Genomic DNA, 57,671 nt, shown 5'->3' with positions numbered 1-57,671 from the left:
AGCAAGCTCAGCAACATTCTCTGGCGTGTCAGGAAACATTCCAAGAGCATGGTCGCTAACCTTCTTTATTCTAGCAGCGCTATTCGGAAGCATCTTTGTTTATCACAGAATTGTACTCCCCCGCCCTGACGACGATCGTCCTTCAAAAGACGTTACGGCAGGCAATATTATGAGGGAATTCCTCAATACCTTTAGCACATTCTTCCAAAAACCAGGAATCAAAACCACGCTATTCTTCCTTCTTACCTATCGCTTTGCCGAATCGCAGCTGGTTAAGCTGGCATCGCCATTTATGCTGGATGCAAAAGAGATGGGCGGTTTAGGATTAACCACCAGCCAGGTAGGTTTATTCTATGGAACAATTGGCGTTATTTCCCTTACAATAGGTGGAATCCTAGGTGGTATTGCAGCCTCGAAGAAAGGGCTAAAGTTCTGGTTATGGCCAATGACGCTGTCGATAACCATACCCAACTTATGCTATGTTTTCCTATCGCAGGTTCAACCCGACAACTACTTCCTTATCGGTATTACGGTTGCTGTAGAACAGCTCGGCTACGGATTTGGATTCACAGCCTATACGCTTTATATGATATACGTTGCCGTTGGCGAGCATAAAACGGCTCACTACGCAATATGCACTGCATTTATGGCTCTTGGCATGATGCTCCCAGGCATGGTTGCAGGATGGGTAGAAGACCTTCTAGGCTACAAGCACTTCTTCATCTACGTTTTCTGCTGCACGATACTCGTGTACCTTGCAAGTTCAATGCTTAAGATTGATCCTACATTTGGAGTAAAAAAGAATAAGAATTAACAATGAAACTCAAGTATCTTATTGCACTATCACTATTCATGACCCTCTGCTTTTCTAAGGCAGAGGCTAGTCGTGAAGTGAAGTGTGGAATTGACGTCCTCAAAGAAAATGGGTTTAAGGAGCTACAGGGTAAGCGAATTGCCCTGATAACTAACCCTACAGGTATTGACAGATCGTATAAAAGCACGATCGATATCCTTAACGGAGCACCAGGCGTAAAGCTCGTTGCCCTATTCTCGCCCGAGCACGGTGTGCGTGGCGATGTTTACGCTGGCGATAAGGTTGAAACTTACGTCGATCCTAAGACTGGCGTAACCGTCTACTCGATTTACGGCAAGAGCCAACGCCCTACCAAGGAGATGCTTGATGGAGTTGACGCCATTGTGTACGACATACAGGATATTGGAAGCCGCTCGTATACTTTCATCAGCACCATGGGCATTGTAATGGAGGAAGCGGCTAAGTATGGAAAAGAATTCATCGTGCTCGACCGCCCTAACCCTGTTGGAGGCGAAAAAGTTGAAGGCTGCCTTGTTGAGGATGGCTTCTACTCGTTCGTAAGCCAGTTTCATATCCCATACGTTTATGGCTTAACCCCAGGCGAGGTTGCCCTAATGCTTAACGGAGAAGGAATGATCAAGGGCAAATGCAAGCTTACCGTTATTCCTATGAAGGGATGGAAGCGTTCCATGACCTACGCTCAAACTGGGCTCGACTGGGTTGCCCCATCGCCCCACATTCCTAATGCCAATGCGGCGCTATACTATGCAACAACGGGTATTCTTGGCGAACTTGGGGTTGTATCAATTGGCGTTGGCTATACCCTGCCCTTCCAAATTGTTGCTACCGATTCTATCTCGGCAAATCAGCTAGCCGATAGCCTCAATGCGCTTAAGCTCGAAGGCGTTCACTTCCGCCCAATATTCTGCAAACCTTTCTATAGCGTTGGCAAGGGGGTAAACTACCAAGGGGTACAGATTCACATCACCAATCCTAAGACGGTTGTCCTTTCGGATATCCAGTTTTGGATTATGCAGGAGATGTACAAGCAAAATCCCAAGATCGACTTCTTTAAGCGCTGCGAAAAGGATCGCTTAACCATGTGGAATAAGGTTTCGGGAACCGACTACGTCCTAAAGGAGTTCGGCAACGGATATAGCTTCGCCAAGATTAAAGACTACTGGCACAAAGACGACAAGTCGTTCAAGGAAAAATCGAAGAAGTACTACTTATATAAATAGCCATGGATACACCTCTAAACCCATCATCAAAAAGGTTACTATCGCTTGATGTACTTCGCGGTATAACCATCTCCGGGATGCTTCTGGTAAACAATCCAGGCTCGTGGGGGCACATTTACACCCCACTAGAGCATGCTCCTTGGCATGGACTTACGCCAACCGACTTGGTATTCCCATTCTTCATGTTCATCATGGGCGTATCGATGTACATCTCGTTAAGCAAGTTCAACTTTGCGTTTTCGCCAGACTACTTTAAGAAGCTGGCAAAGCGCAGCGTCCTCATCTTCCTTGTTGGTACGGCAATTGGCTGGTTTTCGTTAATGTGCCACGGCACCTTCGACATCAGCACCAACCAACCCTTCTGGGAGCGCTTTACCTCATCCGTTTTCCCATTCGACAAGATCAGAATACTTGGCGTAATGCAACGGCTGGCGCTAAGCTCGTTCTTTGCATCGCTGCTGGTTGTTTTTATCCCCTCTAGGCATTGGCTGAAGGCGGCTGCCGCCATTCTTGTTGGCTACTACCTCATCCTGCTATTCGGCGATGGATTCGAGCTAACCCCCAACAACATCATCATCCGCGTAGATACGGCACTCTTTGGCGAGGCGCACATCTACCACGGCGAAAGCATTCCGTTCGACCCAGAAGGGCTGCTAAGCACCATCCCTTGCCTTGCCCACGTAATCCTTGGCGTGTACTGCGGTAAGCTGATAAAGACTACAACCGACTTAACCGAAAAGATCAGCAAGATCTTCATCTTTGGAACAATCCTCCTCTTTGCCGGATTGCTGCTTAGCTACGGCATTCCGCTCAACAAGAAAATCTGGACTCCAACATTTGTATTAACAACCTGCGGGTTGGCATCGCTGCTGTTGGCCTTGCTTGCTTGGATTATCGACGTTAAGGGGAAGAAAAAATGGAGCGTTTTCTTCGAGTCGTTTGGTATTAACCCGCTCTTCCTTTACGTTTTGGGAGGGGTGCTCTCCATCCTAATGGGCAGCATCAGCTTTATGTACAACGATGCGCCGGTAAGCATTAAGGGATTTATCTACAACGGGCTTGTGAGCACCTTTGTCGATGAGACCTTTGCCTCGCTAATCTTTGCGCTGTTCTTCATCTTCATTTGCTGGATGATTGGGCATCAGCTTTACAAACGAAAAATTTACATCAAGCTATGATACTTATTGCAGATAGCGGCTCTACCAAAACCGAATGGGTGGCCGTTGAAGGCGGAAAGGTTGTTGCCACCATCAAGACTTTAGGCATCAACCCCGTTTTTCAGACCGTTGAGGAGATTCAGAAGGACGTAGCGGACAATGTGGCTCCCGCTTTTGCCGGCCTAACGATTACCGAGTTCTTCTTCTACGGTGCAGGATGCCTCCCCGAGAAGATTGAGGGCGTGCGCCAAGCCCTCGCCCACTCCTTTTCGGCTGCAACCATCAGCGTGCAGAGCGACTTGGTTGGTGCTGCCCTTGCGGTTTGCGGCAACAAGCCAGGCATTGCCTGCATTTTGGGAACGGGCTCGAACACCTGCTTCTGGGATGGCGAGAAGATCGCGAAGAACGTTTCGCCCCTTGGCTTTATCCTTGGCGACGAGGGTAGCGGTGCCATGATGGGCAAAACCTTTGTTGCCGACGTGCTCAAGAATCAGATGCCCGAGCATATCGCCAAGAAGTTTATGGAGCAGCTGAACCTTACCCCTGCCGAGGTTATCAACAGGGTGTACCGCCAGCCATTCCCCAACCGATTCCTGGCCACGTTCACCCGCTTTATGAACGAGAACAAGCACGAGAAGGAGATTAGCGACCTTATTACCCGCAACTTTATTCTCTTCTTCGAGCGCAACATCAAGCAGTACGACTACACGAGCTACCCCGTGAACATCATCGGTTCGATAGGGTTCCACTTCCGCGAAATGCTCGAGGCAGCGGCTGCTCCCCTTGGCATCAAGCTCGGCAAGGTTGAGCAGAGCCCCATTAATGGCTTAATTGAATATCACTCTCGCTAAGATTATAAGACTACGACTATGGCTTTTAAGAAGATCACAGAGCAACCATCACTCTATAACGACTTAGAGAAGAAGAGCGTTTCGGAGCTGCTCTTCGACATCAACAGCGAGGACCAAAAGGTGGCCCTTGCCGTTCGCGAAACCATCCCCCAAATCGAGAAGCTCGTGGAGGGCATCGTTGAGCGCATGAAAAAGGGAGGACGCATCTTCTACCTCGGCGCCGGAACCAGCGGCCGCCTAGGCGTACTCGACGCTTCGGAGATTCCGCCAACCTACGGCATGCCCCAGGGCAAGGTTATCGGCCTGATTGCCGGAGGCGATAAGGCGCTCCGCAACCCCATCGAGGCCGCCGAGGACAACCCCGAGCGGTCGTGGGAGGAGCTTACCGCCCACAACATCGGCGAGCTCGACGTGGTGATCGGCATCGCCGCTTCGGGAACCACCCCCTACGTGATTGGAGCCTTGGAGAAGGCGCGCGCCTTGGGCATTCTTACCGCAGCCATATCGTGCAACCCCGATGCACCCGTATGCAAGGCGGCAGAGATTGCCATCGAGCCCATCGTAGGCCCCGAGTTCGTAACCGGATCGACCCGCATGAAGTCGGGAACCGCCCAGAAGCTGGTGCTGAACATGATTACCACCACTACCATGATTAAGCTGGGTAGGGTTAAAGGGAATAAGATGGTAAACATGCAGCTCACCAACAAAAAGCTGGTAGACCGCGGCACCCGCATGATCGTGGAGGAAACCGGGCTCGACTACGAAACCGCCAAGGCGCTCCTGCTGGAGCACGGATCGGTAAAAAAAGCCGTTGATGCCTTTAGGGGTAAAGAATAAAGCGTAAACGCATGCAGGCTTTCCCTAAAACGGAGAGCCTGCTCGTTTTTACGCAAGCAGGATAGTCCACCCGAGCGGTTTTTTATCGACTCACAGGTGCAGAAACTCCCAAGCTGGCAGCTTGGCCCCAATTGCAGGCATAGAAACTTCCAAACAGCTAGTTGGGAGTATAAAAAGTGCGCTGGCAGGCCTCATGCAACCAGTTTTAGCCAAAAAAGCATACTGGCAAGCTCCATGCAGCCATGTTTGAGGCAAAAATGTGCGATGGGAAGTTCCATGCAACCTGCGTAAGCCCAAAAAAGTGCGCAGAGAACCACCGAGATCGTATTTTTTGAACAAAAAAGGGGGCAAGCCCCCGCTAAGCAGCCCGCTTGAAAATGATTACTTTTGTTTGCTGAAGCAAAAAGCGGCTAGATGCTCCGCTTTTAGCCTCAAGATGGAGGTCGAAAAGTCCCCCATTCGTTCAAAGATCAGAAGCATCAACCATAACTCGAAGACCATACCAATCATTTCTCCAATGAAAAGAAAAAACATAGCCTTGCTTGCTGCACTGCTCACCGTATCGTCCGTATACGGGCAGCAGAACCAGCTGGTAAAAGAACCTATCAAAGGCGATTTCCCCAAGGGGCTATCGGGGAGGCACATCGCCATGTGGCACAGCCACGGATACTACTACGAATCGAAGCTCGACCGATGGGAGTGGCAGCGCGCCCGCTGCTTCAGCAACGTGGAGGACATCGGCAACATGCCCTACGTGGTGAAGTACCTGGAGCCGATGCTCGAGAATGCGGGTGCGGTGACGCTTATTCCCCGCGAACGCGACTACCAGAAGCAGAGGTATGTTGTAGACAACGACCTATCCACTAAGGGCGGAACCGTCACCAAGCTGGGCGTCTGGAAGGCAGAGCACGAGGGCTACAAGTACAAGGCCGTGCTCTACCCCCACGACAACCCTTTCAAGATGGGAACCCACCTCGAAGCAAAGACCTCGTCAAAGGGTACGGCCAGCCTCACCTACAAGCCCCACATGGCGCCCACCAAAAAGGGCGACTACGCGGTGTACATCTCGTGGGCCAACACCCCCAGCAACGTCAGCGACGTAACCTACAAGGTGTACCACACCGGAGGCGTTTCGGAGTTCGTTGTTAACCAAAAGATGTACGGAGAAACGTGGCAGTACCTCGGCACCTTTAACTTCGATAGCGCACATGCCGCCGTGGTAGTGTCGAACAGGAGCAACGAAAAGGGAGTGGTTACCTCCGATGCGGTTCGCTTTGGTGGAGGCATGGGCATGGTTGCCCGCCGCCCATCGGCTACTATCACCGATAACGCAAAATCCAGCTCCAACGGGGCCGCCAAGGCCCAATCGGTAAACCCCGACGACTACGAATGGAAGACCAGCGGCGTGCCCAGCTACCTCGAGGCCTCGCGCTACTACCTGCAGGCCGCCGGTATCCCCGACAGCATCTACAGCCGTACCAAGTACCAGAACGACTACAACGACGACTACCAGAGCCGTCCCCATTGGGCCAACTTCCTCAAGAAGCATAAGGTGCCCATCGACCTAACGCTGGCCTTCCACACCGACGCCGGAGCGACCCCCAACGACTCGATTGTGGGTACGCTGGCCATCTACAGCACCAAGAACGGCAACATGAGCGATGGCCGCAGCCGCCAGCAAAGCGGAATCATGGGCAACATCATCCAAACCCAGGTGTGCAACGACATCAAGCAGCTGCACAACTCGAAGTGGACCAAGCGCGCCCTCCGCGATGCCTCGTACAGCGAAGCCTCCGTTGCCGACGCCCCTACCCTGCTCCTCGAGCTGCTATCGCACCAGAACTTGGCCGACATGACCTACGGGCTCGACCCCCGCTTCCGCTTCACCGTTGCCCGCGCCATCTACAAGGGCATGGTACGCTACCTAAACGGTGCCGATGCCCCCATTCAGCCGCTTGCGCCCAATAGCCTAGCAATTGAAAAGGTAAAGGGAAAGACCATTCGCCTTTCGTGGAAGAATACCGCCGATCCGCTAGAGCCCACCGCCAACGCCGCCAAGTACCGCATCTACATGCGCACCAACGACAACGGATTCTCGCCCAAATTCAAGGAGGTAACCGGCGAATCGGCAGAAATAGAGCTACCCGAATGGGGCACGCGCTACTCGTTTAAGGTTACCGGCGTCAACGATGGTGGCGAAAGCTTCGCCACCGAGCAGCTGTCGGCATGCCTCTTCAACAACAGCCAGAAGCCAGCGCTAATTGTCAACGGCTTTACCCGCATATCGGCCCCAAAATCGTTCGACCTAGGCGCAAAAGCAGGGTTCGAATGGTGGGAAGATGAGGGCGTAGCCGATGGCATGGAGCCAACCTTCCTTGGGTATCAGCAAAACTATAACCGCAACGAGCCTTGGCTCGACGACGACAACACCGGATGGGGCTCATCGGGTGTCGAATGGTGGGGTAATACCGAGCACGGCAACACCCACGACTTTACCCATACTCAGGGAGCATCCTACCAAAAATGGGGAATCTCGTACGTCTCTACTAGCCGTAGCGCCTTCGAGAGCAGCACTACCGTTACGCCATACCGATTTATCGATGTACTCTTTGGCGAGCAACGCACCGTTAAGAACTTTAGGGAAGAGCGCGACAGCTTTGCCGTATTCACCCCCAAAATGGTGGAAGCACTTGACAAAGCTGTAGGCAAGAACATCCCCCTACTCCTATCGGGAGCCTACATCGGCACCGATATGGTTGAGCAAAAAGATTCCTCAGCCATTAAGTTTGCCGCCGACAAGCTTGGCTTCAGGTGGATGACCAACCATGCTAGCAATACCGGAGTCGTATATTCTACCGATAATGCAAAACCATACATCAAAGGGACATGGAATTTCAACGGTTCAACCCTAACGCCCGAAGAGCTCAACGGTAGCAGCCTTCGCATCGAAGCACCCGATGCCATCGAACCCACAGATAAAGCAATCCGCATTATGCGCTACCGCGATACGCAAACCAGCGCAGGAACGCTGCTAAAATCGAATGGTAGTAAGGTTGTTGTACTAGGTTTCCCACTCGAAGCAATATCTTCAGAAGCTGCGAAGAATTCGCTGATGAAGCAGATATTTACATTTTTCGGAGTCGATTTCAAAAAGTAACACACCCCAATAACAACGTAAAAAGGTGGCTAATGCCACCTTTTTACGTTTATACCAGAGCCAAATAAAGCTACATTTCAATCTTGAACACCTCTGTTTCGTCATGGCTAATTGCATTCAGCATCATCTTTTTAATAGGCATCAGCTGAGCCTCTTTTATAGACGACAGCAACTTTTCGGCTAGTTCGAAATTACCCTGCTCTCTGGCAATCTCAGCCTTAATCATTCTTGAGTAAACATCGCTTTCGTCCAGCAATTCCGAAAGGGCATTCATATTAGTAAGCCAAATAGTTTTTTCATCTTCGCTTTCGAAAAGGGACTTACCCTGCCTAACCCTGTCATTAAATGCCCAAAGAAGCTCCATCCGCAGAATTTCCTCTTCGTCAGGTGTCACCGTTTGGGTGTTATCGGTTAGCATTTCCACATATTCAATGATGCTAAGCGATCTAACGATAGGAAGTTCTTCTTCAACCGGATTTACCTCTACGGCTGCATCCTCTATCCAGAAGAACTCGTTGCACTTGCTACAGCGAGATACCTCAAGAGCCTCATTCAACTCCGACGAAACGGTTTTACCATCGGAGTACATTTCGTAATCCTTAAGCTTCTTTGCTGGCTTAACCATTCGGTGCTGCGCGCCGCAATAAGGGCACTTTACTACTTGAAAACTTTGCATTTCCTTTATGTTTATTTCTTTACTTCCACGAACGAATAAAAACTATCATCAGCAAACCATATATCTCGAGCCTGCCAAGTAGCATCAGAAGAGTTAGCCACCACATCGAGAAATCGGGTAGGCTGCCATAATTCCCCATTGTGCCAACTAGCCCAAAGCCAGGTCCCACATTGCCCATACACGCCGCTGATGCCGAAAATGAGCTAAGGATATCGAGGCCAAACATTCCTAAGACAACCGTCGACAAGAAGATAATCATGACGTAAAAAACGATGAACAACAACGAGGAGCTTACCACCTCATCTGCAATGATGGTTTTCCCTATGCGAACAGGGATAACCGCATTGGGATGCTGAAGTCGCTTTATCTGAGTTTTGATGGTATTGCCAAAAAGCACAACCCTATCCACCTTAATTCCGCCCGATGTTGACCCCGCACAACCGGCCTGCATCATAAAAAGGATGAGCAGCATTATAGCAAACGGTGGCCATAGCGAAGTGTTGGCATTATAAAAACCTGTTGAGGAAGCCAACGATGCAACCTGAAAAAAGGCATGCTTAAAAGAATCAGCCCATCCCGTATAGGTCGATAACCGAAGCCCTACAGATAAAACCAAAGCCCCTATCAAAATAGAAAGCAGATAAATTTTTGCCACACCCGACTTAAATACAGAGACCTCCCTCCGCATAAAAGAAGCGAATATCAGGCTAAAGTTTAGCCCCGAAACAACCATGAAGATAAAGATGATTACCTCGGCAACGGAGTTATTAATACCAATTATATTGCTATTGCTCATTGCAAATCCGCCTGTTGATATGGTACTAAACGAGTAAGCGATAGCATCAACAACGCTAAGTCCCGACAAGTATAGGAGTATCGCTTGAAGAACCGTTAAGATGATGTAGACCACAAGAATCGTGCGTAGAGACCCAAACACCCCTTTAGAAACGTTCAACTTCGATAGCGACGACATCTCTATCTTAGATAGGTTAGCATGTACCTTGCCCAGCGAAGGAAGAACTACCAACGCAAAAAGGACAACGCCACCTCCACCAATCCACTGGGTCGAGGATCTCCAAAAACGAATGCTTAACGGTAAGGCATCAATGTTTGCCAACGAGGTAGCACCTGTGGTTGTATAGCCCGAAACGCTTTCGAACCATGCCTTTGTTACAGAAAACTCACCACCCCACAGCAAGTAGGGTAGCATACCAATAGCACAACAAAGAAGCCACGAAAAGGCTACAATAACGTAACTTTCCTTTAGGCTAATATCACGATAAACAGGAACAAATATCAAAGGGAAAGCCCCCATCGCCGTAGTAACCAAAAAGCTGAGCAGCAAAGGAAAAAATCCCGCATCAAAATGATTTAAAGTAGATACAGTAGTTGCAATAAGCATGAAAACTGCATTAAGCAGTAATCCCATCGATACATACCTAACGATAACAAAAAGTCTCATTAGTCTTCTATCTTATTTGATTTGTTTTGAATTATGAGTTTTTCAACCGAATTTTTCAGCCGCTCAAGTTCATCTTTGGTATCAACCTTAACCCTAAAAGGGATAGCATGTTTTACGTAATTCTCAACACCTTGAGAAATTCGAGTTATCGGAGTAACAAAAAAGATGTTGACAAAATAGTTGAAAAGGAAAACAAAAACGATCCCTACCCCAATGGCTATAAGACCAGGCATCATAGCTCTGTTCGCTCCTGTTTTCATTTGTTTGACATTTTGATATATAGCTTTTTGATTAACCGCCATCAAACTATCGACTGCTCTAATAAGTTGATTTTGATTAGGCATAAGAACAGCAAAATACCAATCAATATTTTTGGCATTTGAACTTAAAACAGCACTATCCACCTGCATCTTAAACATTCTATAGCTGCTATCTATTGCCTTAACGTAATGTTCTTCTCCTTCAATTGTAAGATTATTCAAAGCAGCACTATAGGATCTTTCAAAAAGCTTTTCACCATCATCAATGGCCTTTATTGCCCCCTCCGACTTACCATTAATAGCAAGGAGAACCCCCTGATTAATTTGGTTCAATGCGCCAACCATCTGTTTTGAGACTTCAATTGATCGAAGATTATCATTTAGCATACCCTGCACTGAATTGCCCATACTATTTACCTCAAAAAGGGTAATTGCACCTGAGAGGAAAAGCAGCAATCCTATTACAACAAAACCGGCTAGCATTTTAGATTTAATCCCCATAACAGTACTTTAACTCTTGTTAATTTAATACGAAAATAGGGAAGAAAAAGTAAAAAAACACCCACATTCGTTCATAATCTATTTTTAATATATTAGCAAAGCGTTTCTACACCCATCAATGTCAGATAAAGACCTTATAGAACAAACACTTAACGGAGACAATTCTCACTTCAGGCATCTTGTAGATAAGTACAAGCAACAGGTGCAGCGGACCTGCTATGGCTTTACGCAATCGCTTCCCGATGCTGAGGATATTGCTCAGGAGGTGTTTATCGAAGTATTTGAATCGCTTGGATCTTTTCGACATGAGTCGAAATTTAGCACTTGGATTTACCGGATAGCAGTAAACAAATCGCTAAATCATCTGAGAAAGCAGAAACGAAGGCTGATAATGCAAAGCCTCGAAGACCTGCTGATTGGGAAAGGAAAGGCTGATACAGGGGAATACATAGATGACCATCGACTACCAGATGACTTTACCGATCCCGATGAAAACCTCAAAAGATTAAAACTAGCCCTTAACGAGCTACCGAACAACCAGAGAGTTGCAATCACGTTATTCACCTATCAGCAACTTTCATACAAGCAAATCTCCGAGATTATGAATATTTCAATATCATCGGTAGAATCGCTTATATTTCGATCAAAACGAAATCTTAGAAGGATTTTGGTGGCAAAGTCTAATTATTAGAACCGAACCGCAAGTTTTCAATCAAAAAATTGTCAATAGATAAAAGGTATACACATGAGATGTAAAGAATTCAAATCAAGATTCATCAACAACGAGCCCTCGCAGCTCGATGAGGTTGCCTTTTCCCATATGGATTCATGTGCAAATTGTAAGCAACTGTACGAATCATATTTAGCCTTATCAAGCCAAATCGAACAGGCAAAGTGTCCTACATTTAACCCATACTTCACCGAAAAGGTCATTGACAAACTAGCCCACAAACCACAACAACGCCAGTATAACAGCGTCCGTTATGCCCTAATTGTATCGGTAGTTGTTACCTTCCTTGTCGGAGGTCTTACTGTTTACATTGCACACAGCAAAAACCAGTCGCAGCAGTACGATATGCTCAGCCTTAACGATATTACGAAAGTACCCGTTGCTTTCGAAAAATAAAAGTATTACCATGAACTCGTTTCTTAAGCCAAAAATTCTCCTTTGGGTTATAGCATTGCTTCTTGTTGCCAATGTTGCTACATTTATTGGCGTTGTTATTGTTCATTCAGACAAAGAAGACTCACCAGAAAAGCAGCGCAACCATTTTTTTAAGAAGTTAGGGCTAACAGAAAATCAAAAAAAGAACTTTATTGCCAGAAAGGCGCACTTCAAGGCAATCAACGAACCTCTCTATAATAGGTACGATAGCATAATGATCCAATTACATTATCAGGTTAGCAATACACCTCCTGATACTGCTACGATAAGAATATATACCGATAGTTTAGGACTACTAAACGCTCAAATTCGCAAGAATTGGCTTACATACTCCATTGAAGTTCGCAAGAGCCTTAGCAAGGAACAGCAAGCAAAATACGATAAGTTGACATTAGAGCATTTAAAATGCAAGATGAAATAGAAGATACCACTAGATATAATAAAGGAGAGCATTACAGTAGGATGCTCTCCTTTATTTTTTATTCTTTTGCGATAAAGGCACAAAAAAAAGAGCCAACCACTAGGTTGACTCTAATTTCTTTGCTTATCGTTGCAAATTACTTTACAGCAGGAGCAGCAGTATCAGCAGCAGCAGTATCAGCAGCAGCAGTAGTATCAGCTACAACAGCAGCAGTAGTGTCAACAGCAGTAGTGTCCTTTTGCTCAGTCTTGTTTCCACCGCAAGCTGCGAACATAGCAGCAACAGCAACGATAACGAGTAACTTTTTCATTGTACAGTTTTTTGTTTTGTGAAACGATTAAATTCAATTGCACTGCAAATATAATCGCAGAATTCCAATGTTGTACCCTCTTGGGGTAAAAAAAACAAAGTTTTTACACATATATTGCAAAAGGCAGTCCTATTTATCTGAATTTCTTACAAAAACAGGCTCTTCCATTTTATCACTGTTAATGCTAATGGCAAATAATGTTCGTATATAAAACAATCAATAGCCATCTTCCCGGCATGAGCATATTAGCCTATTATAAAAATGAAGAGTTTATTCCAAAGAAAATAAAACTGGAATCATCCAACAAAGTACCCATACCCTAATAGTCGAAAACGAGAAGAAAAAATCAAATTATAGTTCTGTTTTTGGGGGCATCTAGAACCATTTATGAAGAGGCATACGGCACATTTCAAAAAAGCAAGACTATTTTGACACATAAACAGCCGTTATTAACGAGTCGTAACACTATCATAACCTACTACAAACCATTCTATTAGGTGTTTTTTTGAAGAAAGTTAAAATTTAAGAGAAAAGACTTCTCTTTTAATCTAATATTTTCCTATACTTGCAAAGTTTTTCAGGTGTATCATGCGCAAATGAAAAACACAGCTTACAGTTCATTAATAACTAACTCGAAGACAGGTCAACTGTAAACTTTGAACAACGAAATGAAAAGAACCTTGCACACTAAAAACACATTCTTGGACACCTATACGGTGGTTTTTAGGTATAAGATACTCAGCGACCTTCTTCGAAGTCTTTGCGTCCGCCAGATTTGATTCTACCCCTGCGGACACGCCTTCAACTATTCCTTATTTAGGATAATTTTCTCTTAACGAGGGAGAATTGTTTCATTTCGACAATACGCATGGGATAAGATCCCATAAAAGGCGATATAACTTTTAGTATTAACCAATTATCTTTTTATGTGCGACGATGACAAACCTTAGCTCAACACAAGAACTACAAGGAATCGTAGTTGGAAACCGGATTCCAAAAGACTACTTCGTTACCAAAGGACACGGAGAAAGTGACATAACTGTTCACGCTGGCTCATATCACCTAGCTTTAAAACAGGCAAACATAGAGACGTTTAATATCATGACTTACTCGTCGATTATGCCTAGCATAGCCACAGAGGTACCACAACCTGCCAAAATTACCCACGGCTCCGTTGTTGAATCGATTATGGCTGTTGCAACTACTAGTAAGGGCGAGCGCGCTTCTGCCGGTATCATCTACGGTTGGTTATACGACCGCAAAACAAATGAACGCCATGGGGGTCTCGTGTGTGAACACAACGGCAACTATGAGGTTGAGGAAATAGAAAAGCTACTTAGACTAAGCCTTGACGAACTTTACTATAACGGATTCTCAGAAGATTTCCGTTTAGAAGACATCTGCATTAACATCGAAAGCTTCGTTCCAGAAAAAAAATACGGAACCGCACTTGTTGCGATTTGCTTTACGTCCTACCTCTACCCTGTAATCAAGGGTTAACACGCTGAAGACATTTAGTCCGACATACAAAACAGCAACCTTTCCCATAATAAGGTTGCTGTTTTCATCCTTTCGCTCACAATTACATTATTTGGAATTTACTCGTAATGGAAAAGAAAGATCTTCTTAAACAAGTTATAAAGCACGTCGATATAAAATCGTTTGATGCTAGCCCAATCATCAATTCAATGAGAGAAATGTCGTTCTCTTCGAGAGAAACTGCCAATGCAGCCGACATCTTCAACATGATGATTGCCGAAAATGGATGCACCAACATCCTTACCATTGCAGGTTCGACTTCTGCTGCCGGTTGCATGCAGGTGTACGTTGACCTTGTAAAGCACAACATGATTGACACCGTTGTTTCGACCGGTGCATCGATTGTAGACATGGACTTCTTCGAAGCGCTTGGCTACAAGCACTACCGAGGAACCCAGTTTATCGACGATAAGTTTCTACGCGACAACTATGTTGACCGTATTTACGACACCTATATTGATGAAGAGGAACTGCAATCTTGTGATTCAACCATCAAGATTATTGCTGATAGCCTAGAGCCTCGCCCCTACTCTTCGCGCGAGTTTATCTACGAAATGGGCAAGTACCTTTCGAAGAATGCCGTTAAGAAGGAGTCGCTTATTCAAACTTGCTACGAGCATAACGTGCCTATCTTCGTTCCAGCATTCTCTGACTGCTCGGCAGGATTCGGTTTAGTAATGCACCAGGTTGAACGCATGAAGGAAGGCAAACCTTACGTTACTATTGACTCGGTTGCCGACTTCCGTGAGCTTACCGACATTAAGATTGCGGCTAAGACTACCGGTCTATTCATGGTTGGTGGTGGAGTTCCTAAGAACTTCGCACAGGATACCGTAGTTTGTGCAGAGTGCCTTGGGGTAGATGCATCGATGCACAAGTATGCAGTGCTTATTACCGTTGCTGATGTTCGCGATGGCGCTTGCTCGTCGTCGACACTTAAGGAAGCATCGTCGTGGGGTAAGGTTGATACCGTGTACGAACAAATGGTTTACGCAGAAGCGACCACTGTTCTACCACTTATTGGAAGCTACGTATTTCATAAAGGTGACTGGAAAAATCGTGAGCCAAAGAATTGGACTAAGATTTTCCAAAAGTAGTCATCATCGCATAAAAAGAAGAAGAAAAGCCAACCGGGAGGTTGGCTTCCTTTGTTATTTGCAGGACAAAGATCGTCTGCAACTCCTATTCCATTCCTAACTTTTGAAACTCTGGGGCGTACTTTCTATCCTCTTTCTGGATATGAATACGTAGCCAGTCGCGCAGGTAGTTGGTTATGCTGAAGATGACATCGTGCCCCTTAGCCATACCGTCCTTAAAGTGCTTTATCTTGTCGGTGAAAGCACGATGCTCGGCGATATGCTCCTCGGTAAACTCGTAGCCGATCTGGCTGAAGATTTTCTCCTCGAACCCGAAGTGAAACTTAGCGTAATCCTCCAACTTACCGAGCACATCGATGGTAACCTCCTTGGTGTTGCGATCGAGTATTGACTGATAGATTTGGTTGATGTACTTGATGAGCTCCTTATGCTGATCGTCGATAGTTTTTATTCCTACAGAGTAATCGGCATCGGACCACTTGATAAAAATGTACAAGTCTTTATTCATGTTTTAATTGTTGTTTCCTTCCTTGAAAAAATACGGAGGAAGGACTTCCCCCTCCGCCTTCGCAAACTAAAGCTTACAAGCTCTTCTTTAAAACTTCGAGAACGCGTTCTGGCGTTAGCGCCTGACGTTCGCCCATGGCGGTCCATCCACGCTCGGTGAAGCGGGTGCAAATGGTCTGGAAGCTTTCGTCGCCAATGCCGTACTCCTTGAGATGCGTTGGTACGCCCATCGATCGGAAGAACTCTTCGGTCTTAGCGATTGCTGCACGAGCCTTTTCGTCGGCAGAGCCGCTGGTAATGCCCCATACGCGCTCGGCATACTGAGCTAGCTTCTCCTTCTTCTCCTCGAACATCACATCGAGCATGGATGGAAGAATGATAGCCAGCGTTACGCCGTGGGCAAGCCCATGTAAGGCGGTGAGCTCGTGTCCTATCATGTGGGTAGCCCAATCGGAAGGCATGCCAACAACGATAATGCCGTTGAGCGCCATGGTTGCAGCCCACATTAGGTTCGAACGCACGTCGTAATCGGTTGGGTTTTCGAGGGCTTTTGGACCTAGCTCGATGAGAGACTGAAGTAAACCTTCGGCCCAGCGATCTTGCACCAACCCAGCTGCAGGATAGGTCATGTACTGCTCCATTACGTGGATGAAAGCATCGATGGTACCGTTGGCAATCTGAGCTTTGGGCAGCGAATAGGTATACTCGGGGTCGAGAATCGAAAACTTAGGGAAAGTATAGGGCGATCCAAAGGCATACTTCTCCTTTGTGGCGCGCTTAGAGATTACTGCACCGGAGTTCATCTCGGATCCGGTAGCGGGAAGCGTAAGTACGGCGCCAAGAGCAACCGCTGAGTCGACCTTAGCATGCTTTACAAGAATATTCCAAGGATCTCCAACAAAAGGAATGGCGGCTGCAATAAACTTAGTGCCGTCGACCACCGACCCACCTCCTACTGCAAGGAGGAAATCGACCTTTTCGCGACGGGCAAGCTCCACTGCCTGAATCAAAGTCTCGTATGCAGGGTTGGGCTCGATGCCACCAAACTCGACAACCGAGAAACCTGAAAGGGCTTTAAACACTGCATCGTACACACCGTTCGACTTGATGCTTCCACCTCCGTAGGTGACCATCACCTTTGAGCCTGCGGGGATGTGGCTGCTAAGCTTCTCGACAGCACCCTTGCCAAACTCAATCTTTACAGGATTGTAAAACTGAAAGTTGTTCATTGTATTGCGTTATTTTTGTTTTGTCTAAATTAGAATGGAAAGATATAAAAATCCAACTGAAATAGCGCCACCGCTCCCCTTCGTCAATTATACTTATTCGGGTAATTTATGAAGGGAAGCCAGGGCTGCTACACCTCATTCGACAAGTATAAGGAGTACAAGCGATCCCTTGAATCATCAAAAAAGAAATGAAGAACTCTGATCCCTATGTACAGAAATACCTCAGCCTTATACCTTCCTCTGTTCTTTTCCATCACCATAAAATACCGGAGCTACAACGATGGCTACGCCAGCTGTCCCTAAAAATGCCAATACTGCGTAGGCGATAGTGCCCGGTGAGGGGCGGCTATCCGCAGCTGAGTTTGCTCCATCAATAAAAATTTCAGCAAAAGAGGCGGGTAAGAACCATCAATAGCAAATATTAGTACATTTAGTTCCTAAATTTAAACAAACTACCTATGAAAAGTATTCCTCAACGGCTGAGCGATATTCGCAGCCTGATGGCACAGCACAAGCTGGAAGCATATATCGTGCCCAGCAACGATCCTCACTTTAGCGAATACGTGGCCGACCGGTGGAAGTGCCGGGAGTGGCTTAGCGGCTTCACGGGTTCGGCCGGAACGCTGGTGGTTACCACCACCTCGGCGGCGCTGTGGACCGACTCCCGCTACTTTATTCAAGCCGAGGCGCAGCTGAAGGGCTCGGGTATCGAGCTGATGCGCATGGGAATGCCAGGTGTGCCCTCCATCGAGCAATATATAAAGGATATGATGGAATTGAGCTCGACCATTGGCGTAGATGGGCGCCTCTTCTCGGTAAGCGAGTTCGAACGCCTGTCGGATGCGCTTGCCCCAAACAAGCTGAAGGCTGCGGCCGACCTGGTGAACCCCATCTGGAGCGACCGCCCTGAGATCCCCAAGAAAAAAGCATTCCTCCTACCCGAAAACATAAGCGGCATGAGCACCACCAGCAAGCTACAGCAGCTGGTGAAGGCGGCCCACATCCATAAGGACGACATCATGCTGCTATCGGCGCTCGACGAGGTGGCGTGGCTCTTCAACATCCGCGGGGCCGACATCGACTACAACCCACTTGTGCTGGCCTACGCCGCGGTTTACTACGACAAGGCGGTGCTGTTTGTCGACGTGGAGAAGCTGAGCGAGGACGATCAGAAGGTGCTTACCGGCAGCGGCGTGCACATCAGGCCCTACGAGGAGTTCGAGGCGTTTGTCGAAAGAATTGACATCACCAGAAACGTTATCATCAACCCAAGGAAAACCAACATACTGGTAAGGCAGAAGCTGCAGCACCGCAGCGTGAACATCATTGAGGATAGGGACGCCAACGGAACGGCAACCTCGCTGAAAGCGGTAAAGAACGAGGCCGAAGTCGCCGGATTCCGCCATGCCATGGAGCTGGACGGCGTAGCCCTCGTCCGCTTCTACATGTGGCTGGAGGATAGCTTGGGGAAAGAGACCGTAACCGAGCTGAGCATCGCCGACAAGCAGCGGGAGCTGCGCGCCATGTCGGATGAGTTTATGGGCGAAAGCTTTGGCACCATTGCCGGCTACAGGTGCAACGGGGCACTCCCCCACTACTCGGCCACCGAAGCCTCCAACGCCGAGGTGAAGCGGGAGGGATTCCTGCTCATCGACTCGGGCGGGCAGTACAGAACGGGGACCACCGACATCACCCGAACCGTACACCTGAGTACGCCAACCCAACAGGAGAAGATTGACTACACGCTGGTGCTAAAGGGGCACATCGCGCTGGCCATGGCCGTGTTCCCTGCCGGAACCCGCGGGTCGCAGCTCGACATCCTGGCAAGAGGGCCGATGATGCAGCACTGCATTAACTACGGACATGGGACAGGACACGGAGTTGGGCACTTCCTTAACGTACACGAGGGGCCACAGAGCATCAGGATGCAGGAAAACCCCGTTACGATGAAGCCCGGAATGGTAACCTCGAACGAGCCCGCGCTCTACCGCCCAGGACTGTACGGCATCCGAACCGAAAACCTAACCCTTTGCGTACCCTACGTTACCAACGAGTTTGGAGCATTCGAGCGGTTCGAGACCATCACCCTATGCCCCATTGACACGAAGCCAATTGAGAAGAGCATGCTCACTCCCGACGAGGTGGCCTGGCTAAACGGCTACCACCAAACGGTATTCGAAAAGCTAACGCCATACCTCAACGAGAACGAGAAAGCTTGGCTGAAGGCAAAGACCGCAGCCATCTAGTAATAGCCTACAAGCCGAAGGTTACTGCCGGCTAACACCCACTAATCCGCATGAAGCACGAGGTTGCTCTTGCGGATTTTTTGTATAAGGGCATCCATCGCTCCACTATCAGCGTCAGCCGGAAGGTTATCAGCGTCCATCGCTCCACTATCAGCGTCAGCCGGAAGGTTATCGGCATCCATCGCTCCACTATCTGCGTCAGCCGGAAGGATATCGGCATCCATCGCTCCACTATCAGCGTCAGCCGGAGGGCTATCAGCATCCGACTCTCCACTATCAGCGTCAGCCGGAGGGTTATCAGCATCCATCGCTCCACTATCAGCGTCAGACGAAAGGTTATCAGCATCCATCGCTCCACTATTAGCGTCAGACGGAAGGTTATCGGCATCCATCGCTCCACTATCAGCGTCAGACGGAGGGTTATCGGCATCCATCGCTCCACTATCAGCGTCAGACAAAAGGTTATCAGCGTCCATCGCTCCACTATTAGCGTCAGCCGGAAGGTTATCAGCGTCAGCCAAAAAGCTACAAGATGGATTCTGCTGCATTATCGGGTTTAATGGAAAGAGTAAACCTGAAATGAGGAGCCTTAGTGGGGCAATGTGGAGATGCTATTAGCTGCGCCGCTATAAGCGCATGCGGCAGCACTAGGTTGCCACCGCTTTTCGACGATTACCGGGATGGTGAAGCCGCTTAATGTAGAATAGCGAGCCGCCATAGCGGTACGGCAGGAGCTTTGCCTGGCAGGCGACAAGGCTCTCCAAATGTTCTCCAAACAAAAAGGGTGGCATTGCTGCCACCCTAGTGTAAAGAAAACCAAATAGCGCCTACCTAGTTAGGAGCTTAAATTCGATACCAGATATACGCTTATACTCAACGCTTGAACTGCCAAATACCCCTTTAACGTAACGCTTAATGTCGTGAAAAATAGTATAAAGCGAATCGGGATTGGTGTAGAACACCCGATCGCGCTCGATACGGGCCGATTCGAGGGCGCCTTCGGCAGCTGCGCAACGGTCGTTGGCCGCGATAAGGCTATCGGAGTACTTGCGTACCCCCTCTTTGGTAAGCTCGGGCTCGTTGGCCGCATACTTAGGGTTAGCCTCAACGAAGGAGGCAATCTGAGCAAAATTGCTGGCCTTGTCTTCGTAGCCCAGCTGAGAGGCAGTACGCGCTTTAGGCTTCGTTTCGGGAGTAACCGCAGAAGCAGCATCGGCTGTTGTAAGGGCGGTCGTGGCTTCCAAATTCTTATTCTCCTTCTTCGAGGTTGACTTAGGACGCATCTTGCGGGCAATGGCCTTTATGCTTTCTAGAGCCTTCGCATCGACACCCGAAATGGAGTAGATGCTTACCACACGAGGAAAAAACGAATCGAGATCGTTGAAAAGAGCAAAACGAACGTTTATGGCATCGCTGCAAGCCGCCTCGGCGGACTGCTGATCGTCTAACGTTTTTTGGCCAAGCGCCCCATACTTCGTAAGGTTGAGCGACTTTAGCATTTCCTGCGCAGGGTTGTACTTAGCCCCCAGCTCCCCAGTAACGCCTACTATTTTTTTAAAGTTGGCAAGGTTGTTGGCATGACCCGTGTTACTTGCTGTACCCATAAATACTAAAAGAGTTTTAATTAATATTTGAGTTAACTTATACATCGGTGAAATTGTATAATTACATTTTTGGCTGTTGGCAATGTACACTCTCTCATCACGAAGTACAGAAAACAAATTTAAGATTCTTTACTAGAAAAACAAATTTTTCACCAAATATTTCATCATGGTAATAAAATAATGCAGCAAACATATCCCTATGTGATAGCCGTATTAGCTTTTATGCGATACGATATACCATTAAACATCGCTAAATTATTGCCACTACCGGCAGCAGGGGTAGCAGCCCATCGGTAAATGCCGAGGAGGTAACGCCGACAAAAGAAAGTCAACCAAAAAAAGTTAAACATTGAAGAACAATGTTAGCATTATTTACCTATGTTTGGGGTGATAAAAATTTGGTCACGAAACCTTTCCTGTCCGGGACGTCCTCCTCAACTGTCTATCCTGTATACTCGGACATGGAAAGGTTTCTTTTAAAAATTCTACGGATAAGCTCATAATGCCCGCAGCGGTATTCACAAGAAATAGCAGCAGCATGGAACCTGAAAGGAAAGGCATGCAAAAATCCCCAAAGGGGTAAGCGCACCTAACCCAACAGAGAAAATGATAAAAAGATAGAATAGCAAATAATAACCCTAACATTATGGAGTTCAAAGAGCAGATCAAGCAGCTTGGCGACAAGGTTACCAAGCTCAGAGACCAAATTCAAACGGAAGAGGCAACTAAAAGCGCATTTGTTATGCCATTCATACAGAGCCTCGGGTACGACGTATTCAACCCCATGGAGGTTGTCCCCGAATTTGTAACAGACTTTGGAGCCAAGAACATTGAAAAGGTTGACTATGCTATCCTAAAGGAAACACAGCCAATAATGATTATTGAATGCAAAAACCATCTGGAGAACTTAGATAAGCATTACACCCAAATCCACAAGTACTTTCACCTAACCAAAGCGCGCTTTGCCCTGCTAACAAACGGCGTGGAATACAACTTCTACACCGACCTAGACAACGCCAATAAGATGGATGAAAAGCCATTCTTTAGCTTCGACCTCACCACCATCAAGGAGCAGCAGATAAAAGAGCTAGCCCGCTTCCACAAGAGCGGATTTGATGTGAACACGATACTCACATCCGCTAGCGAGCTTAAATATTCCAATGCAATAAAAAATGTCCTAACAAAAGAGCTTGCCACCCCAAGCGCCGAGTTCGTGAAGTTTTTCGTAAGCCGCGTGTACGATGGTAAGGCAACCGAAAAGGTTATGACGCAGTTCACCGAAATTGTTAGAAAGACCGTCGACCAAACCTTCAACGACATTGTTAGCGACCGATTGATGAACGCCATTAACCAAACAAAGCCTCAACAGGTAGAGACCGACACAGCCAATGCCCATGAAAAAGCAGCGGAGGAAAGCAAGATTGTAACCACCGAAGAGGAGCTTAACGGCTTTTACATCATCAAAAGCATCCTTCGCACCAGCATTGATGCCGAAAGAATACACTACCGCGATTCGCAAACCTACTGCAGCGTCATCCTAGACAATAACAATCGGAAACCGATATGCCGACTATGGCTAAATGGACAAACAAAGAAGTATATCGGCCTTTTTGACGAGAACAAGAAGGAAACCAAGATTGAAATTGCAACGCTAGACGATATCTACGGCTATGGCACGCAGCTAGTGGATACCTTACAGATGTATGAGAGCGAAGAGAAGTAGATACCAAACGCACACCAGCCGTATCGTAATACTTTATCAGTACCTTCGAAGCGTATAAAAAAGATATTGCGCTTTGGAAAATTTAGTAGCCCTTGAAGAAAAGAACAAGCTAACGCTGCTTGATGTTGTAATTTTGGTTCTATCGGTCTACGTGCTAGCCTCGCTAATGGTAGAGACGTTTGGCAAGCTGCCGAGCAACATGACGCATCTGCTAAGCATCATCGACAACTTCATCTGCTATATTTTTCTTGCCGACTTCGCCTATCGCTTCTACAAGGCACCAAATAAGTTACAATTCATGAAGTGGGGATGGATAGATTTGGTATCTAGCATTCCCACCATTGGAGTCCTCCGCTACGGGAGGTTCATACGCCTTGTCAGGCTACTGCGTATACTTCGCGCCTTTCGCTCTATAAAGTTCATCGCAAAGCATATCTACAGGAACAAGAAACAGGGAACATTCACGAGCGTGACCCTTATCGCCTTCCTGATGATCGTGTTTGGCTCCATCTCTATACTGCAGGTAGAGACGGCAGCCAACTCCAACATTAGAACAGCCGAAGATGCAATATGGTGGTCTTTCACCACCATAACGACGGTAGGCTATGGCGACCTGTACCCTGTAACGACCGAAGGACGAATTATTGCTGCATTCCTAATGGTAACAGGCGTAGGCATATTCGGCACCTTTACCGGCTTTGTGGCATCGTGGTTTGTTAAGGATAAGAGCGAAGAGTAACGGGCAAGCACGATAATAAGCAAAGATGACGAAAGCGAAAACCGTCTGCTAACAAAAAACACCTAGTATATTAACTTGTAATGAAGAATCAGCAAGAAAGGACTTTCAACATGCCCAAAAAAATACTTCTATCATTTCTACTGTGTGTAGCATACCTCTGGTCCTACTCGCAGAACGAAAGACCCTATCGAGAAGAGTATGTGCTCAAGCTGCCTGTAAACAGCAAGCAGTTCTACGAGCAAAAAGTTAACCGATCACCTTTTTTTGTAAAGGATAATATCCTTCAAATCTATCCGGGAGAAAAGATATTCGTTGAGGTTGAAAGCGACACAAGCACGATCACCTCAATGAAGGTTGTAAAAGAGAACCTTAACCCTGAGAAAACCATTACCATTGAACTATCACAAGAGGTAAAGGATCGGATAAGTGAGCACATGATGCTAGAAATCAACAATCCATTTAATAAGGTGCTAGAATATAAAGCCATGATGTTTATTGTTGGACACGACAAGTGGATTAGCACCGATGTGCTGCCAGTAAAAGCAAAGCTTACCAGCTTCGAGATGTGGAACGATGTAATAACAACACTCGTACTTTCAGATTGGAAGTTAAAGTAAAGAAAGCACAACTTGCAGCATCCCCTAGCTAGGCGAAATACCCATACAACAATTTTGAGCAATCGAGGGCTACAACCTATGAGTAGTAGCCGGAAGCGAGAAAAATAAAATATTAGCACCAGTAATTAAGATCATTGAAAGCAACGGATAAAACATCATTCACAATGAAAAAAGCACTAGCCATTTTGGCGCTACTACTTTCCACCACTGCATTTGGGCAACAGGGCGAGAAAAACTTCATAGACCAAAACTACATAGAGGTAACCGGAAAGTCGGAGATGGAAATCGCTCCCGATAAGATCTACATAAAAATTGTAGTAAACGAAAAGGACATTAAAGGCAAAAGTCTCGCTGAGATTGAGACCTCGATGGTTGCAAAGCTGCAGGAAATAGGAATAGACACAAAGAAGGATCTAGCTATTAAAGACGTTGCCAGCAACTTTAAAAGTTACTGGCTTGCTAAATCGGACATTATCCTTAGTAAGGAGTACCAGCTGCTCGTTCATGATGGCACTTCGGCAGGTAAAGCTTTCGTAGAGCTTCAAAGCATAGGTATTTCCAACGTATCGATAGACCGAGTTGAAAGCAGCAAAATTGTAGACTACAGAAAAGAGGTGAAGCTACAAGCAATAAAAGCCGCTCAGGAAAAAGCGAAGGCGCTTACCGAAGCTATAGGCCAGAATATCGGCAGAGCCTTATTCGTAAGGGAAGTCGAGAATGACGCATACAATGCACTACAAGGAAGAGTCCCCGGTATTGTAGTGAGAGGCTACGCCAACTCAGTTATGTCGGTTTCTGACAAATCGGAGCAGAATATTGAATTTGAAAAGATAAAGTTGGAGTATAGCGTATTCGTAAGGTTTGATCTGAAATAAGGGGCAAGCCGCAATCATCGCTATAAAGCAAAAAAGGGAGACAAAAAAGACAAAGCCAGAATACAAACAAAGCGGAATACCCAAAGCTATCCGCTCTACCAGCCAAGTGCACTGGAGCGGCATAGAGGGCAACCGCCACATAAAGCAAAAGCATAGGCAGTGCCAACGCATTGCAAGAAGGATGTGGTGACTACAGAAGAGCTAGAACAGCATCAAACAGGTGCTAGTTCTGCCCCCCAACCCCATCCGCACAAAACCCATAAGTACGAATCAGTCTAACACCCAATAGTATGAAAAGATTGCTGCTGATTACCGCATGCCTTACGCTCCTGCTCTCGGGATGCGACAAGGAGACCACCTACCCCAGCAACCTGCTGGCCACATGGCAACCCCAGGAGCATAGCTTTCTGGTTACGCTTACCCGCGACTACAGCTTCGTTAGCCTCTTCGGCAACCCATGGAAGGGGGAGGTAAGGGTAAACGGAAACCTGGTAGACTTTAGCGACAACCGATTCATCATCGACAACTCGCTTGGCGATAAAAGGCTATACGGCAAGAGCATCAACTTTACCTTCTACAGCAATGCCGTAGCTATTGTACAAAACGAAAAGAGCTACGTGCTCACCAGCGGCTTTAGCGTAGACCTGGCTAAAGGCACCTTTACCGCCAAAGGAACCGCCACCTCCAAAACCGAAAGCATCGAGGTTGACGTAAGCCTAAGCGCGCCAACCGTTAGCATAAAGAAGGGGGTGGAGTACCCCATTGTTGATGCCATGTTCTTCACCAAGGCTCCCATTCAGAAGATCACCTTTACCAGCAACGGGAAGATTAGGGGATCCCTGATGGACATTGACGTTTGCACCGACTTCACGGGAAGCTACTCCACCAACGGGGAGACGCTCAACCTGTCGTACAACGTATTTACCAAGAACGTGAGCTACAGCTACACCTACGAGGTGAAGGACAACCACCTGGTGCTAACAAGGCCCATCGACTACAGCACCTACGACATCTACGCCACCATACCCAAGGAGATCATCGCCAGCTTGAGGTACCAAATTTCGATGGCCCAGCTGCCGAACGAGTAGGCTGCACGAACAGGGGTGGCAGTAGAGGTGTAAAGGCAAACCAGCCACCACCTCCTATCCGCAGCACGGCGATGCGCGTTTGCGAGCTGGAGGTGAGGCCAGCCAACCCGGCATTGGAGCAGCGGCAGTACGAGCAACAGCCAAGGCTGCGGTACCGCAACCAAGGGAAGCGCGCCAGCAGGCGCATCGGCCATGATGCACGGGCGCCCCATCGGAGGGCAACGGCACAAAAGAGGAGCCGCCCTCTTGCGCTATACGATTGTATTGCCGAAATTTATAGGGATAAAATAACGGATGGGCACGCCGTAACGCCTGCGCCAGGCTCAAGGCCAAGGAGTGGGCTGTCCGCCGAAGTACCATATAAAGCGACTTGAAACATGAAGAGGATACTACTACTGCTGAGCTACTGCCTGATTGGGGTAACGCTTGCCGCAGCGCAAGGCGAGGATGCCGAAGGCTGCAAGGACCATCCGATGTTCAACCGTATGCCCCACTTCCACCTATCGGAGTGCGACCTCAAGGAGTTCGACGCCTACAGCTTCACCGTGGAGAATAGCACCGAAGAGAGCGCGAAGCGAACAACGGTGGAGGGTAAATTCTACCACTACACCTACCTGCTCGACGAGGGGGCTAGCGAGGTCTCGGACCTACAGATATTCCGAAACTTCGAGAATGCGCTCAAAAGCATCCACGCCACCATCGTCGGCAAGGTGGTTGAGAGCGGAAACAGCTACAGCTTTATCTGCGCCAAGATAGCCAACGGCACCAACGAGACCTGGATAAAGGTTGAAGCCAGCGCGCCGGAGTACCAGCTAACCATTGTCGAGAAGGAGGCCATGGTGCAGGTCATCCGGGCAACCGACATCCTAGCGGCGCTGAATGCTGATGGGTACATCGCCCTCGACATTCTCTTCGACAACGGAAAGTCGACCATCAAGCCCGAATCGCAGCCCATCATCGCCGAGCTGGAGCGCCTCCTGTCGGAGAACCCAGCGCTCAAGGTGAGCATTGAGGGGCATACCGACAATGTTGGCGATGCGGCCAAGAACAAGCAGCTCTCCGAGCAGCGGGCCAACGCCGTTGCAAGCGCCCTAACGGGCAAGGGCATCGGCAAGCAGCGGCTCTCCACGGCGGGTTGGGGTGCCGAGAAGCCCGTTGCCGACAACCGAACCGCTGAAGGTAGGGCCAAGAACCGCCGGGTAGAGATCGTAAAGCGGTAACACCCGCCCAAGCGGCCGCCCCACAGCGGCAAGGCAGTAGGCCAGACCACCAGGTAAAAGAGTCGCCAACAGCAGCCGATAGGTTACCCTCGCAGGCTACCGGGTAAAAGGCTGTACAAACAGCTGTACGGAATAAACGGAAAGAGTATATTTGGAGATCACCGTTTGCTTCACCACGAAAAAATAATACAAAAAAAAGAAACCATAAATGAGCTACAAACAATCTAACATTTTGAGGAATACAGCAAGCCTATTTTTGCTGTTACTTACATCACCTATCTTGCATGCGCAAACTTTTGATACAAATGCAACTTATACAAATGCAATAAAATACTACAAGGCCAAAGACTATAAATCAGCAGCAATTCAATTCAGCAGAGTTATAGACAGCTGCGGATACGAAATTTCGTCCACAAGCCTTTACAACGGAGCCTGCATATACGCATTAAACCAAGATACCACAAATGCCATAAAAGCATTAGGCGTACTTGCCGATAAACGATTATATACCAACTACCAGCATATAGCTGGCGACAGCGACCTGATATGCCTCCATGCCTGTCACGAATGGAAATCTATCCTAGATAAGGTTAAGCATAATGAGGAGACACTTCCCCAACGAATCAAGGAAAAGGCTAAAGACGAACTGTTAAAGGCAAAGGCTATCCTGAACAAGGATGACGGAAGGCTGTGGGGAGAAAACATATGGACAGACAAATCAATTATCCTAGGCCGCAATGGCGATATCTACTCGCTCTACCCCCTAAAGGGAAGCAGCACCACCGATTCTGTTCTATACTACAAAAAAATTGAACCCAACGAGCTAAGCCAAACAAACACCGTACAGGAATACGAAGGAGAGAAATTTGCCACCATTCTGTATAACTACCTAAACAACAATAGCGGAACAATTATCCATGAACTTTTCCACATTTTACAGGCTAAGCACATAAAGCTCTACGGCAACCAGATTGATTACCTAGACAGCTACGATGCAAGAGAGTGGCTACGGCTAGAATTCCAGGCGCTACGAAACGCCCTCAAATCGGCAAATGAGCAAAAGGAAAAGAGTGTTGTTGAAAGCTACCTGCACGATGCCATTACTTTTAGGAAACTACGCCAGGATAAGTATAGCGCCTTTCTGAAGGAAGAACTCGAGATAGAAACGCTAGAGGGAACGGCCAACTATACCGGCTACATTCTATCTACCTACCCCAACAAATATAAGGAAGCAATAAAAGAGATAGACGAACGAGAAGTTGCTGACACCTACACCCGTCCATTCCCCTATGCCACCGGCTTTGCCTATGGATTGCTCTTTGACCACCTAAATATCCAATGGCGCCAGGGGCTAGATCACGTGTACAACTTTCTAGACATCTACGAGAAGCAATGCCTAGGCAAAGCGCTGAACTTTACCGCCAATGAGCTGAAAAATGCAAGAAAAAGAAACAGTTACGACAGCATCCATAAGCAAGAAGCAGAAAGAAAGAAGGTAAATGAGAAGAATATTGCCTACTATACCGAAATGTTCTTCAAGAAGCCTACGCTATCGGTGTTGCTAGCCGATAGCCTATTCGCACAAAGCTACGACATGAATGGAACACTATCTCTTAAAGAAAAAGGAATGGTGTACTCAAACATCAAAGGTAAAGATCGACAAGGGAAAAACTTTGGCAACTTTTCTACAGCTGAGGGTAAAGCGGCACTTGGCGTTTCTGGAATCTTGAAAAAGCGTAACGGTAAAAACACTTGGTTTACCTTTCCACTTCCTACAGAAATAAAAGGAAACACTATTGTAGGAGAGTACTACACCATAGAGCTAAACCAAGGTTGGAAGGTGGAAAAAGCCGACAAAAAAGGAAACCTACGGATTGTAAAGGCCCAATAGATGATTTTTTCATGAAGATGTCATGACGTATAGCAAAAGTAAAAGAAGCAATAGTCCAGTTTGCAGCAACCTTTACCCTAGCAGACCAATCGACGCCAAACAACTTAACGAACAGACTTCTGCTACCCTTCGACATTAATCGAAAAATACCGTATCCCACAATAGCAAGTGGAGGCATCATACTGGTAGTGGCGCAATGCTGCCTCACCAAGCCATCAGGCAAAGGAGCAGCCAACAGCAGCCGATAGGCTCACCTTGCAGGTGTTGGATAAAGGGCTCTCCACCTCCATTAGCACCTAGCAGTTAAAGGAGAAAGCCCTCTTACCAGCAGCCTCGCACGGAGAGGTACCCGCACCACAGCGACAACCTAGAATGGCACCCGCCCAAGTGGGCAATTAAAAGTATAAGGGAGGAAAAGAATGAGCAACAGCAACGAGTACACGGCCATGTTCGACAGGCTACTCTTTGGTTTTATCGTGAAGCTGGTAGTGCCCACCAGCTGCTTTCTAGGCGCCTGGTGGATATCGCTGCTATTCACCCAAAGCGGTTTGGCAATTGCAGGGGCAGCGCTCTCGGGCGCAGCGATAGGAATGATGGTTAACGCGCTAGTAGAGCGCATTCGAGGGGTTGACGTCTACCGCATATCAAAGCCTACGCTGATGCTCATCTACCTGTTCTACACCTGCTGCATGTTCGGGTTCTTCATGGGCGTACCCATCTTCCATCCGGCGCTAGGCGCCACCGCCGGCTACTACTGGAGTCAAAGGCTGCTCGCAACGGGCGACACGAGCCGCTTACGGGCAGAAATCCGAAAGGTATCGGCATTTACCTCGGCCGTAATTGCAGCAGTTGGCCTAACATCGGCTATCTTTGCTTTGATGAGCCAATCGACACCGGCCGACCTAAAGCACATGCTCCGCCTGCCGTTCGACATCACCCCCGCAATGCTGTACGCCATAATTGTAGCTGGCGGCATCATGCTGGTAGCGGCGCAGTACTGGCTCACCAAGGCAACCATGATCTGGACATTGAAAAGGAATGGGATAGGCAAAATAGGATGAAGAAACGACTCGTTATACGTTCCAACCTATGGGGATTCAACAAATCGCAGCGGATAAACAACTACTGGGAGAAGTTGAGCAAGTGCTTTGACATTACCTGACCAACATATACTAGAAAATTTTACCATGAAGCTACAGGGAATAGTAAGGAAAACATCAATAGCCATCCTGCTACTTATAGGCGTAAGCTTATGGGTGCAGGCTCAAAACCGCCCACCAAAGCTACGCTTCGAGGATATCTACACCAAAATCGACACCTTCAGCACCAGCCAGCACTACTACAACCAGAGATGCAGATGGTTTAATGATACCGTTGTAACGTGCAACCTGGTAACGCCACACACCTTCGATCTGCAATACTACCTAAAGAGCAACAGGCTCGACAGCACCTACGTGCCAACCGACCAAGAGAAGGAGCGCTACCTCTCGTTCTTCGAAATTGGAGCACAAAACTGCCACAGCTACTCGTTGGAATGCTACTTCAAGAATTCAGGAATAGAAGGTATAAGCCTGTTCGACCATAACACGAGTGTAGGCTCCGAGTACCTTACGAAAATACTTGCAAGCACATTCGAAAAAGTTCAGGAGCTAACCATAAAGCCCAAGCATAAGCCCAAAGAAGGCATCGTCAGCAACACCATCCTCGTATTTAGCTCCCGCTATTCCAGGGCCATCCACTCCGTTTACTACTCCAACGGGGTATACTTCTCTAAGAACGGAGCGTTTGCCCCAAAGACGTACAGCAACCTCAACGACATCCTAAAGCTATACTTCGACACAACTATCATAGAGGCATACCAGCTGAAGGCAGCCATAAGGGCAAAGCTATAGGCCACCGCCCGCTACCGAGCAGAACTTCCTCGACGCTTTTAAGCAGCCAAAGCCCCTGTCATAGGCTATAAGCCAAAGCCTAAAAATAACAAAAGCGCAGTCGAGTTGCGAGGGTAAAAGAGCCGAGCCGCAACACGGAGAATAAGTAGAACCACAGAAAATATACCATGAGAAGACGTTTAATTATTCTTTCTGACCTATGGGGTGTCAACAAATCGCAGTGGGTTGACCTCTACCTGGCAGAGCTGAATAGTTGTTTCGAGGTAAAGTACTACGACTGCTGCGAGCTGGGCGATGTGCGAAAATCGGTGTACACCGAAGAGCATCTCCATCACCAGTTCGTAAGCGGAGGTATCGAAAGAGCCGTCGAAAAGCTAACCAAGCTAGAGCCGGAGCATGTGGCAGTACTAGCCTTTAGCATTGGCGGAACAATAGCCTGGAGGTTTGGGCTCAAAACCCAACGAGTAGATTCTATGTACTGCGTTTCGTCAACAAGGCTGCGCTTCGAAAACACCTCCCCCATCAGCAGCATAGCCCTCTTCTATGGCGAAAAGGACGAGCATAAGCCTCAACAGGATTGGTTTCGCCAGATGGGAATCGTCCCCGAAATTGTAAAGGAGGGAGAGCATTTAATTTACGCCGAACCGGAATTTGCCAAGCGCCTATGCAAACGCATACAGCAAAGCATACAGGCTAAAGCGCCAACTTGCAACCGACAATAATCAATCAACACCAATAGCAGCAACATGCATATCGACCACATCGCCATTTGGACCACCGACATAGAGCGGATGAAAAATTTCTACTCGACACATTTTGGCTGCAAGGCATCAGCCCGATACGACAACCGCCAAAAGCAGTTCTCGTCCTACTTTCTCACCTTCGGCAGTGGGGCACGTATTGAGATCATGCAACGGGTAGATGTCACCGAAGTGGTGGGTAAGGAGTCCATAGGACTAGCCCATTTTGCCGTTACCGTAGGAACCGCCCAACAGGTAGACCTCCTCACCCAAAAGATGGAGGAAGCAGGCGTCACCGTAGCCAGCTATCCCCGAACAACCGGAGATGGCTACTACGAGAGCGTGGTGCTCGACCCCGACGGCAACCGTATCGAGTTAACCGCAGCCCGGTAACCCCAAAGCACGCCCATCCGCAGCCCGCCATGGCGCCAGCAGGTGTGCTGCAAACAGGTAGCAGCACCTCCGCCCCCTTACCCGTAACAAAACAAGGGGCAACAACGTTTACAGAAAGTGTAAGCGGCGCTACGGCTTTGCATGCCGAGCAGCATAGCGGTCTGAAAAACGGCAACCCCATGAAAGCAAAATCGTTCCTGCTCTACGTATTCCTGCTCATCGTCGTGGCATTCGCAGCATGCCGAAAGGATAATGCGAATAAGCAGGATCCCACCCCCACCCCTACCGAGCTCGACGATATATTCGATGCTGCTGCCAGCAATCCCAACCTGCGATGCCTGATAGTGTATAAGGATGGGAAAATAGTAAAGGAGAAGTACTACCAATCGAACGTAGCCAACACCCCGCACGACGTTCGCTCGGTTACCAAAAGCGTAATGGCGACGCTAGTTGGAATAGCGATAGACAAAGGCTACATCCAATCGGAGCAAGTGCCCATTGGCGACTACCTAAAAGCCTATCTACCCATCACAGACACCGCCAAGGCCAACATAAAGCTCTACCACCTGCTGACAATGAGCGCTGGAATGTTCAGCGACGAGCTTACCAGTACAACAAGGTACCTAGACTGGTTCAATGCTCCCGACCAGCTAGCCTTTACACTAAACCAGCCGTTTATTACCAAACCTGGGCAAAGCTTTTACTACGACTCGGGCATCGCACACCTCACCTCAGCCGTGCTAGTTCAAGCAACGGGGATGTCAACCTACCAGTTTGCGAAGAAATACCTTTTTACACCACTTGGTATAGGCGATAGAAATTGGCTAGTAGATAAGCGAGGGATAAATAACGGAGGTGCAGGGCTAGAGCTCACGCCCTACGACATGCTAGCCATCGGAAAACTGTACCTAAACAAAGGTAGCTACGGCAATACCCAGGTAGTTTCGGAAAGTTGGGTAGCTAAGGCAACAACAGCAAAGATAACAACCAACAATGCTCAACCTTATGGGCCCAATTACGGCTACTTTTTCTGGGTAGGCAGCCTATCATCGCACGATTACTTCTTTGCAAATGGCTATGGCGGACAATTCATCGTCGTAGTCCCCGATGCGAACCTTATTGTGGTTGCCACCAACAGCTGGGCCAACGTTTCGTCCACCGTAGCCATCCAGCAATGGAGCAGCACAATGAGCATAATCGCCAATAAGATAATCCCGCTGTACAACCCGAAGTAAAAGTAAGGCCAAGCGATGTAACGCTATTTTGAAATTCAACGCTACCACCCGCATTAACAAACAAATTACAGATGATTAGCAGGGTAGAAGTTTTAGCACCATCGTACAGCGTGCAACTCTTAGGCTGAAGCCAAAAAATTTGTCTACTCATCATCCGTTGCCTGAAGCCAACGCCTATAAGTGCGGCATGATAGACCATAAGCATCCTTGCCTATTCCCCAAGCCGAGGGATATGGGCGTAAAGCAATCGCCTGCCGAACCAGTAAGGCTACCTCAAGCAAGCCAGCAGGTGCTACCTGTGAAACACAAAAAAGGGTAACCTTTTGTAGGCTACCCTTAAAAAAAATTTACGACTTGTATTTAAACACTACCAAGCAAACAGCGGTAGATCTTTCATCATCTTATTAACCTCTGCGCGAACAGACGCAATCTTTGCCTCATTCTCGATGTTAGCAATAACTGTATCGATATACTCTACGATTAGCGGCATCTGATCCTCCTTGAGACCACGGGTTGTAATGGCAGGAGCGCCAACACGAATACCCGAAGTGGTAAATGGAGAGCGAGAATCGTAAGGAACCATATTCTTGTTAATGGTAATATCAGCCTTAACCAACGTATTTTCCACCTGCTTACCCGTAATGGTAGGATACTTGGTTCGAAGGTCAATCAGCATAAGGTGATTTTCAGTACCATTAGATATAACCTTGTAGCCCATGTCAACAAAAGTCTTTGCAAGAGCAGCAGCGTTCTTCTTAACCTGCGCTTGGTATACCTTATACTCTGGAGTTAAAGCTTCGCCAAAAGCAACAGCCTTAGACGCGATAACATGCTCAAGTGGTCCTCCCTGAATTCCAGGGAAAACAGAGCTGTTAAGCACCGCCGACATCATCTTTACTTCACCCTTAGGAGTCTTTATCCCGAAAGGATTTTCGAAGTCCTTACCCATAAGGATAATGCCACCACGTGGTCCACGAAGCGTTTTGTGGGTGGTTGACGTTACAATGTGCGCATACTTTACGGGATTCTCAAGCAGCCCAGCAGCAATAAGACCAGCAGGGTGAGCCATATCTACCATAAAGATAGCGCCAATCTTATCCGCAATTTCGCGCATACGCTTGTAGTCCCATTCGCGCGAGTAGGCAGAAGCACCACCAACGATAAGCTTAGGCTTATGCTCGATGGCCATTTGCTCCATATTGTCGTAGTTTACGCGGCCATCCTCTTCGTTTACCTTATACCCAATAGGGTTGTAAAGCGTACCCGATATGTTTACTGGAGAGCCATGAGAAAGGTGACCACCATGCGCAAGGTCGAGCCCCATAAATGTATCGCCAGGCTTTAGGCAAGCCATAAACACGGCCATGTTTGCCTGCGCTCCCGAGTGTGGCTGAACGTTAGCATATTCTGCACCGTAAAGTTCTTTAAGACGATCGATAGCAAGCTGCTCCACGATGTCTACTACCTGACACCCGCCATAGTAACGAGCACCTGGATAACCTTCGGCATATTTATTGGTAAGCACAGAACCCATTGCCTGCATTACCTGTTCTGAAACGAAATTTTCTGAAGCGATGAGCTCTACGCCATGAGTTTGGCGTTCACGCTCCTTCGCAATTAGATCGAATATCTGTGTATCGCGAACCATAATACGTTTTTTTAAGTTTGCGGGCTAAAGGTAAAGAAATTACCCTATCAAAAATGGAAATGGGTTAATGAATTTTACAAAAAATTTCGCTCATAACAGCGTAGAATAATGCGAAAGAACCAATCCAATTAAAACTATAAAAATCACAATTCGTATATAAAATACATTTATTCCATTAGTAGAAACCCTTTACTCCACTAAAAGAAGAAGCATGCTGCACATCGTACAAAAATGGGCTGTAATAGCAATGCTATTTACAACCATAGCGGTATATCCTAATAACCCAGCAAAAGGACAACGTAATTTTTTGATTACTGCTGGCTTTGGAGTTCCAGAGATGAGCAATGTAGGTATCCACTACCAGCAAGGGCAAGTACAGCTTGGCGCCTCGTACGGTTGGTTTCGAATCTTTGGCAATCAAATCCAAACGGTAACGATAGCAGGGCAATTTCATATCGCTGGAACTTCCGAGCTATCGCCACAAAAACCATGGTTTTCACGCGTAGGTGTATGTTTCTTGAATGAAGACTCGCAGGAAGAAGAGGAACTACACTCGCTGCTGAACTTGCAGCTGGGACGTCAGCTTAACCTATCGTACAATTGGGGTGTGGAGGTATACCTCGGCTACACTATACAGGTTGGTAGCAATAAACGAATAAAAGATTCATCGTATTGGGGGATTACTTCGAACTTGGGAAAGGCATCGTTTCCTAGCCTAGGATTCAGTTTCTACTACCGTCTCTAATGGAGATACCCAAAGTAGAAGCATAAAGGTTACCGAAATACGGTGCTAATCGTTACAGAGATCTACCAGTTTCTCCCTATAGATTGAGAGAATCCGCGATCGCGAGACAAACCCAACATACACACCATTACTATCCACAACTGGTAAGTTCCAGGCCCCCGACTCCTCAAACATTGCAAACACCTCCTCCATGGTGCTACCCACCACCACCTGATCGGGGGGCAATATAAGAAGATCGCTCACCAACACCTCATCGTACCTCGACTGGTCGAACATTATATGGCGAATGTCATCAAGCAGAACAACCCCCTTAAGGCAACCACCCCAATCGACAACCGGAAAAATGTTGCGCTTCGACTTAGCAACAGCCTTAACCAGTTCGCCAAGAGTTGCATTAAGCGCTACAGGTATAAAGTCAGCCTCAACGACCTCGTCGAGCGACATTGTGGTTATAGCCGCCTTGTCCTTATGGTGGGTTATCAAGTCTCCCGACTGCGCCAAACGCAGCGTGTAAAGCGAGTGACGATTACGGCTAAATACAGTTATGTAGGAAAGAACCGACACCAGCATTAGCGGAATAAACAGCTGGTACCCTCCTGTAATTTCGGCAATAAGAAAGACTCCCGTAAGAGGGGCGTGCATTACCCCGGCAAGCACACCAGCCATACCAACCAACGTAAAATTGCCAACAGGTAAGCTCATCCCAAAAAGAACATTTATAGACGTGGCCACAAAGAAACCAACCATCCCCCCAACAAAAAGACTTGGGGCGAAAATTCCCCCTACTCCACCTGCTCCAAACGTACAAGCCATTGCAGGAACTTTAAAAAAGATGATTAACAATGGGATAAGAAGTAGCGCCCAAACTTCTCCATTCAAATTGTAATATAGAGTATGCTCGAAAAGCACATCAGTCTTCAGCGTCAAAAGTTTCCCAATAGCCTCGTATCCCTCTCCGTACAACGAAGGGAAAAGCATAATTAGCAAACCTAAGAGCACTCCTCCAATTAGGAACCGCGAAACAAGACTCTTCTGTCGCCTAAAAAAGCCCTCAATGGTAATGGAAGCCCAAGTAAAGTAAAGCGAAGCGGCCCCACAAATAATACCTAAGATGATATAGTAAGGTATATTATACACCGAAAAGTTAAGGATATACCGCTCCGGGAAAATAATGGATGAACCCACAAATAGGTAGGTAATGCTCACCGCACAAACCGTAGAAAGCAGCAGCGGAACCACTGCCGACATGGTAAGATCGAGCATCAAGACCTCAAGGGTGAAGATCACCCCTGCAAGAGGAGCACCAAAGGCACCAGCAATAGCTCCAGACGCACCAGCCCCTAAAAGCAGCATAACCATCCGCGCATCTACCCTAAAGAATTGACCTATATTCGAACCTATAGCTGAACCAGTCATTACGATTGGCCCTTCTGCGCCAACAGAACCTCCGAGCCCAATTGTAAGCGAAGTTGCCAACATCGACGTGTACATGTTATGCGCCTTTAGCCTCGACTCTTTACGCGACATGGCATAAAGCACCTTTGTAACGCCGTGGCTAATGTCATCCCTTACAAAAAGACGAAGAAAAATAATGGATAAAAGAACACCTATCATAGGATAGGCAAACAAAAGAATGCTTCCGCTATCGGTTGGTAGCCATCCTGTAAGGTTAAGCTTCACAAAATGGATAAGCCACTTGATTGTTATGGCCGCAAACCCACAGATAATACCAGTAAGGACGCTAAAAAGAAGCGTTAACCGCCGACTTGGCAACCGCTTTATCTTCTGTATCAACAATCTCAGATACGACAAATGATTTACCTGCATCTTTTCTAATAGTATGCCTACGAAGGTAAGATATTCTAAATTGCCCACAAACACCAAAAGGGATCAACCGTCCCTAAAACAAAAGAGCCACCCGCATTGGCAGATGGCTCTTTAAATTATACGATTATACTCCGTTAGAAGTTTAACCCCTCAACGGCAACGTTAAGTTTCCCCTTTGCAACTCCAAGTACCTTAAACGACTTGTCGGCAAGGTAAATATTGTCGATATCAATTTGGTCTACTACACCATTGATGGCAATATTCTGAACTGAGTGGTTGTTCTTAAGGCTTGTATTTGCGGTATTCTTAGCAGTGTTAAGGTAGCTGCTAATTGGGAACACCATGTTTTCCTTGATCTTCTCCTTAATTGTACTCTTGAAGAGCCATGCTGCACCTTTAAGTAGAATGTTTTTGGTCTGCATTTCGAAATCGAAATCGGTAATCTCAACAGCCTGTTTTTCCTTGTTGTAAACTGGAACACCTACAAAGTAAACTGTACCATTAAAGCTACCCGAAAGGTTAGCGCCAACAACAACCTTTCCGTTGCTTCCATAAATCTGAAGGCTATTTACGGTAACGGCCTTACTCCCCGAGTTAAACGTCTTTCCTTTTACCTCCTTAACAGCCATTTGTTCTGCTTCTGCATAAGGAATATCCGTCCAGATATTGAAGTTAAACTGGCCATCGGACTTTTGAACCAATCGGAAGTTCGGTAGTTTTACCACAGGTGTAACAGCAGGAGCCTTTGATGAAACAAGCACTTCAGTTTGAGACTTAACGCCTACTGCTGTACTGATCATACCGTTGTGGGTGGCAAATGGAGTAGCAGTAATCTCTGAAGGAGTTAGCTTAAGCCAAAGGTTGTAATCCTTATTAATTAGCATTGGTTGCTGAACTTGCTTCCACGCTGTAGCCATTTGCGCTTTAATGTTGAATTGAGCCTTAATCTGGTTGTCAATTTCCGAGCAAACCCGTCCTTGCATTCCTGCAACAATTTTATCAGCTACATACTTAACCGGAACATTAAACCCGACAAGGCTAACCGATGGATTACTAATCCATTCGAATCCTGAAGAAACAGTCTTTGAAGAAACAGACCAATCGGGTGATATACCAAATGTAGTGTGATACTTTAGGGCTATTTGAAGTTCTACCTCCTTAGCAACCGTAATACCTAGCTTAGTCATTCCGCCTTTCAACCAAATTTTAAGAGGAATTCGATAGTCAATGCTCATCCCATTGATCTGAACAGCAATAGGCTGAACTTTCCAGACCTTAAGCATTACGTTGTCGTCCTGCATATTCTTGTCTTCGAAAAGTAGCCCGCTAATCTCACTATTGATTTTACCGTTGAGCATCTTTTCGCTTAGAGAAACAGGAACATTTACCACCGATGAGGTTGGCTTGTATTCGAAACTTGTATATCCCTCATTAGGCTTAGGAATATTAGATGTAGAAGAACACCCCTGAATAAAAAGAGCCATCGATAAGCCCCAAAAAAGCTTACAAAAACTTTTTACTCGCATGGTTTAAATATTTTGAATGGTTAAAGCCGCAAAGTTAACCAAACAGGAACGAGGGGGTGCCCCTTATCTTATTAAAAGGCGTTAATAAAAAAAGCAGCCATCGTTGGATGACTGCCTTCTATAATGAGAACTCTTTTCTAAATACGCTAAGATTTTTCGCTAAGCATGTGTAATGCCATATCCAAGATCGTGGTATCGTCAAGTTCAACCACCCCTCCGTCTGGCCCCTTTTCAATGTGAATTCCAACAGTTTGTCCTGATCGGTAGTTAGCACCGCCAAAGTAGTTGCGAACTGTTTCATCGGTTACATGCAACGACTCAGCGATGCGATGAATGCTTCCTTCTGGAAGACTGTCTTTAATTTTTCTGAGTTCATTAAACGTAATAGTTCTCATAACCCTGCTTGTTTAGTTTGGGAATTGGGATTCTTAACTGCTTTCCAATTTATACATTTTTTTGAATGAAAAAAAACATTTACCTTATTATTGTATTTATTTTAAGCACAAATAAAGTTTATATTTTATATCAAGCAGTTACAACTTCTCCCCACGTCGACTATCTTTGCAAAGAAATACTAAATACGTATGTTCTCGAATCCTGTTAAACGCGTTGCAGCAATACACGACATGTCTGGCTTTGGGCGAGTGTCGTTAACAGTTATTATACCGATACTTTCGTCGATGGGAATTCAGGTTTGCCCCTTACCCACAGCCATCCTTTCGACGCATAGCCAATACGAAGGCTTCGAGTTTGTAGATTTAACGCCAAACATGCAGCCAATAATTGATCATTGGAAGCGGCTCAAACTTCACTTCGATGCTATTTATAGCGGGTTCCTTGGTTCTGCTGCCCAAATTGATATTGTAGCAAAGTTTATTGATGATTTTAGAGATGAAAAGGTGATGGTTGTTGTAGATCCCGTATTGGGTGATAACGGAAAACGTTACACTCCAATTAGCGAGGATATGGTAACCGAAATGCAGATGCTCGTAAAAAAGGCAGATATAATCACCCCAAACCTTACCGAGGTGTTTCTGCTACTCAACGAACCGTATACTCCCAAGGTAAACCACGAGCAAATCCGCAGCTACCTGCTTCGTCTCGCTGAAATGGGGCCAAAGATTGTAATGATAACAAGCATCCCTGCAACGGACGATCAACATACCTCTGTAATTGCCTACAATCGCGAAGATGGTCGATTCTGGAAAGTATCCTGCAGCTATCTTCCGGCTGCCTTCCCCGGAACGGGAGATACATTTGCAAGCGTAATTGTTGGCTCAATTCTACAAGGCGATAGCTTACCTATAGCGCTAGATAGGGCGGTAAACTTTGCGTCTCTTGGCGTAAGAGCCACTTTCGGGTATCCAGGAAAACCGCTCGAAGGAATACTGCTCGAACGTATTCTTCCATCATTAAGCCAAGCGGTACAGCCAACCAGCTACCAGCTACTCAACTGGAGCAGCAACTAGTTGCACTTCTGACAGGTCTCTGAATCGAATTCCACCTCAATGGTTACATGGTTGACATCAAAATCTGCCATGAACTTGCCTATACTTTGTTTTAATCCAACCTGATCTTCACTGCTAAGCCCCTGCGGTACCACAACGTGCAGGGTTGCCACATGGTAGCTTTCATCCATCGACCAAAGATGAACATCGTGCACGTCTATAACATGAGGCAAAGACATGATTTTTTCGCGAACTTCATTTTCATCAACGCTATCGGGAGCCGATTGCATGAAGATGTAAAAAATAGCCTTCAGATTTTTGAATACGTTGTACAGAATAAATGCAGCGATTCCCAATGACAATATCGGGTCAATAATAGTCCATCCCGTTAACTTAATCAGCACACTACCCAATAACACGGCAAGCCAACCAAGAACATCTTCAAAAAGGTGTAACATGACAGCGCGCTGCGAAATTGTAGTAGAATTGTGCCTCAAGCGAATCACTGCAATGCCATTAAACAACAACCCGAATACTGCAAGCAGCATCATTCCTGATGTATGAAGCGGTTGTGGATTAAGCAACCTGGGAATTGCCTGAAAAAGAACGGCAGTTGAGCCTACGAGCAAAATCAACGTATTAATAAGAGCTGCCAATGGCGAGTATCGCTTATAGCCATAGGTATACTTTCCATCGCGCTGCTTTTGCGATATTTTTTCGAAGTAGATGGCCGTTCCAATTGCGGCGGCATCGCCCAAATCGTGAATGGCATCGGAAAGAATCGCTGTTGAGTTGGTTAATATTCCTCCAAAAAACTCAACAATGGCAAAGCCACCATTAAGAAACAGCGCTGTTTTTAGGGCGCCATGGGGGTGATGGGCGTGATGATGCTTGCTATGGTTGCTATGGTTGGAATGCTCGTGCATTTTTTCTGGAAAGTTAGATAACGTTACTGCAACTACGCCTCCTTAATGCTGATTTATACCGAATTTAGGAACAGCCATTGCTTCCTTTTGTTTCTCAACGCATAACGACAACCGAAATGCTTTACGAATCTTATACCGATTCAACCCAATCGACAATAAATTGAGCAAACTGGCTACTATCATTCAAGCAAGAAACGTAGGTGTACTCCGTTCCACCTGCATCCATAAATATTTTACGCGCTTCGACATTGATATCCTTGAGCGTTTCTAGGTTTTCGGCAACAAAGGCAGGACTAATTACAAGTATTCTTTTGACCCCTCGCTTGGGCAAATCCGTCAAGACTTCGCTAGTTGAAGGTCCTAGCCAGCTCTTCCCCATCGCCGACTGGTAAGATACGCCATACCTATCCATCATTCCTAGCTGCTGGGCTACAAGCCTCGATGTTTCCTCTACCTGATGCTGGTAGTTTACATCCAAAGCATGCTCCTTCGAAACAGTGCTAAGCGATTTTTGCAGCTGCCGAATTGGGATGCTATGGTAGGAAAACTGCAGCCAGTCGTACTGCGATAGGTCAAGCGAAGCAAATAGGTTAACCAGCGAAGCAATATAGCCGGGCTGATTGTAGAACGGCTTTGCAACCTTTACCGCTAAGCGGCCATCGAGACGCTGCAGCTCGCTTTTGGCGTGCAACGCAGCACTTTCGTAGGACGACATTGCATAGTGGGGAAACATTGGCACTACCACCACCTCTGATAGGTTTGCCACCCTTGCTTTCAGTCTAGCTAGAGCGCTTTCGACTGTTTCACTACCATACCGCATGGCAACCTCGACGGCAACACCCGACAACCCTTCGACCTTGTGGGCTAACCGGATGGAGTTAACGAGCAGCGGCGAGCCATCGTCGGTCCAAATAGCGCCATACGCCTTTGCTGACTTGTACTTCCGAAAAGGGACGATTACACCTCGCACCAAGAGGAAGCGAAAGATGAACGGAATGTCGATTATCCGCTCATCCATCAAAAATTCGGAGAGGTAACGACCAACATCCCCAGGCAATGGAGATGCTGGACTTCCCGTATTTACTAGAATTATTCCCCTCATCGGCTACACAAAGCTGTAGAGTTGGGCTATCTCCTGCGCCCAAAGGCTTTCATCGGGAGTTTCCAGGATAAGAGGAATACCATCAAACCGAGAATCCTTGGCTATAAACTTAAAGGCATCGACACCAAGAATACCAGAACCAATATTCTCGTGCCTATCCACCTTGCTGCCCAACGCCTTCTTGGTGTCGTTAAGGTGCATTCCTTTTAGGTAGCGAAAGCCAACGATGGCCTCGAAATCGGCAAAGACTTTATCGAAAGATTCCTGCGTAGACAAATCGTATCCAGCGGAGAACGCGTGGCAGGTGTCGATGCACACGCCTACACGGCTTTTATCCTCGACATGATCGATGATATACCGAATCTGCTCGAACCTAAACCCAAGGTTCGACCCCTGCCCCGCCGTATTTTCGATGACTGCGGCAACCCCACGGGTTTTATCCAAAGCAAGGTTGATAGACTCGGCAATGGTGCGCAGGCAGGTCTCCTCATCGATCTTCCCCAGATGGCTTCCTGGGTGAAAGTTGAGCCTATCGAGCCCCAGCTGCTCGCAGCGCATCATCTCGTCGAGGAAGGCCTCGCGCGACTTGGCCAACCCCTCCTCCTCGGGATGCCCTAGATTAATCAGGTAGCTGTCGTGGGGAAGTATCTGCGCTGGCGTGTACCCATACTTCTCGCAGCTGGCCTTAAAGCTGCTGATGGAGGTAGCCGACAACGGCGCCGATTTCCACTGGCGCTGATTCTTCGTAAACAGCGCAAACGCCTTTGCGCCTATCTTACTGGCATTGGCAGGTGCGTTCTCAACTCCTCCCGATGCGCTAACATGTGCTCCAAAATACTTCATCGATTGTTCCATTTAAGCTGTAACGGTCGATCAGGACGCGCATCCCAACCCGCAAGGCGGTGCTGGGGTGCTCTGCAGGCGTGCGCAGATCCCATCAACTTTTTTTCTCGAATTTAGTATTAAAGTTAAATACAAGGATAAAATCGGGGGCTATTTTACCTACAACTTTTCGCGTGCTATCTTTGAGTAACCCAAATTAAGCCATGCGACTATTTATTTTTCTTGCGACCAGCTATACCCTGCTTCTTAATATAGCCTCGTGCACAAGCGTAAACGGTGGAAGCACTGCCAACAGCATCGACACCATCAAGTACGAATACCGAACGGCGAAGTTCGTTCAGGAAAGCGATAGGATCAAAGACTCATCGCTTCTTTTCCGATCGTCCATAACCTTCCCCCTATTCGACAAAAAGCAAAATGCCGTGCTGGCCGACAGCATCAATACCTTTATTAGGTACACAACCTTTGGAGGATACCAGACCGCCGAGGAAGCCATGAAGACGTTTGTGGATGAGAGCATCCGCCAAACCAAGGACGAGGAAGGGCTGCCGATGCTGGGCTGGGAAAGCATGGATAGCATAACCGTAATATCCAATACGCCATCGGTGGTGTCGCTGCGGCGCAAGCACTACTCGTTTACCGGCGGTGCCCACGGCAATCCCTCCGAAACGTACACCTGCTTCAGCGCCAGCAGGGGCAAGCGGCTAAGGCTTGAGGATGTTGCCGAGGCTGGCCGGCTATCCGAGTTGGAAGCCATCAGCATTGCCCAGCTTAAGCAGGATCGGGGCATCAAGGAGCCGTCGACGCTTGAGGAGTCGGGCCTTTTTGTTGCTAAGGATGAGCTCCCCCTGCCCGCGTCGTTTGCCCTCACCCGCCAAGGCTTGCTCATGGCGTACGACTACTACGAGATTGCCAGCTATGCCGATGGCGTCATCAGCTACACCATCCCCTACAGCAAACTCAAGGGGATTCTTAAGCCGGAATTCATTTTATCCGAATAAAAAAAGGGAAGAGGCTCTAGCGGGCCTCTTCCCTTTTTCATAGCTTCTCCTACAGCTTAAAAACAATTCGGTGCCGGCTGTTCAGGACAAACGCATCGCTTCTAGCGTCGAGGTCGACGCCCAACTCCACAAAGCGCTCGCTGGAAAGGTTGACGTTTATCGCAATACGTGGAGGTTCGGGTTCGGCAACCCAGCGCCCGCACGAGCTGTAGACGTACATCTCGCGGTAGTTATCCCAGTACATGTTGTAGCGGGGGAAGTACACCCATCGGCGCGCAAAATCGTGGTGCGGATGCCACTTCGGGTGGTAGCGCTTATCTCTTGAGGGCGAATCGTAAACCTCAACAACGCGCCCGCGATGAGGATTTCCGTGCTCCTTCCAATGCCCCCTTTCGCGGTGGGGCCTTTCGTATCGATCGTCGCCACGATTATCCCCATCTTCGCGATAATAATCCTCACGGTGTGGATTTCCGCGCTCCCTTCCGTGCTCCCTCTCCTGCTGATGCCTTCTCGGTCCATCGGCCAAAGCAGCCGACGAAACCAGCATTCCTGCGGCAACCAGCGCCATAAACGGCCAGCTTAGCTTACTCATCGTGTTAGTTTTTTGAAGGAGGTAGTGCAGATCGCGTGCCAGAATCGCACCGATCCGAATGCTGCACCCGCACTACAACTACGAGTGCCTTCATCATCCCCCGGCAGATGCAGATTTTCTTTCCCCTCGGCGGATGGCAAGTACGTTTTTGTAGCAATGGCTCATCCCGCAAGCTGGGATGAGCCATTGCTACAAAAACAGAGTATCCCGCACGCTGGGTTGGGCCGTTGCTGCAAAAACGGAGAATCCCAGATGCTGGGATGGACCATTGCTGCAGAAACGGGGAATCCCGCAAGCGAGGACGCCTCCTTCAACGCGGATGCGACCCTAATCCCTAAAAGGCGTAGCCCAGCGAGAAGCTGGTGCAAACCTTGTTCATCTCGGGCGAGTAGGATACCGACAGGTTGATGGGCCACTTCGAGACAAAGTAGCCGGCCGAGATTCCAAAGCCCCACAGCTGCTTTGCCTTGAGGGAGGCATCCAGCGTTTTGCTCTTTACGAAGTTGTAGATACCGTAGTTTGCCTTCGCCTGCAGGTAGAGGTTGTCGTACACGTTGGTTTGCCACCCCAGCAGCATGCTGCCAAACGAGCTCGTTGTAACCTGGGCATCCTTTAGCCCCGTAAAGTTCATGTGATTGTGGAAGAGGGACTGATCCCCTCCCAGGAAGAACTCGCTGAAGTAAAGCCCACTAAAATCGAGCTGTGCCCCGAGCTGCAGTTCCCAGATAATCGACGACTTTGGGGCGATGGGGCTGTATACGGTAGCCTGGTAGGAGAGCTGGTAGTAGGGCCTCCCCTTTAGCGTTAGCAGAAGCGAGTCGTAGAGGGTTTTGTTCTGCGATGGGTTGCGGTGCAGGTTGCGCCCAAACACGCAGCCCGCCTCGAGCTTCGACGTGCCCCCCCGCGTAGGGATGTACCTCCTGTCCAACGAGTTGGTGTACTGTGTTACGTACCCGTACAGGTGGCTTTCCCCGCCCCGGTACCGGATATCGGCGGCAATATCGGGCGCGTAGGTCATGTAGTTAAAGGAAATGCCCGCGCCAAGGCTCGACGTATTGCCCATGTAGCGCGTAAACGACAAGTCCACCTTGTTGAAGGTTGTGTTGTAAACGTAGAGCTTTTTTGCCCCATTATATAAAGGTATGTTCAGGTCGGTAAACCGCAGCTCGGCCTGCAGCTGATTCCTGTTTTTGGGGCCAAACAGCAGGCGGCTCTGCACAAGCGCGTCGAAGTTATCGCCGATGGACAGCTTCACCATCGACCGGCTGTTGGTTTTCCTAAAGTTTCTGAGAGTGTAGTTCAGGTTGATGGCAGATCCTAGGAAGCTGTTGTAGAGCAGCCCCACCTTTACCCAGGTAGAGGTGTACTCCTCGGCAACGATTCGGATGTTGGCGTGATGGGGGATGGCCGTCGGGGAGAGCTCGTAGTAGATGTACTTGTAGTCGAGCGTAGCGTAGGCCCGCTTAAGCGCCTCGGAGAGCCGACGGGCCGAGTAGGACTTGCCCACCTTCAGCGCCATGTTGTCGAGCAGCTGCTTGCGGGTAGTCTCGCTGATGCCCACCACCTCGATGTTGTCCAGTGTCACCGAGGGTTCCGGCTTAAAGCGGGAGTAGGGATCGTATGCTATGGGCTGAATGGCGTTCAGCGAATCGGCCAGATGCTTAAACGTGGGGTACATCATAGCCCCCATCTCGTTGCCAATTCGGATGATATCCTTGTAGTCGCCAAAGCTGGCCGCGTTGTAGTCGCCAATTGGCGGCATAATCAGCAGGTCGCACATGGCCTTTTGGTTAACCTCGTCGGCGGCATCCACGTAGCTGGTAATTTGGTCCATCACGTTAAAGGCCGTCTTAAGCTGGTTCCTATTCATCAGCCCCGAGTACAGGCTCACGCCGATAACGTAGTCGGCGCCCATCTTCTTTGCCTGGCTCACCGGGAAGTTTTGCACCAGGCCGCCATCCACCAGAATCTTTCCCTGGTAGGATATTGGCGTAAACACCGACGGGATGGCCATGCTGCTGCGAATGGCAGGAACCAGCTCGCCCGAGCTGAGCACAACAGGCTTACCCATCTCCAAGTCGGTGGCAATACACTCGAACGGGATGCTCAGTTGGTGGAAATCCTTCACCGCATAAACAGGGTAAAGCGCCTTCAGGAACTCAACCCACACCCCTTCGGGATCCATAATCCCCGACGTTAGCGCTGGCCTAAAGCCCTTAAAAGGAACTTCGAACATGTAGCTGCCAAACTCATCCTTTTCGCGTAGGGCAATTTCGTTGTACTGCGGATTGCTCTTAAACAGGTCATTCCAATCGATATCGTTGGCAATTTTCTCAATATCCTTTCCCGAATAACCGGCAGCGTACAGCGACCCTACAACAGCCCCCATGCTGGTTCCCGTAATGTAGTCGACCTTTAGGCCCGCGCTATCGATGGCCTTCAGGATGCCAATATGGGCCAACCCCTTTGCCCCACCGCCCGAGAGCGTCAGCCCAATTTTAGGGCGCTGCTGGGCAAGGGCCAGCGGAACAAGCAGAAGTAAAAATGCAGCAGTAGCAAGATAGGAACGGAACAAGAGTGATTGCTTTCTCATTAAAATCAATGGTTGTCGATAAACGATAGAATTGCCTAAAGAGCAGCTACAAATATACACCTCCGCCAGCGATCTACCTTAAGCGTTAGTACCTATTAATTAGCATCCGTACAAAAACAAGAAACTAATTGAGCGTAAAATGCACCCCCTGCTTTCTTACCCATCTCCGAATACCCTAACGACAATTCACAGCCGATAAACAACCGTAAAAGAACAGCAGCACGCCGGCGTTAATGGGAAATATCAAACAGGTTACTAACACCTACTTACGCAACCCCACTTACAAGGCAATGTTTACCGCCAGCAAATAAACGGTGCCGACCAATTCCCTATTTACCAGTTTGAGTCTGTGCATTTTTTCCTATATTTGCCCGTCACAGCAAAAATTACCCCTGAATATATGACAAATAAAGGTTTAAAGATTGTTGTTCTCGCAAAACAGGTACCCGACACCCGCAACGTGGGCAAGGATGCCATGAAGGCCGACGGTACCGTTAACCGCGCTGTCCTTCCTGCGATCTTCAATCCAGAGGATTTAAATGCCTTAGAGCAAGCTCTCCGACTAAAAGACAGCTATCCTGGCACCACAATAACCATCCTTACCATGGGCCCTGGTCGTGCTGCCGATATTATTCGCGAAGGTATGTACCGTGGTGCCGACGATGGCGTACTGCTTACCGACCGTAAGTTTGCGGGTTCCGACACGCTAGCAACCTCTTACGCGCTTTCGCAAGCCGTTAAGAAAATTCAACCTGATCTTGTTATAGCAGGCCGTCAGGCTATCGATGGCGATACCGCTCAGGTAGGGCCACAGGTTGCCGAGAAGTTAGGCTGGCCTCAGGTAACCTATGCCGAAAGCATCCTATCGTTCAAGAACGAGGAGTTAACCATCAAGCGTCGCCTTGAGCACGGCATCGAGGTTGTTGCCGGAAAGCTACCAATGGTAATCACCGTTACCGCATCGGCTCCAGAAGCTCGCCCACGCAACGCCAAGCAGCTGATGAAGTTTAAGCATGCCCGCACCGTTACCGAGCTGCAGGAGCAAACATCGGACTACTACATGGAGCTGCAAAGCCGCGAGTACCTTCGCATTCCAGAGTGGGGTGTTGCCGATGTTGACGCCGACGTAGAGCAGCTAGGTCTTTCGGGATCGCCTACCAAGGTTAAGAAGATCGACAACGTGGTGTTTGCCGCTAAGGAGGCAAAGCGCCTAACATCAGAAGATACAGATATCGAATGGCTGATTAAGGAGCTTATGGCTAATCACACCATTGGTTAATCCTCATAATTTTCTAAACTTAAAAAGACTTTTACCGTGAACAACATTTTTGTTTACTGCGAAATAGAAAATGGTAAGGTTGCCGATGTGAGCCTTGAACTGCTTACCAAGGGCCGTAACCTTGCCGACCAGCTAGGCTGCCAGTTAGAGGCGCTAGCCCTCGGTCATAACCTTAAGGGTATTGAGGTAGAACTCGGACAGTACGGTGCCGACGTGGTACACGTTGCCGACGATGCTCGCCTTGCCCCATACCGCACCCTTCCTCACACCACCCTTATTAAGGCCGTGTTCGAGGTAGAGAAACCACAGATTGCGCTTTTTGGAGCATCGTCTGTTGGTCGCGACTTAGGTCCTCGCGTTTCATCGCTTCTACATAGCGGTCTAACTGCCGACTGTACCTCGCTCGAAATTGGCTCGCATACCGAGAATAAAACCGGAAAGATTTACGAGAAGCTTCTATACCAAATCCGCCCAGCATTTGGTGGTAACATCATCGCTACCATCATCAACCCCGACCACCGCCCACAGATGGCAACCGTTCGCGAGGGTGTGATGAAGAAGGAGATTATTGCCAACGCCAAGCCTGCACAGGTTAAGAAGATTGACGCTAACAAGTTCCTTACCGATACCGATGAGGTTATCCGTATCATCGAGCGCGAAATTGAAGAGCGTAAGATTGATATCAAGGGCGCTCCAATCATCATTGCTGGTGGTTACGGTGTAGGATCGAAGGAAAACTTTGCCCTTCTACATGAGCTTGCTCAGGTTCTTGGTGGCGAGGTGGGCGCATCGCGTGCCGCCGTCGACGCAGGCTTTGCCGAGCATGCCCGCCAGATTGGCCAAACCGGTGTTACCGTTCGTCCTAAACTATATATCGCTTGCGGTATCTCAGGACAAATTCAGCACACCGCAGGTATGGAGCAATCGGCCATGATCATCTCGATCAACAACGACCCTGCTGCCCCTATCAACCAAATTGCCGACTACGCAATTACCGGCGACGTATCCGAAATCATCCCTAAGTTGATTAAGTACTACAAGAAGAACTCGAAGTAGCACTAAGTAGGACGATTTAAAACCAAGAACAATGGCAAATTTTTACTCAGATAACGAAGATTTGAAATTCCACCTAGGGCACCCACTGATGAAGAAGATCGTGGAGCTCAAGGAAATGGGATTTGTAGATAAGGAAACCTACGACTACGCTCCTATCGATTTCGAGGATGCTATTGACAGCTACGACAAGACGCTGGAGATTGTAGGCGACATTTGCGGCAACATCCTTGACACCAACGCCGAGTCGGTTGATGCCGAGGGTCCCGAGGTTATCAACGACCGCGTGAAGTATGCCCGTGGTACTCAGGAGAACCACGATGCGCTTACCCAAGCTGGTCTTTACGGCATGTCGCTTCCACGCGAGTATGGCGGATTGAACTTCGCCATGGTTCCCTACGTGGTTGCTGCCGAGTTGGTATCGCGTGCCGATGCTGGTTTTGCCAACATCTGGGGGCTACAGGACTGCGCTGAGACCATCCACGAATTTGGATCAAAAGAAATAAAGGACGAGTTCCTTCCTCGTATCCACCAAGGCCAAACCGCTGCCATGGACCTTACCGAGCCTGATGCAGGATCGGACCTACAGGCTGTACAGCTAAAGGCTACTTGGGACGAAAAGAAGGGTACATGGTTGTTGAACGGCGTAAAGCGCTTCATCACCAACGGTGACGCTGAGATCTCGCTAGTTCTTGCCCGCTCGGAAGATGGCACCAACGACGCTCGTGGTCTGTCGCTTTTCGTGTACGACAAGAAGGACAACGCCATGAAGGTTCGCCGTATCGAGCATAAGCTGGGTATCATCGGCTCGCCAACCTGCGAATTGGTATTTACCAACGCTCCTGCAGTGCTTGTGGGCGACCGCAAGATGGGTCTTATCAAGTACGTAATGTCGCTGATGAACGGTGCCCGCCTTGGCGTAGGTGCTCAGTCGGTTGGCCTTTCAGAGGCTGCCTACCGCGAGGCTGTTAAGTACGCCAACGAGCGCGTGCAGTTTGGCAAGGCCATCATCCAGTTCCCAGCCGTATACGAGCTGCTCACCAACATGAAGGCTAAGCTTCAGGCATCGCGTGCGCTGCTTTACGAGACATCGCGCTTTGTTGATGTGTACAAGGCATACTACCACATCAGCCAAGACCGCAAGTTGGAGAAGAACGAGCGCGACGAGCAAAAGGAATTTAACAAGCTGGCCGACTGCTACACCCCGCTGCTTAAGCTATTCGCTTCGGAGTACAGCAACCAGATTGCCTACGACTCGCTACAAATCCACGGTGGATCGGGCTTCATGAAGGATTACCCAATTGAGCGCATCATCCGCGACGCACGTATCACCACCATCTACGAAGGAACCTCGCAGCTACAGGTTGTTGCCGCCATTAAGGGCGTAACCACCGGCGTATTCCTACAGCAGATGAAGGCTTACGCTGCTACCCCTGTTCATACCGACATGGAGTACATGAAGAAGACTCTTGCCGATATGACCGAGGAGTACGTGAAAGCGTTCGAACTGGTTCACGCCGTTGGCGACAACGAATACCTAGACTTCCACGCTCGCCGCTTGGTGGAGATGGCTGGCCACATCATCATGGGCTACCTACTCCTACTCGACGCTCAGCGCGACGCCCGCTTCACCAACTCGGCTGATGTATTCATCAAGCTTGGTGCAGCATGGAACAAGGATCGCTATAGCTATATTGCAAAGAGCAATATCGACGACCTTGGCATCTACAAGATGGTACAGGAAGAGGTTATCAAGCAAGCATAAGCTTACGCTACTCAATAGTAAAGCCCCGATTTCTCGGGGCTTTTTTTGTTGATAGCCACATCAACTTTTCATTTTTCTCTATATTGATAGCGCATGCTCCTCGTGGTGCATGAATGGCATTAACCGTTAGCAATCTGAACTATGAGAAAGATAATAGCAACAATGTGCGCAATGATGGGCTTCTGGGCTGCCCAGGCTCAAGCCCAACCGGTAGTGCAGCACGACACCACCTTTGTGGCCAGTGGCAACCCGGTGTTCACCCACAAGTACACGGCCGATCCGGCAGGGTTCGTGCACGGTAACAGGCTGTACGTGTACACCGGCCACGACGAGTGCCCCACCAACGAGAACTTCTACAAGATGAAGGAGTGGCTCCTATTCTCGACCGAGGATATGAAGACCTGGACCGAGCATCCCGTACCGCTGAGGGTGTCGGACTTCGCGTGGGCCCGTGGCGATGCCTGGGCCTCGCAGGTGATAGAGCGCAACGGCAAGTTCTACTGGTACGTGGCCGTAGAGCATAAGAGCATCCACGGCAAGGCCATTGGGGTAGCCGTTGCCGACAGCCCCACCGGCCCGTTTAAGGATGCCAAGGGATCGGCCATCATCACCAACAACCTTACCACCCAGTACACCAACATCAGCTGGGACGACATCGACCCCACCGTAATTATCGACGATGACAACCAGGCCTACCTCTTCTGGGGAAACACGCAGTGCTACTACGTGAAGCTGAAGGAGAACATGGTGGACACCGTTGGCCCCATCAGGCCCGTGCTCAACCTCCCCCACTTTACCGAGGCTCCCTGGATACACAAGAATAACGGCTGGTACTACCTCTCGTACGCCGTAGGCTTCCCCGAGAAGATCGCCTACTCGATGAGCCAAAGCATCGACGGGCCTTGGGCGTACAAGGGCATCCTAAACGAGGTGGCCGGCAACTCGAACACCAACCACCAGGCCATCGTGAAGTTTAAGGGCAGCTGGTACTTCATCTACCACAACGGCAGCATCAACACCGATGGGGGTAGCTTCCGGCGCTCGGTGTGCATCGACCGCCTGTACTACAACAAGGATAATACCATCAAGCGCATTCAGATGACCTCGGAGGGAGTTAGCCCCACCCGGTAGGTGGCTCCATAGAGCAAATACATACTGGCAAAGGCCACCCCGATAACGATCGGGGTGGCCTTTGCTGCTACTGCCCCCCTGCCACCCTACCAACCGCTACGGCCAAGGATGCAAGCATCCTCCAAAAAGAAAAGAACCTGCTCCAAGCTGCTAATAAGCTGCTCCGAATAGGTTAGTAACCTGCTCCAAACTGGTTATTACCTGCTCTGAACTGGTTATTGGCACCAGCGGTCTCGGGATTATTCACGGAACTGTGTCTACCCTATTTTTTCGGAAGCAGGAATTACGCCTGCCTTTTAGGTTAGGGCTGCTAGCGGGGCAAGGGTGGCGGAGGAACGGAGCCACTTGTATACCCTTGCCCCGCTAGGAGGCCTGGCCTTCCTTCGCGGGTGTTCTTCATGCTCCAAACTTGGCCATCCGCTCGGCAAATTTAATGCAAAGCTGCCCGTAGATGAGCTTCCACCCCGCAACTTCCCGCTTTGGGCTCGAGTTGATATCCCGAATAACGAGGTATATCAGCTTCTTGATGGCCATGTCGGAGGAGAAGCACCCCTTGGTCTTGGTCACCTTCCGCATGCGCCGGTGGATGCCCTCGATGGGGTTGGTGGTGTACATGAGCCGGCGGATCTCCCTGCCGAAGTCGAAGAAGGAGCTCAGCTTGTACCAGTTTTCCCGCCAGCTCTTGACGGCGGTGGGGTACTTCGTCCCCCAGCGCTCGGCGAAGCGCTCGAGCTCCGCCTCGCCCGCCTCCAGCGTGGGGCTGCCGTAGATGGCCCGCATGTCGGCGGTGATGGCCTTGTAGTCTTTTTTAACCACGTACTTGAGCGTGCTGCGCACCTGGTGGACGATGCAGCTCTGGATGACCGTCTCGGGAAAGGTGCTGCTGATGGCCTCGCTGAAGCCCTTGAGGTTATCCGTGCAGGCGATCAGGATGTCCTCCACGCCCCGAAGGCGCAGATCCTGCAGCACCTCCAGCCAGAAGCGGGCCGACTCGCTCCCGGCAATGTAGATGCCCAGCAGCTCCCGAAAGCCCTCCTGGCTGACCGCGTAGACGTTGTAGAGCGCCTTGCCCTGCACTGCACCGCCCTCGCGGCACTTGAAGTGGATGGCGTCGAACCAGACTATCGCGTAGAGCGGGCTCAGCGGGCGCTGCTGCCACTCCTGCAGCTCGGGGATGAGCCGATCGGTGAGCTCGCTCATCTGGGCGGGCGAGAGCGAAAGCCCGTAAACCTCCATCAGCAGCTTCCGAATGTCGGCGTAGCTCATCCCCTTGGCGTAGAGCGAGAGCACCTTCTCGCAGAGCTCGTCGTCCAGCAGCACCTGCCGCTTGGCCACGATCTCTGGGGTAAAGGATCCGTTACGGTCTCTGGGGGGGCTGAGCTCAAACTCGCCGTTCGAGCTCTTAACCGTTTTGGTGGTAGCGCCGTTGCGCTTGTTGCCCTCCGAATCCTTCAGGTGCTGCTCCAGCTCCAGCGCTAGGGCCTTCTCCAAAAAGTGCTTGAGCAGCGGGGCGAACACCCCATTCTCGCCGCTTAGGCTCTTGCGCTCGTAAAGGCCTTTGATGGCCTCCTTCTCAAATTCCTCGTAACTGAAGCTCGCTACTTTTTCTTCCTCTTTCATTGTCTGCAAAGTTATCGTTATCATTTTGCAGACACAGTTGCATGAACAGTCTCGCGGTCTCCCCTACAACCATCTCCGAGGCGGTTATTAACCTCCCTAGAGAAGGTTACAAGCTAGGCTAAGGATGGTCATCGCCCATCCCTGCACACCTTTTTCCCCAACTTGCAGCAATAGTTATCCAACTTTTCTATCTTTGCTTCTATTGATAACCATTCAACACAATTATGAAGATAGTAGTAGTTGGCTCGGGGGCTGTTGCCATAAATCTAGCCTTTGGATTCGCCACCACCACCAACTTCCAAGTGGAGATTGCCGCCCGAAACCCTCAAAAGGCAAAAGACATTATAGACGGGCTCGACCTAAAGGTTAACATTTCGTCAATCGAGAAATGCGACACCAACGCCGACCTGTACATCATTGCCGTTTCCGACCGCGCCATCGAGGAGGTGTTCCAGCAGCTCACCAAGCGGGTGTCGCCGGAAGCCTGCATTGTGCATACCTCGGGAACCACCTCTATCGATATCTTTGGGAAAGATGCCAATGCCGTTGGGGTGCTCTACCCGCTGCAAACCTTTACGCGCAACCGCATCATCGACCTGCGCGATGTGCCCTTCTACCTCGAGGCCAAGGACGAGCACCTAAAGCGCGTACTCGTTAAAGCCGTTGAGGAGCTGGAGGCTAGGTGGGACTGGCTGGAGTCGGACAAGCGTAAGGCCATCCACGTGGCCGCCGTGTTTGCCTGCAACTTTACCAACTACATGATGGCCTGCGCCAACGAGGTGCTGCACAAGGAGGGGCTAAACATCTCCGTGCTGCAGCCGCTCATCGAGGAGACCATCTCCAAGGCGCTCGAATCGGAGAACCCCATTGCCGTACAAACCGGCCCAGCACGCCGGAATGACAGCCGAACCATCTACATGCACGAGGCCTACCTCAAGAATACCCCCGAGCTAAAGGAGCTCTACTCCATCATCTCCGAAAGGATAATGAAGAAGTTTGAGTAGCCCAATCCACTAACGAGCATAATTTGGTTAGGGACGTTGCGCTGCAACGTCTCTTTTATTTTCCATATACCGGTCAGGATTGCTCCCATCCCCCGCACTTTGAAACAGTTTTTATGCAAAAAGCCGTTGAGGGTAAGCATCTATTCCCTATTTTTACGCCTTAATTGTAACGAGAAAAATTTATCACATGAATATCTCCTATAGCTGGTTGAAGGACTACCTGAAAACCGACCTTACACCCGAACAGATTTCTGAGATACTAACGTCGATTGGCCTAGAGGTGGACTCCCTCGAAAAGGAGGAGGCCATTAAGGGCGGATTGCAAGGCGTTGTTGTGGGCTACGTTGTAGAATGCGAGCGCCACCCCGATGCCGATAAGCTAAGCGTTACAAAAGTTGATGTTGGCGGCCCCGAGTTGCTACAGATCGTTTGCGGTGCGCCCAACGTGGCCGCCGGGCAAAAGGTACCCGTAGCTACCGTAGGTACCGTTCTCTACTCGGGCGACGACGAGTTTAAGATCAAGAAGTCAAAGATACGCGGCGTTGAGTCGTTGGGTATGATTTGCGCCGAAGATGAGCTGGGCCTAGGTCACTCGCACGACGGCATCATGGTGCTCGACCCCGAAACCCCAGTAGGAACACCTGCTAAGGAGTACTTCAAGCTAGAAGATGAGTACGTTTTCGAAATAGGGCTTACCCCCAACCGCGTAGATGCGGCATCGCACTACGGCATTGCCCGCGATGTGGCTGCCTACCTAAAGGTAAACGGTATTCCATCGTCGTTGGAGATGCCATCGGTAGATGCGTTTAAGGTTGATAGCACCTCGAACATCATCCCCGTAGAGGTTATGAACGCGGAGGCTTGCCCCCGCTACGCCGGCATCACCGTATCGAACGTAAAGGTTGGCCCATCGCCCGAATGGCTACAGAAGAAGCTTCGCGCCATCGGCATCAACCCAAAGAATAATGTGGTAGACATTACCAACTTCATACTTCATGAGCTTGGCCAACCGCTACACGCCTTCGATGCTGCTAAGATTGCCGGAGGTAAGATTGTGGTTCGCACCGCCCCAGAGGGAACGCCATTCACCACCCTCGACGGCGTAGAGCGCAAGCTTAACGAGGCCGACCTGATGATCTGCAACGCCAACGAGCCGATGTGCATCGCGGGTGTATTTGGAGGATTGGACTCGGGCGTTACCGAGGAAACCACCAGCATCTTCATCGAGAGTGCCTACTTTAACCCCGTATCGGTGCGCAAGACGGCCCGCCGCCACGGCTTGAATACCGATTCGTCGTTCCGCTTCGAGCGTGGAATCGATCCTCACCAAACCATCTACGCGCTTAAGCGTGCTGCCCTTCTGGTGAAGGAGCTGGCCGGTGGCGAGATCTCATCCGAAGTAATCGACATCTACCCTACCCCTATCGACAACTTTAGCGTAGAGGTATCGTTAGATAAGATGCGCAAGCTAATCGGCAAGGAGATCGAAACCGACACCATCAAGAAGATTTTAGATGCGCTAGATATAGCCATCGTTGAGGATAAGGGCGACGTGCTGCTGCTAAACGTTCCTGCCTACCGCGTAGACGTTCAGCGCGAGGCCGACGTTGTGGAGGAGGTGCTCCGCATCTACGGATACAACAACATTGAGATGCCGCTACAGGTACGCTCGACCCTATCGTTCGAGCCACGCCCCGAAAAGGATAGAATCGTGAACACCGCTTCGGACCTACTTTCGGCTAACGGATTCAACGAAATCATGTCGAACTCGCTTACCAAGGCGGCCTACTACCAAGGGCTAACGGCCTACCCCGAGGAGAAGTCGGTTCGCATCATCAACCCGCTTAGCGGCGACCTTAGCGTGATGCGCCAAACCCTATTCTTCAACGGCATGGAGGCCATTGGCCTTAACACCAGCCACCGTAACGCCGACCTTAAGCTGTACGAGTTTGGCAACGTGTACGCCTACAACGCCGAGAAGGCAACCGACGATAACCACCTGCGCGCCTACAACGAGAGCTACCACGTGGCGCTGTTCGTTACCGGCAACCGCAACGCCGAGAGCTGGAACACCAAGGTTG

The 57,671-nt window shown here is 48.8% G+C and carries 50 protein-coding genes (1 of these 50 only partly in view); 32 read left to right on the top strand and 18 right to left on the bottom strand.

The annotated features are described in order from the left end of the window. Positions 1-816 precede the first annotated feature (816 nt). The 5 genes from ACHZA1_RS13630 (at position 817) to ACHZA1_RS13610 (ending at position 8,057) form a co-directional block, all read left to right on the top strand. Positions 817-2,055, top strand: a complete 1,239-nt coding sequence (locus ACHZA1_RS13630; RefSeq protein WP_320052413.1) for a DUF1343 domain-containing protein — start codon at positions 817-819, stop codon at positions 2,053-2,055. A gap of 2 nt (positions 2,056-2,057) precedes the next feature. Next, positions 2,058-3,233 carry a DUF5009 domain-containing protein gene (locus tag ACHZA1_RS13625; RefSeq protein WP_320052412.1) on the top strand — a complete coding sequence of 392 codons (1,176 nt, stop codon included), beginning with the start codon at positions 2,058-2,060 and terminating at the stop codon, positions 3,231-3,233. Then, positions 3,230-4,063 carry an ATPase gene (locus ACHZA1_RS13620; protein WP_320052411.1) on the top strand — a complete coding sequence of 278 codons (834 nt, stop codon included), beginning with the start codon at positions 3,230-3,232 and terminating at the stop codon, positions 4,061-4,063. Before ACHZA1_RS13625 ends, ACHZA1_RS13620 begins: the two co-directional genes overlap by 4 nt. Positions 4,064-4,081: 18 nt before the next feature. Further along, the gene (gene murQ, locus ACHZA1_RS13615; RefSeq protein WP_320052410.1) at positions 4,082-4,900 is read left to right on the top strand and encodes an N-acetylmuramic acid 6-phosphate etherase; all 819 of its coding nucleotides are present in this window, start codon (positions 4,082-4,084) and stop codon (positions 4,898-4,900) included. 517 nt (positions 4,901-5,417) lie between these two features. Next, positions 5,418-8,057 carry a fibronectin type III domain-containing protein gene (locus ACHZA1_RS13610; protein ID WP_320052409.1) on the top strand — a complete coding sequence of 880 codons (2,640 nt, stop codon included), beginning with the start codon at positions 5,418-5,420 and terminating at the stop codon, positions 8,055-8,057. 70 nt (positions 8,058-8,127) lie between these two features. Here the strand turns inward: ACHZA1_RS13610 and ACHZA1_RS13605 are convergent, their stop codons facing one another. Genes ACHZA1_RS13605 through ACHZA1_RS13595 form a run of 3 tightly spaced genes read right to left on the bottom strand, consistent with a single transcriptional unit; the run spans position 8,128 to position 10,956 of the window. After that, complete coding sequence (locus ACHZA1_RS13605) at positions 8,128-8,733, bottom strand: hypothetical protein (protein WP_320052408.1); 606 nt, start codon at positions 8,731-8,733, stop codon at positions 8,128-8,130. Positions 8,734-8,752: 19 nt separating this feature from the next. Continuing rightward, a complete protein-coding gene (locus ACHZA1_RS13600) occupies positions 8,753-10,195 on the bottom strand; it encodes a TrkH family potassium uptake protein (RefSeq protein ID WP_320052407.1) in 1,443 nt (480 codons plus the stop codon). Next, entirely contained in the window at positions 10,195-10,956 is a 762-nt protein-coding gene (locus ACHZA1_RS13595) for an MCP four helix bundle domain-containing protein (RefSeq protein WP_320052406.1), read from the bottom strand. The genes ACHZA1_RS13600 and ACHZA1_RS13595 overlap by 1 nt, the downstream gene beginning before the upstream one ends. 118 nt (positions 10,957-11,074) lie before the next feature. Here ACHZA1_RS13595 and ACHZA1_RS13590 point away from each other — a divergent pair, with 118 nt between their 5' ends. From ACHZA1_RS13590 to ACHZA1_RS13580, 3 genes are read left to right on the top strand one after another with little or no spacing between them, the layout of a single operon-like run. Then, positions 11,075-11,647 carry an RNA polymerase sigma factor gene (locus tag ACHZA1_RS13590; RefSeq protein WP_320052405.1) on the top strand — a complete coding sequence of 191 codons (573 nt, stop codon included), beginning with the start codon at positions 11,075-11,077 and terminating at the stop codon, positions 11,645-11,647. 54 nt (positions 11,648-11,701) lie between these two features. After that, complete coding sequence (locus ACHZA1_RS13585) at positions 11,702-12,082, top strand: hypothetical protein (protein ID WP_320052404.1); 381 nt, start codon at positions 11,702-11,704, stop codon at positions 12,080-12,082. 10 nt (positions 12,083-12,092) lie between these two features. Then, the gene (locus ACHZA1_RS13580; RefSeq protein WP_320052403.1) at positions 12,093-12,542 is read left to right on the top strand and encodes a hypothetical protein; all 450 of its coding nucleotides are present in this window, start codon (positions 12,093-12,095) and stop codon (positions 12,540-12,542) included. Between the two features lie 136 nt (positions 12,543-12,678). On the opposite strand, the gene ACHZA1_RS13575 is transcribed toward ACHZA1_RS13580, so the two are convergent. After that, a complete protein-coding gene (locus ACHZA1_RS13575; RefSeq protein WP_320052402.1) occupies positions 12,679-12,852 on the bottom strand; it encodes a hypothetical protein in 174 nt (57 codons plus the stop codon). A gap of 936 nt (positions 12,853-13,788) precedes the next feature. Between ACHZA1_RS13575 and ACHZA1_RS13570 the strand changes: the two genes are divergently transcribed. Both ACHZA1_RS13570 and ACHZA1_RS13565 read left to right on the top strand, forming a co-directional pair. Further along, the gene (locus tag ACHZA1_RS13570; RefSeq protein WP_320052401.1) at positions 13,789-14,352 is read left to right on the top strand and encodes a pyruvoyl-dependent arginine decarboxylase; all 564 of its coding nucleotides are present in this window, start codon (positions 13,789-13,791) and stop codon (positions 14,350-14,352) included. Between the two features lie 107 nt (positions 14,353-14,459). Continuing rightward, positions 14,460-15,488 (top strand): deoxyhypusine synthase, encoded by a 1,029-nt coding sequence (locus tag ACHZA1_RS13565; protein ID WP_320052400.1) that lies wholly within the window; start codon positions 14,460-14,462, stop codon positions 15,486-15,488. 85 nt (positions 15,489-15,573) lie between these two features. Here ACHZA1_RS13565 and ACHZA1_RS13560 read toward each other — a convergent pair whose 3' ends face one another. Together ACHZA1_RS13560 and ACHZA1_RS13555 are read right to left on the bottom strand one after the other, a co-directional pair. Then, a complete protein-coding gene (locus tag ACHZA1_RS13560) occupies positions 15,574-15,996 on the bottom strand; it encodes a bacteriohemerythrin (protein WP_320052399.1) in 423 nt (140 codons plus the stop codon). 73 nt (positions 15,997-16,069) lie between these two features. Continuing rightward, positions 16,070-17,224 carry an iron-containing alcohol dehydrogenase gene (locus tag ACHZA1_RS13555; RefSeq protein WP_320052398.1) on the bottom strand — a complete coding sequence of 385 codons (1,155 nt, stop codon included), beginning with the start codon at positions 17,222-17,224 and terminating at the stop codon, positions 16,070-16,072. A 458-nt stretch (positions 17,225-17,682) separates the two neighbouring features. Here ACHZA1_RS13555 and ACHZA1_RS13550 point away from each other — a divergent pair, with 458 nt between their 5' ends. Continuing rightward, positions 17,683-19,470 carry an aminopeptidase P family protein gene (locus tag ACHZA1_RS13550; protein WP_320052397.1) on the top strand — a complete coding sequence of 596 codons (1,788 nt, stop codon included), beginning with the start codon at positions 17,683-17,685 and terminating at the stop codon, positions 19,468-19,470. A 41-nt stretch (positions 19,471-19,511) separates the two neighbouring features. Here the strand turns inward: ACHZA1_RS13550 and ACHZA1_RS13545 are convergent, their stop codons facing one another. Both ACHZA1_RS13545 and ACHZA1_RS13540 read right to left on the bottom strand, forming a co-directional pair. Then, complete coding sequence (locus ACHZA1_RS13545) at positions 19,512-20,018, bottom strand: hypothetical protein (protein ID WP_320052396.1); 507 nt, start codon at positions 20,016-20,018, stop codon at positions 19,512-19,514. A 279-nt stretch (positions 20,019-20,297) separates the two neighbouring features. Beyond that, positions 20,298-21,074 carry a hypothetical protein gene (locus ACHZA1_RS13540; protein ID WP_320052395.1) on the bottom strand — a complete coding sequence of 259 codons (777 nt, stop codon included), beginning with the start codon at positions 21,072-21,074 and terminating at the stop codon, positions 20,298-20,300. A gap of 646 nt (positions 21,075-21,720) precedes the next feature. Here ACHZA1_RS13540 and ACHZA1_RS13535 point away from each other — a divergent pair. The 12 genes from ACHZA1_RS13535 (at position 21,721) to ACHZA1_RS13480 (ending at position 33,487) form a co-directional block, all read left to right on the top strand. Next, positions 21,721-22,797, top strand: a complete 1,077-nt coding sequence (locus ACHZA1_RS13535; protein WP_320052394.1) for a type I restriction endonuclease — start codon at positions 21,721-21,723, stop codon at positions 22,795-22,797. Between the two features lie 73 nt (positions 22,798-22,870). Then, positions 22,871-23,536 (top strand): ion transporter, encoded by a 666-nt coding sequence (locus tag ACHZA1_RS13530; protein WP_320052393.1) that lies wholly within the window; start codon positions 22,871-22,873, stop codon positions 23,534-23,536. A gap of 80 nt (positions 23,537-23,616) precedes the next feature. Further along, entirely contained in the window at positions 23,617-24,153 is a 537-nt protein-coding gene (locus ACHZA1_RS13525; protein ID WP_320052392.1) for a hypothetical protein, read from the top strand. A gap of 164 nt (positions 24,154-24,317) precedes the next feature. Then, complete coding sequence (locus ACHZA1_RS13520) at positions 24,318-25,028, top strand: SIMPL domain-containing protein (RefSeq protein WP_320052391.1); 711 nt, start codon at positions 24,318-24,320, stop codon at positions 25,026-25,028. Between the two features lie 290 nt (positions 25,029-25,318). Next, positions 25,319-26,116: a hypothetical protein gene (locus ACHZA1_RS13515; RefSeq protein ID WP_320052390.1), complete on the top strand. Its 798-nt coding sequence runs from the start codon at positions 25,319-25,321 to the stop codon at positions 26,114-26,116. 377 nt (positions 26,117-26,493) lie between these two features. Then, positions 26,494-27,336 carry an OmpA family protein gene (locus ACHZA1_RS13510; RefSeq protein WP_320052389.1) on the top strand — a complete coding sequence of 281 codons (843 nt, stop codon included), beginning with the start codon at positions 26,494-26,496 and terminating at the stop codon, positions 27,334-27,336. A 208-nt stretch (positions 27,337-27,544) separates the two neighbouring features. Continuing rightward, positions 27,545-29,227: a hypothetical protein gene (locus tag ACHZA1_RS13505; protein ID WP_320052388.1), complete on the top strand. Its 1,683-nt coding sequence runs from the start codon at positions 27,545-27,547 to the stop codon at positions 29,225-29,227. Positions 29,228-29,646: 419 nt separating this feature from the next. Next, entirely contained in the window at positions 29,647-30,288 is a 642-nt protein-coding gene (locus tag ACHZA1_RS13500) for a hypothetical protein (RefSeq protein WP_320052387.1), read from the top strand. 126 nt (positions 30,289-30,414) lie between these two features. Next, positions 30,415-31,119, top strand: a complete 705-nt coding sequence (locus ACHZA1_RS13495) for a hypothetical protein (protein WP_320052386.1) — start codon at positions 30,415-30,417, stop codon at positions 31,117-31,119. Between the two features lie 167 nt (positions 31,120-31,286). Further along, positions 31,287-31,841 (top strand): hypothetical protein, encoded by a 555-nt coding sequence (locus ACHZA1_RS13490; protein ID WP_320052385.1) that lies wholly within the window; start codon positions 31,287-31,289, stop codon positions 31,839-31,841. A 24-nt stretch (positions 31,842-31,865) separates the two neighbouring features. Further along, positions 31,866-32,252 carry a VOC family protein gene (locus ACHZA1_RS13485; protein ID WP_320052384.1) on the top strand — a complete coding sequence of 129 codons (387 nt, stop codon included), beginning with the start codon at positions 31,866-31,868 and terminating at the stop codon, positions 32,250-32,252. A gap of 179 nt (positions 32,253-32,431) precedes the next feature. Beyond that, entirely contained in the window at positions 32,432-33,487 is a 1,056-nt protein-coding gene (locus tag ACHZA1_RS13480) for a serine hydrolase (protein ID WP_320052383.1), read from the top strand. Between the two features lie 367 nt (positions 33,488-33,854). Here ACHZA1_RS13480 and glyA read toward each other — a convergent pair whose 3' ends face one another. Continuing rightward, positions 33,855-35,135 (bottom strand): serine hydroxymethyltransferase, encoded by a 1,281-nt coding sequence (gene glyA, locus ACHZA1_RS13475; RefSeq protein ID WP_320052382.1) that lies wholly within the window; start codon positions 35,133-35,135, stop codon positions 33,855-33,857. A 211-nt stretch (positions 35,136-35,346) separates the two neighbouring features. On the opposite strand from glyA, the gene ACHZA1_RS13470 reads away from it, so the two are divergent. Continuing rightward, positions 35,347-35,880: a hypothetical protein gene (locus ACHZA1_RS13470; protein ID WP_320052381.1), complete on the top strand. Its 534-nt coding sequence runs from the start codon at positions 35,347-35,349 to the stop codon at positions 35,878-35,880. A gap of 45 nt (positions 35,881-35,925) precedes the next feature. Here ACHZA1_RS13470 and ACHZA1_RS13465 read toward each other — a convergent pair whose 3' ends face one another. From ACHZA1_RS13465 to ACHZA1_RS13455, 3 genes are all read right to left on the bottom strand, one after another. Beyond that, the gene (locus tag ACHZA1_RS13465; RefSeq protein ID WP_320052380.1) at positions 35,926-37,707 is read right to left on the bottom strand and encodes a chloride channel protein; all 1,782 of its coding nucleotides are present in this window, start codon (positions 37,705-37,707) and stop codon (positions 35,926-35,928) included. A gap of 134 nt (positions 37,708-37,841) precedes the next feature. Then, positions 37,842-39,233 (bottom strand): DUF4403 family protein, encoded by a 1,392-nt coding sequence (locus ACHZA1_RS13460; RefSeq protein ID WP_320052379.1) that lies wholly within the window; start codon positions 39,231-39,233, stop codon positions 37,842-37,844. 146 nt (positions 39,234-39,379) lie between these two features. Next, on the bottom strand, positions 39,380-39,628 hold the full coding sequence (locus ACHZA1_RS13455) for a DNA-binding protein (RefSeq protein ID WP_320052378.1): 249 nt from the start codon (positions 39,626-39,628) through the stop codon (positions 39,380-39,382). 189 nt (positions 39,629-39,817) lie between these two features. Between ACHZA1_RS13455 and ACHZA1_RS13450 the strand changes: the two genes are divergently transcribed. Continuing rightward, positions 39,818-40,702 carry a pyridoxamine kinase gene (locus ACHZA1_RS13450; RefSeq protein WP_320052377.1) on the top strand — a complete coding sequence of 295 codons (885 nt, stop codon included), beginning with the start codon at positions 39,818-39,820 and terminating at the stop codon, positions 40,700-40,702. Here the strand turns inward: ACHZA1_RS13450 and ACHZA1_RS13445 are convergent. From ACHZA1_RS13445 to nfo, 3 genes are all read right to left on the bottom strand, one after another. Then, on the bottom strand, positions 40,699-41,607 hold the full coding sequence (locus ACHZA1_RS13445) for a cation diffusion facilitator family transporter (protein ID WP_320052376.1): 909 nt from the start codon (positions 41,605-41,607) through the stop codon (positions 40,699-40,701). The two genes, ACHZA1_RS13450 and ACHZA1_RS13445, sit on opposite strands and share 4 nt — an antisense overlap. Positions 41,608-41,737: 130 nt before the next feature. Beyond that, complete coding sequence (gene hemH / locus ACHZA1_RS13440) at positions 41,738-42,709, bottom strand: ferrochelatase (protein WP_320052375.1); 972 nt, start codon at positions 42,707-42,709, stop codon at positions 41,738-41,740. Positions 42,710-42,712: 3 nt separating this feature from the next. Further along, on the bottom strand, positions 42,713-43,552 hold the full coding sequence (nfo, locus tag ACHZA1_RS13435; RefSeq protein ID WP_320052374.1) for a deoxyribonuclease IV: 840 nt from the start codon (positions 43,550-43,552) through the stop codon (positions 42,713-42,715). Between the two features lie 203 nt (positions 43,553-43,755). On the opposite strand from nfo, the gene ACHZA1_RS13430 reads away from it, so the two are divergent. Next, complete coding sequence (locus ACHZA1_RS13430) at positions 43,756-44,553, top strand: DUF3298 and DUF4163 domain-containing protein (RefSeq protein ID WP_320052373.1); 798 nt, start codon at positions 43,756-43,758, stop codon at positions 44,551-44,553. A gap of 49 nt (positions 44,554-44,602) precedes the next feature. Here ACHZA1_RS13430 and ACHZA1_RS13425 read toward each other — a convergent pair whose 3' ends face one another. Together ACHZA1_RS13425 and ACHZA1_RS13420 are read right to left on the bottom strand one after the other, a co-directional pair. Then, positions 44,603-45,145, bottom strand: coding sequence for a hypothetical protein (locus tag ACHZA1_RS13425; RefSeq protein ID WP_320052372.1), 543 nt, complete (start codon positions 45,143-45,145; stop codon positions 44,603-44,605). A 334-nt stretch (positions 45,146-45,479) separates the two neighbouring features. Then, a complete protein-coding gene (locus ACHZA1_RS13420; protein WP_320052371.1) occupies positions 45,480-47,738 on the bottom strand; it encodes a patatin-like phospholipase family protein in 2,259 nt (752 codons plus the stop codon). A 400-nt stretch (positions 47,739-48,138) separates the two neighbouring features. On the opposite strand from ACHZA1_RS13420, the gene ACHZA1_RS13415 reads away from it, so the two are divergent. The 4 genes from ACHZA1_RS13415 to ACHZA1_RS13400 all read left to right on the top strand — a co-directional run bounded on the left by ACHZA1_RS13415 (position 48,139) and on the right by ACHZA1_RS13400 (position 52,966). Then, complete coding sequence (locus tag ACHZA1_RS13415) at positions 48,139-49,017, top strand: electron transfer flavoprotein subunit beta/FixA family protein (RefSeq protein ID WP_320052370.1); 879 nt, start codon at positions 48,139-48,141, stop codon at positions 49,015-49,017. 36 nt (positions 49,018-49,053) lie between these two features. Further along, on the top strand, positions 49,054-50,073 hold the full coding sequence (locus ACHZA1_RS13410) for an electron transfer flavoprotein subunit alpha/FixB family protein (RefSeq protein ID WP_320052369.1): 1,020 nt from the start codon (positions 49,054-49,056) through the stop codon (positions 50,071-50,073). Between the two features lie 31 nt (positions 50,074-50,104). Further along, positions 50,105-51,835 (top strand): acyl-CoA dehydrogenase family protein, encoded by a 1,731-nt coding sequence (locus ACHZA1_RS13405; RefSeq protein ID WP_320052368.1) that lies wholly within the window; start codon positions 50,105-50,107, stop codon positions 51,833-51,835. Between the two features lie 174 nt (positions 51,836-52,009). Next, on the top strand, positions 52,010-52,966 hold the full coding sequence (locus ACHZA1_RS13400) for a glycoside hydrolase family 43 protein (protein ID WP_320054921.1): 957 nt from the start codon (positions 52,010-52,012) through the stop codon (positions 52,964-52,966). A 396-nt stretch (positions 52,967-53,362) separates the two neighbouring features. Here ACHZA1_RS13400 and ACHZA1_RS13395 read toward each other — a convergent pair whose 3' ends face one another. Next, entirely contained in the window at positions 53,363-54,586 is a 1,224-nt protein-coding gene (locus tag ACHZA1_RS13395; RefSeq protein WP_320052030.1) for an IS256 family transposase, read from the bottom strand. A gap of 224 nt (positions 54,587-54,810) precedes the next feature. On the opposite strand from ACHZA1_RS13395, the gene ACHZA1_RS13390 reads away from it, so the two are divergent. After that, a complete protein-coding gene (locus tag ACHZA1_RS13390) occupies positions 54,811-55,590 on the top strand; it encodes a DUF2520 domain-containing protein (RefSeq protein WP_320052367.1) in 780 nt (259 codons plus the stop codon). Between the two features lie 187 nt (positions 55,591-55,777). After that, positions 55,778-57,671, top strand: the 5' portion of a protein-coding gene (gene pheT / locus ACHZA1_RS13385) for a phenylalanine--tRNA ligase subunit beta (protein WP_320052366.1). The gene runs 563 nt beyond the window's last position; only the first 1,894 of its 2,457 coding nucleotides appear in the window; the start codon lies at positions 55,778-55,780; its stop codon lies beyond the right edge, outside the window.

Origin of the sequence: uncultured Acetobacteroides sp., from assembly GCF_963667355.2 — a bacterium.
GTDB lineage: Bacteria > Bacteroidota > Bacteroidia > Bacteroidales > ZOR0009 > Acetobacteroides.
The sequence above is the reverse complement of the archived record's forward strand: the minus strand, read 5'-3'. Positions and strand labels throughout refer to the sequence as shown.

Excerpts from the sequence above, each read along its gene's own strand:
- ACHZA1_RS13630 (WP_320052413.1), top strand. The coding sequence starts at position 817 with ATGAAACTCAAGTATCTTATTGCACTATCACTATTCATGACCCTCTGC.
- ACHZA1_RS13625 (WP_320052412.1), top strand. The coding sequence starts at position 2,058 with ATGGATACACCTCTAAACCCATCATCAAAAAGGTTACTATCGCTTGAT.
- ACHZA1_RS13620 (WP_320052411.1), top strand. The coding sequence starts at position 3,230 with ATGATACTTATTGCAGATAGCGGCTCTACCAAAACCGAATGGGTGGCC.
- murQ (WP_320052410.1), top strand. The coding sequence starts at position 4,082 with ATGGCTTTTAAGAAGATCACAGAGCAACCATCACTCTATAACGACTTA.
- ACHZA1_RS13610 (WP_320052409.1), top strand. The coding sequence starts at position 5,418 with ATGAAAAGAAAAAACATAGCCTTGCTTGCTGCACTGCTCACCGTATCG.
- ACHZA1_RS13605 (WP_320052408.1), bottom strand. The coding sequence starts at position 8,733 with ATGCAAAGTTTTCAAGTAGTAAAGTGCCCTTATTGCGGCGCGCAGCAC.
- ACHZA1_RS13600 (WP_320052407.1), bottom strand. The coding sequence starts at position 10,195 with ATGAGACTTTTTGTTATCGTTAGGTATGTATCGATGGGATTACTGCTT.
- ACHZA1_RS13595 (WP_320052406.1), bottom strand. The coding sequence starts at position 10,956 with ATGGGGATTAAATCTAAAATGCTAGCCGGTTTTGTTGTAATAGGATTG.
- ACHZA1_RS13590 (WP_320052405.1), top strand. The coding sequence starts at position 11,075 with ATGTCAGATAAAGACCTTATAGAACAAACACTTAACGGAGACAATTCT.
- ACHZA1_RS13585 (WP_320052404.1), top strand. The coding sequence starts at position 11,702 with ATGAGATGTAAAGAATTCAAATCAAGATTCATCAACAACGAGCCCTCG.
- ACHZA1_RS13580 (WP_320052403.1), top strand. The coding sequence starts at position 12,093 with ATGAACTCGTTTCTTAAGCCAAAAATTCTCCTTTGGGTTATAGCATTG.
- ACHZA1_RS13575 (WP_320052402.1), bottom strand. The coding sequence starts at position 12,852 with ATGAAAAAGTTACTCGTTATCGTTGCTGTTGCTGCTATGTTCGCAGCT.
- ACHZA1_RS13570 (WP_320052401.1), top strand. The coding sequence starts at position 13,789 with ATGACAAACCTTAGCTCAACACAAGAACTACAAGGAATCGTAGTTGGA.
- ACHZA1_RS13565 (WP_320052400.1), top strand. The coding sequence starts at position 14,460 with ATGGAAAAGAAAGATCTTCTTAAACAAGTTATAAAGCACGTCGATATA.
- ACHZA1_RS13560 (WP_320052399.1), bottom strand. The coding sequence starts at position 15,996 with ATGAATAAAGACTTGTACATTTTTATCAAGTGGTCCGATGCCGATTAC.
- ACHZA1_RS13555 (WP_320052398.1), bottom strand. The coding sequence starts at position 17,224 with ATGAACAACTTTCAGTTTTACAATCCTGTAAAGATTGAGTTTGGCAAG.
- ACHZA1_RS13550 (WP_320052397.1), top strand. The coding sequence starts at position 17,683 with ATGAAAAGTATTCCTCAACGGCTGAGCGATATTCGCAGCCTGATGGCA.
- ACHZA1_RS13545 (WP_320052396.1), bottom strand. The coding sequence starts at position 20,018 with ATGCAGCAGAATCCATCTTGTAGCTTTTTGGCTGACGCTGATAACCTT.
- ACHZA1_RS13540 (WP_320052395.1), bottom strand. The coding sequence starts at position 21,074 with ATGGGTACAGCAAGTAACACGGGTCATGCCAACAACCTTGCCAACTTT.
- ACHZA1_RS13535 (WP_320052394.1), top strand. The coding sequence starts at position 21,721 with ATGGAGTTCAAAGAGCAGATCAAGCAGCTTGGCGACAAGGTTACCAAG.
- ACHZA1_RS13525 (WP_320052392.1), top strand. The coding sequence starts at position 23,617 with ATGAAGAATCAGCAAGAAAGGACTTTCAACATGCCCAAAAAAATACTT.
- ACHZA1_RS13520 (WP_320052391.1), top strand. The coding sequence starts at position 24,318 with ATGAAAAAAGCACTAGCCATTTTGGCGCTACTACTTTCCACCACTGCA.
- ACHZA1_RS13515 (WP_320052390.1), top strand. The coding sequence starts at position 25,319 with ATGAAAAGATTGCTGCTGATTACCGCATGCCTTACGCTCCTGCTCTCG.
- ACHZA1_RS13510 (WP_320052389.1), top strand. The coding sequence starts at position 26,494 with ATGAAGAGGATACTACTACTGCTGAGCTACTGCCTGATTGGGGTAACG.
- ACHZA1_RS13505 (WP_320052388.1), top strand. The coding sequence starts at position 27,545 with ATGAGCTACAAACAATCTAACATTTTGAGGAATACAGCAAGCCTATTT.
- ACHZA1_RS13500 (WP_320052387.1), top strand. The coding sequence starts at position 29,647 with ATGAGCAACAGCAACGAGTACACGGCCATGTTCGACAGGCTACTCTTT.
- ACHZA1_RS13495 (WP_320052386.1), top strand. The coding sequence starts at position 30,415 with ATGAAGCTACAGGGAATAGTAAGGAAAACATCAATAGCCATCCTGCTA.
- ACHZA1_RS13490 (WP_320052385.1), top strand. The coding sequence starts at position 31,287 with ATGAGAAGACGTTTAATTATTCTTTCTGACCTATGGGGTGTCAACAAA.
- ACHZA1_RS13485 (WP_320052384.1), top strand. The coding sequence starts at position 31,866 with ATGCATATCGACCACATCGCCATTTGGACCACCGACATAGAGCGGATG.
- ACHZA1_RS13480 (WP_320052383.1), top strand. The coding sequence starts at position 32,432 with ATGAAAGCAAAATCGTTCCTGCTCTACGTATTCCTGCTCATCGTCGTG.
- glyA (WP_320052382.1), bottom strand. The coding sequence starts at position 35,135 with ATGGTTCGCGATACACAGATATTCGATCTAATTGCGAAGGAGCGTGAA.
- ACHZA1_RS13470 (WP_320052381.1), top strand. The coding sequence starts at position 35,347 with ATGCTGCACATCGTACAAAAATGGGCTGTAATAGCAATGCTATTTACA.
- ACHZA1_RS13465 (WP_320052380.1), bottom strand. The coding sequence starts at position 37,707 with ATGCAGGTAAATCATTTGTCGTATCTGAGATTGTTGATACAGAAGATA.
- ACHZA1_RS13460 (WP_320052379.1), bottom strand. The coding sequence starts at position 39,233 with ATGCGAGTAAAAAGTTTTTGTAAGCTTTTTTGGGGCTTATCGATGGCT.
- ACHZA1_RS13455 (WP_320052378.1), bottom strand. The coding sequence starts at position 39,628 with ATGAGAACTATTACGTTTAATGAACTCAGAAAAATTAAAGACAGTCTT.
- ACHZA1_RS13450 (WP_320052377.1), top strand. The coding sequence starts at position 39,818 with ATGTTCTCGAATCCTGTTAAACGCGTTGCAGCAATACACGACATGTCT.
- ACHZA1_RS13445 (WP_320052376.1), bottom strand. The coding sequence starts at position 41,607 with ATGCACGAGCATTCCAACCATAGCAACCATAGCAAGCATCATCACGCC.
- hemH (WP_320052375.1), bottom strand. The coding sequence starts at position 42,709 with ATGAGGGGAATAATTCTAGTAAATACGGGAAGTCCAGCATCTCCATTG.
- nfo (WP_320052374.1), bottom strand. The coding sequence starts at position 43,552 with ATGAAGTATTTTGGAGCACATGTTAGCGCATCGGGAGGAGTTGAGAAC.
- ACHZA1_RS13430 (WP_320052373.1), top strand. The coding sequence starts at position 43,756 with ATGCGACTATTTATTTTTCTTGCGACCAGCTATACCCTGCTTCTTAAT.
- ACHZA1_RS13425 (WP_320052372.1), bottom strand. The coding sequence starts at position 45,145 with ATGAGTAAGCTAAGCTGGCCGTTTATGGCGCTGGTTGCCGCAGGAATG.
- ACHZA1_RS13420 (WP_320052371.1), bottom strand. The coding sequence starts at position 47,738 with ATGAGAAAGCAATCACTCTTGTTCCGTTCCTATCTTGCTACTGCTGCA.
- ACHZA1_RS13415 (WP_320052370.1), top strand. The coding sequence starts at position 48,139 with ATGACAAATAAAGGTTTAAAGATTGTTGTTCTCGCAAAACAGGTACCC.
- ACHZA1_RS13405 (WP_320052368.1), top strand. The coding sequence starts at position 50,105 with ATGGCAAATTTTTACTCAGATAACGAAGATTTGAAATTCCACCTAGGG.
- ACHZA1_RS13400 (WP_320054921.1), top strand. The coding sequence starts at position 52,010 with ATGGGCTTCTGGGCTGCCCAGGCTCAAGCCCAACCGGTAGTGCAGCAC.
- ACHZA1_RS13395 (WP_320052030.1), bottom strand. The coding sequence starts at position 54,586 with ATGAAAGAGGAAGAAAAAGTAGCGAGCTTCAGTTACGAGGAATTTGAG.
- ACHZA1_RS13390 (WP_320052367.1), top strand. The coding sequence starts at position 54,811 with ATGAAGATAGTAGTAGTTGGCTCGGGGGCTGTTGCCATAAATCTAGCC.